At 32.8% G+C, this 57,671-nt stretch carries 48 protein-coding genes and 7 pseudogenes (1 of these 55 running past the window's edge); 23 read left to right on the top strand and 32 right to left on the bottom strand.

Annotation, left to right across the window (positions count from 1 at the left end; translation table 11 throughout):
• Positions 1-754, bottom strand: the 5' portion of a protein-coding gene (locus AC0L5U_RS17685; protein WP_473417761.1) for an ABC-F family ATP-binding cassette domain-containing protein. 1,157 nt of this gene lie to the left of the window's left edge; the window shows 754 of its 1,911 coding nt (coding positions 1-754); the start codon lies at positions 752-754; the stop codon falls past the left edge of the window.
• Positions 755-841: 87 nt separating this feature from the next.
• Between AC0L5U_RS17685 and AC0L5U_RS17680 the strand changes: the two genes are divergently transcribed.
• On the top strand, positions 842-1,225 hold the full coding sequence (locus tag AC0L5U_RS17680; RefSeq protein ID WP_473417760.1) for a DUF983 domain-containing protein: 384 nt from the start codon (positions 842-844) through the stop codon (positions 1,223-1,225).
• Here AC0L5U_RS17680 and AC0L5U_RS17675 read toward each other — a convergent pair.
• The 14 genes and pseudogenes from AC0L5U_RS17675 to AC0L5U_RS17610 form a co-directional block, all read right to left on the bottom strand.
• Positions 1,215-2,264: an NAD(P)/FAD-dependent oxidoreductase gene (locus AC0L5U_RS17675; protein WP_473417759.1), complete on the bottom strand. Its 1,050-nt coding sequence runs from the start codon at positions 2,262-2,264 to the stop codon at positions 1,215-1,217. The two genes, AC0L5U_RS17680 and AC0L5U_RS17675, sit on opposite strands and share 11 nt — an antisense overlap.
• Before the next feature lie 68 nt (positions 2,265-2,332).
• Positions 2,333-3,223 carry a type IX secretion system ring subunit PorN/GldN gene (gene porN / locus AC0L5U_RS17670; RefSeq protein ID WP_473417758.1) on the bottom strand — a complete coding sequence of 297 codons (891 nt, stop codon included), beginning with the start codon at positions 3,221-3,223 and terminating at the stop codon, positions 2,333-2,335.
• Positions 3,224-3,283: 60 nt separating this feature from the next.
• A complete protein-coding gene (porM, locus tag AC0L5U_RS17665) occupies positions 3,284-4,846 on the bottom strand; it encodes a type IX secretion system motor protein PorM/GldM (protein ID WP_473417757.1) in 1,563 nt (520 codons plus the stop codon).
• 43 nt (positions 4,847-4,889) lie between these two features.
• Positions 4,890-5,525: a type IX secretion system motor protein PorL/GldL gene (porL, locus tag AC0L5U_RS17660; RefSeq protein ID WP_473417756.1), complete on the bottom strand. Its 636-nt coding sequence runs from the start codon at positions 5,523-5,525 to the stop codon at positions 4,890-4,892.
• Between the two features lie 77 nt (positions 5,526-5,602).
• A complete protein-coding gene (porK, locus tag AC0L5U_RS17655; protein WP_473417755.1) occupies positions 5,603-6,934 on the bottom strand; it encodes a T9SS ring complex lipoprotein PorK/GldK in 1,332 nt (443 codons plus the stop codon).
• Positions 6,935-7,127: 193 nt separating this feature from the next.
• Entirely contained in the window at positions 7,128-8,294 is a 1,167-nt protein-coding gene (locus AC0L5U_RS17650) for a formimidoylglutamase (RefSeq protein WP_473417754.1), read from the bottom strand.
• A 15-nt stretch (positions 8,295-8,309) separates the two neighbouring features.
• A complete protein-coding gene (gene topA / locus AC0L5U_RS17645) occupies positions 8,310-10,811 on the bottom strand; it encodes a type I DNA topoisomerase (RefSeq protein WP_473417753.1) in 2,502 nt (833 codons plus the stop codon).
• A gap of 108 nt (positions 10,812-10,919) precedes the next feature.
• Positions 10,920-11,552, bottom strand: a pseudogene (locus AC0L5U_RS17640) (lipid A-modifier LpxR family protein); the annotation flags it as partial.
• Positions 11,553-11,667: 115 nt separating this feature from the next.
• Entirely contained in the window at positions 11,668-11,859 is a 192-nt protein-coding gene (locus AC0L5U_RS17635) for a lipid A-modifier LpxR family protein (RefSeq protein WP_473417752.1), read from the bottom strand.
• Between the two features lie 161 nt (positions 11,860-12,020).
• Entirely contained in the window at positions 12,021-12,782 is a 762-nt protein-coding gene (locus AC0L5U_RS17630) for a hypothetical protein (protein WP_473417751.1), read from the bottom strand.
• 76 nt (positions 12,783-12,858) lie between these two features.
• The gene (locus AC0L5U_RS17625; protein ID WP_473417750.1) at positions 12,859-13,668 is read right to left on the bottom strand and encodes a hypothetical protein; all 810 of its coding nucleotides are present in this window, start codon (positions 13,666-13,668) and stop codon (positions 12,859-12,861) included.
• Positions 13,669-13,893: 225 nt separating this feature from the next.
• Entirely contained in the window at positions 13,894-15,036 is a 1,143-nt protein-coding gene (locus tag AC0L5U_RS17620; RefSeq protein ID WP_473417749.1) for an LVIVD repeat-containing protein, read from the bottom strand.
• 28 nt (positions 15,037-15,064) lie between these two features.
• Positions 15,065-15,514, bottom strand: coding sequence for a hypothetical protein (locus tag AC0L5U_RS17615; RefSeq protein WP_473417748.1), 450 nt, complete (start codon positions 15,512-15,514; stop codon positions 15,065-15,067).
• A gap of 3 nt (positions 15,515-15,517) precedes the next feature.
• Positions 15,518-16,225, bottom strand: coding sequence for a hypothetical protein (locus AC0L5U_RS17610; protein WP_473417747.1), 708 nt, complete (start codon positions 16,223-16,225; stop codon positions 15,518-15,520).
• A 205-nt stretch (positions 16,226-16,430) separates the two neighbouring features.
• On the opposite strand from AC0L5U_RS17610, the gene miaB reads away from it, so the two are divergent.
• The 9 genes and pseudogenes from miaB to AC0L5U_RS17565 all read left to right on the top strand — a co-directional run bounded on the left by miaB (position 16,431) and on the right by AC0L5U_RS17565 (position 26,436).
• A complete protein-coding gene (gene miaB, locus AC0L5U_RS17605) occupies positions 16,431-17,879 on the top strand; it encodes a tRNA (N6-isopentenyl adenosine(37)-C2)-methylthiotransferase MiaB (RefSeq protein WP_473417746.1) in 1,449 nt (482 codons plus the stop codon).
• Between the two features lie 8 nt (positions 17,880-17,887).
• A complete protein-coding gene (locus AC0L5U_RS17600) occupies positions 17,888-18,229 on the top strand; it encodes an avidin-fold protein (protein ID WP_473417745.1) in 342 nt (113 codons plus the stop codon).
• Positions 18,230-19,499 (top strand): annotated as a pseudogene (locus AC0L5U_RS17595) (sigma 54-interacting transcriptional regulator). It begins immediately after the preceding gene.
• Between the two features lie 70 nt (positions 19,500-19,569).
• The gene (locus AC0L5U_RS17590) at positions 19,570-20,076 is read left to right on the top strand and encodes an LptE family protein (RefSeq protein ID WP_473417744.1); all 507 of its coding nucleotides are present in this window, start codon (positions 19,570-19,572) and stop codon (positions 20,074-20,076) included.
• A 14-nt stretch (positions 20,077-20,090) separates the two neighbouring features.
• Complete coding sequence (locus tag AC0L5U_RS17585) at positions 20,091-21,038, top strand: hypothetical protein (protein ID WP_473417743.1); 948 nt, start codon at positions 20,091-20,093, stop codon at positions 21,036-21,038.
• A 5-nt stretch (positions 21,039-21,043) separates the two neighbouring features.
• Positions 21,044-21,409 carry a preprotein translocase subunit SecG gene (gene secG / locus AC0L5U_RS17580; RefSeq protein ID WP_473417742.1) on the top strand — a complete coding sequence of 122 codons (366 nt, stop codon included), beginning with the start codon at positions 21,044-21,046 and terminating at the stop codon, positions 21,407-21,409.
• 157 nt (positions 21,410-21,566) lie between these two features.
• On the top strand, positions 21,567-21,842 hold the full coding sequence (locus AC0L5U_RS17575) for a co-chaperone GroES (RefSeq protein WP_473417741.1): 276 nt from the start codon (positions 21,567-21,569) through the stop codon (positions 21,840-21,842).
• Between the two features lie 98 nt (positions 21,843-21,940).
• Positions 21,941-23,572 carry a chaperonin GroEL gene (groL, locus tag AC0L5U_RS17570; RefSeq protein ID WP_473417740.1) on the top strand — a complete coding sequence of 544 codons (1,632 nt, stop codon included), beginning with the start codon at positions 21,941-21,943 and terminating at the stop codon, positions 23,570-23,572.
• A gap of 131 nt (positions 23,573-23,703) precedes the next feature.
• Positions 23,704-26,436 (top strand): outer membrane beta-barrel protein, encoded by a 2,733-nt coding sequence (locus AC0L5U_RS17565; RefSeq protein WP_473417739.1) that lies wholly within the window; start codon positions 23,704-23,706, stop codon positions 26,434-26,436.
• A 288-nt stretch (positions 26,437-26,724) separates the two neighbouring features.
• Here the strand turns inward: AC0L5U_RS17565 and AC0L5U_RS17560 are convergent, their stop codons facing one another.
• The 6 genes and pseudogenes from AC0L5U_RS17560 to xrtF all read right to left on the bottom strand — a co-directional run bounded on the left by AC0L5U_RS17560 (position 26,725) and on the right by xrtF (position 31,748).
• Positions 26,725-27,108: a heavy-metal-associated domain-containing protein gene (locus AC0L5U_RS17560; RefSeq protein ID WP_473417738.1), complete on the bottom strand. Its 384-nt coding sequence runs from the start codon at positions 27,106-27,108 to the stop codon at positions 26,725-26,727.
• A gap of 117 nt (positions 27,109-27,225) precedes the next feature.
• Positions 27,226-29,463: a TonB-dependent receptor gene (locus AC0L5U_RS17555; RefSeq protein WP_473417737.1), complete on the bottom strand. Its 2,238-nt coding sequence runs from the start codon at positions 29,461-29,463 to the stop codon at positions 27,226-27,228.
• Positions 29,464-30,186 carry a heavy-metal-associated domain-containing protein gene (locus tag AC0L5U_RS17550; protein ID WP_473417736.1) on the bottom strand — a complete coding sequence of 241 codons (723 nt, stop codon included), beginning with the start codon at positions 30,184-30,186 and terminating at the stop codon, positions 29,464-29,466.
• Between the two features lie 131 nt (positions 30,187-30,317).
• Positions 30,318-30,718: pseudogene (locus tag AC0L5U_RS17545) on the bottom strand (HYC_CC_PP family protein).
• 57 nt (positions 30,719-30,775) lie between these two features.
• Positions 30,776-31,204, bottom strand: a complete 429-nt coding sequence (locus AC0L5U_RS17540) for an exosortase F system-associated membrane protein (protein WP_473417735.1) — start codon at positions 31,202-31,204, stop codon at positions 30,776-30,778.
• A complete protein-coding gene (gene xrtF, locus AC0L5U_RS17535; RefSeq protein ID WP_473417734.1) occupies positions 31,197-31,748 on the bottom strand; it encodes an exosortase family protein XrtF in 552 nt (183 codons plus the stop codon). The genes AC0L5U_RS17540 and xrtF overlap by 8 nt, the downstream gene beginning before the upstream one ends.
• Before the next feature lie 67 nt (positions 31,749-31,815).
• Here xrtF and AC0L5U_RS17530 point away from each other — a divergent pair, with 67 nt between their 5' ends.
• Complete coding sequence (locus AC0L5U_RS17530; protein ID WP_473417733.1) at positions 31,816-32,274, top strand: GAF domain-containing protein; 459 nt, start codon at positions 31,816-31,818, stop codon at positions 32,272-32,274.
• Between the two features lie 186 nt (positions 32,275-32,460).
• On the top strand, positions 32,461-33,993 hold the full coding sequence (gene purH / locus AC0L5U_RS17525) for a bifunctional phosphoribosylaminoimidazolecarboxamide formyltransferase/IMP cyclohydrolase (protein WP_473417732.1): 1,533 nt from the start codon (positions 32,461-32,463) through the stop codon (positions 33,991-33,993).
• Positions 33,994-34,058: 65 nt separating this feature from the next.
• On the opposite strand, the gene AC0L5U_RS17520 is transcribed toward purH, so the two are convergent.
• Complete coding sequence (locus tag AC0L5U_RS17520) at positions 34,059-36,539, bottom strand: T9SS type A sorting domain-containing protein (protein WP_473417731.1); 2,481 nt, start codon at positions 36,537-36,539, stop codon at positions 34,059-34,061.
• A 259-nt stretch (positions 36,540-36,798) separates the two neighbouring features.
• On the opposite strand from AC0L5U_RS17520, the gene AC0L5U_RS17515 reads away from it, so the two are divergent.
• The 6 genes and pseudogenes from AC0L5U_RS17515 to def all read left to right on the top strand — a co-directional run bounded on the left by AC0L5U_RS17515 (position 36,799) and on the right by def (position 43,046).
• Complete coding sequence (locus tag AC0L5U_RS17515) at positions 36,799-37,833, top strand: rod shape-determining protein (RefSeq protein WP_473418328.1); 1,035 nt, start codon at positions 36,799-36,801, stop codon at positions 37,831-37,833.
• Between the two features lie 11 nt (positions 37,834-37,844).
• Positions 37,845-38,666, top strand: coding sequence for a rod shape-determining protein MreC (gene mreC / locus AC0L5U_RS17510; protein WP_473417730.1), 822 nt, complete (start codon positions 37,845-37,847; stop codon positions 38,664-38,666).
• A 145-nt stretch (positions 38,667-38,811) separates the two neighbouring features.
• Positions 38,812-39,165 (top strand): hypothetical protein, encoded by a 354-nt coding sequence (locus AC0L5U_RS17505; RefSeq protein ID WP_473417729.1) that lies wholly within the window; start codon positions 38,812-38,814, stop codon positions 39,163-39,165.
• Positions 39,162-41,102: a peptidoglycan D,D-transpeptidase FtsI family protein gene (locus AC0L5U_RS17500; protein ID WP_473417728.1), complete on the top strand. Its 1,941-nt coding sequence runs from the start codon at positions 39,162-39,164 to the stop codon at positions 41,100-41,102. The genes AC0L5U_RS17505 and AC0L5U_RS17500 overlap by 4 nt, the downstream gene beginning before the upstream one ends.
• A 2-nt stretch (positions 41,103-41,104) precedes the next feature.
• Positions 41,105-42,379, top strand: coding sequence for a rod shape-determining protein RodA (rodA, locus tag AC0L5U_RS17495; RefSeq protein WP_473417727.1), 1,275 nt, complete (start codon positions 41,105-41,107; stop codon positions 42,377-42,379).
• A gap of 32 nt (positions 42,380-42,411) precedes the next feature.
• Positions 42,412-43,046 (top strand): annotated as a pseudogene (gene def, locus AC0L5U_RS17490) (peptide deformylase).
• On the opposite strand, the gene gldC reads toward def, so the two are convergent.
• Positions 43,047-43,382 carry a gliding motility protein GldC gene (gldC, locus tag AC0L5U_RS17485; protein ID WP_473417726.1) on the bottom strand — a complete coding sequence of 112 codons (336 nt, stop codon included), beginning with the start codon at positions 43,380-43,382 and terminating at the stop codon, positions 43,047-43,049.
• Positions 43,382-44,341, bottom strand: a pseudogene (gldB, locus tag AC0L5U_RS17480) (gliding motility lipoprotein GldB). Before gldB ends, gldC begins: the two are co-directional and overlap by 1 nt.
• 92 nt (positions 44,342-44,433) lie before the next feature.
• Here gldB and nadE point away from each other — a divergent pair.
• The 3 genes from nadE to AC0L5U_RS17465 all read left to right on the top strand — a co-directional run bounded on the left by nadE (position 44,434) and on the right by AC0L5U_RS17465 (position 45,957).
• Positions 44,434-45,222, top strand: a complete 789-nt coding sequence (gene nadE, locus AC0L5U_RS17475; RefSeq protein WP_473417725.1) for an NAD(+) synthase — start codon at positions 44,434-44,436, stop codon at positions 45,220-45,222.
• A gap of 109 nt (positions 45,223-45,331) precedes the next feature.
• Entirely contained in the window at positions 45,332-45,511 is a 180-nt protein-coding gene (locus AC0L5U_RS17470) for a helix-turn-helix domain-containing protein (RefSeq protein WP_473417724.1), read from the top strand.
• Complete coding sequence (locus tag AC0L5U_RS17465) at positions 45,454-45,957, top strand: LuxR C-terminal-related transcriptional regulator (protein WP_473418327.1); 504 nt, start codon at positions 45,454-45,456, stop codon at positions 45,955-45,957. Before AC0L5U_RS17470 ends, AC0L5U_RS17465 begins: the two co-directional genes overlap by 58 nt.
• On the opposite strand, the gene dnaG is transcribed toward AC0L5U_RS17465, so the two are convergent.
• Both dnaG and AC0L5U_RS17455 read right to left on the bottom strand, forming a co-directional pair.
• A complete protein-coding gene (gene dnaG, locus AC0L5U_RS17460) occupies positions 45,952-47,910 on the bottom strand; it encodes a DNA primase (protein WP_473417723.1) in 1,959 nt (652 codons plus the stop codon). The genes AC0L5U_RS17465 and dnaG overlap by 6 nt on opposite strands.
• A gap of 398 nt (positions 47,911-48,308) precedes the next feature.
• A pseudogene (locus tag AC0L5U_RS17455) lies at positions 48,309-48,620 on the bottom strand (IS110 family transposase); the annotation flags it as partial.
• A gap of 750 nt (positions 48,621-49,370) precedes the next feature.
• On the opposite strand from AC0L5U_RS17455, the gene AC0L5U_RS17450 reads away from it, so the two are divergent.
• Positions 49,371-50,222 (top strand): adenylate/guanylate cyclase domain-containing protein, encoded by an 852-nt coding sequence (locus tag AC0L5U_RS17450; RefSeq protein ID WP_473417722.1) that lies wholly within the window; start codon positions 49,371-49,373, stop codon positions 50,220-50,222.
• Between the two features lie 244 nt (positions 50,223-50,466).
• Here the strand turns inward: AC0L5U_RS17450 and AC0L5U_RS17445 are convergent, their stop codons facing one another.
• The 4 genes and pseudogenes from AC0L5U_RS17445 to AC0L5U_RS17430 form a co-directional block, all read right to left on the bottom strand.
• Entirely contained in the window at positions 50,467-51,549 is a 1,083-nt protein-coding gene (locus tag AC0L5U_RS17445; RefSeq protein ID WP_473417721.1) for a hypothetical protein, read from the bottom strand.
• A 58-nt stretch (positions 51,550-51,607) separates the two neighbouring features.
• Positions 51,608-52,378: a hypothetical protein gene (locus tag AC0L5U_RS17440; protein WP_473417720.1), complete on the bottom strand. Its 771-nt coding sequence runs from the start codon at positions 52,376-52,378 to the stop codon at positions 51,608-51,610.
• Positions 52,365-52,925 (bottom strand): annotated as a pseudogene (locus AC0L5U_RS17435) (RNA polymerase sigma factor). The gene AC0L5U_RS17440 and the pseudogene AC0L5U_RS17435 overlap by 14 nt, the downstream one beginning before the upstream one ends.
• Positions 52,926-53,011: 86 nt before the next feature.
• Positions 53,012-53,989 carry a polyprenyl synthetase family protein gene (locus AC0L5U_RS17430; protein WP_473417719.1) on the bottom strand — a complete coding sequence of 326 codons (978 nt, stop codon included), beginning with the start codon at positions 53,987-53,989 and terminating at the stop codon, positions 53,012-53,014.
• 179 nt (positions 53,990-54,168) lie between these two features.
• Between AC0L5U_RS17430 and AC0L5U_RS17425 the strand changes: the two genes are divergently transcribed.
• Entirely contained in the window at positions 54,169-55,197 is a 1,029-nt protein-coding gene (locus tag AC0L5U_RS17425) for a T9SS type A sorting domain-containing protein (RefSeq protein ID WP_473417718.1), read from the top strand.
• A 60-nt stretch (positions 55,198-55,257) separates the two neighbouring features.
• Here the strand turns inward: AC0L5U_RS17425 and rlmN are convergent, their stop codons facing one another.
• On the bottom strand, positions 55,258-56,298 hold the full coding sequence (gene rlmN / locus AC0L5U_RS17420; protein WP_473417717.1) for a dual-specificity RNA methyltransferase RlmN: 1,041 nt from the start codon (positions 56,296-56,298) through the stop codon (positions 55,258-55,260).
• 276 nt (positions 56,299-56,574) lie between these two features.
• Entirely contained in the window at positions 56,575-57,624 is a 1,050-nt protein-coding gene (gene queA, locus AC0L5U_RS17415; protein ID WP_473417716.1) for a tRNA preQ1(34) S-adenosylmethionine ribosyltransferase-isomerase QueA, read from the bottom strand.
• Positions 57,625-57,671: the final 47 nt, after the last annotated feature.

Here is a 57,671-nt window from a genome sequence, read left to right as displayed (position 1 = left end):
GTAGCACCAAATATTTAGTATAGGGCTTTGGATAATCATAAATACGTCCTAAAGAGATTTCAATAGTTCTGTTGGTCACATTATCTAAAAACATTTTATCGTGAGATACAATAGCAACAGCTCCTGAGTAACTTTTTAGAAAATTTTCTAACCAAATGATAGATTCTATATCCAAGTGATTGGTAGGCTCATCTAAAAGTAAAATGTCGTTATCTTGAAGTAATAGTTTCGCCAATTCAATTCGCATACGCCAACCTCCAGAAAATGTATCGGTAAGATTATTAAAATCTTCACGTTTAAATCCTAGGCCTTGTAAAATCTTTTCGGTATTCCCTTGATAGTTATAGCCTCCAACAATTTCATATTGATGTTGTAAATCGTTGATATCAATCATTAATTGGTTGTAACCTTCACTTTCATAATCCGTACGTTCAGCTAATTGGGTGTTTATTTCCTCCATTTTAGCTTCTAGATCTTTTATTTCTGTAAAAGCTTCATAGGCTTCTTCTAAAACTGTTCTTCCTAAAACAAAATCTATGTCCTGTTTTAAAAATCCAATTTTCAATGCTTTATCTCCAGCAATTTGTCCAGAATCTGGCTCTAATTCTTTAGATAAAATTTTAAGCATGGTAGATTTACCTGCTCCGTTTTTCCCAATTAATCCAACACGGTCGCCATTTCCAAGCTTAAATGTAATGTCTTCAAAAAGGTATTCTCCTTGAAATGAAATTGATAAATTATGAATATTAAGCATAGAAATGTGACTTATGTTACAGGCGATTCAAATTAATACAGCTATTTTTGTATAGCTTTTTACGCGTGCAAAAATACATTAAAATATATGTTTAAAAAAGGAACAAAACTATATAGTATCATTACAGGAAGTTGCCCTAAATGCCATCAAGAATCAATGTACACCACAAAAAATTCTTATGTGCTACCAGATACTTTGAAAATAAATGAACATTGCTCGCATTGTGAAACTAAATATCGTATAGAACCTTCGTTTTTTTATGGTGCTATGTATGTAAGTTATGCTGTTGGTATCGCTTTTGCTGTTGCTGCTTATGTAATTAGTAATTTGATATTGGGTGCAAATTTAAAAATCACTTTTATTGCTATTGTTGGAACACTTGTGGCTTTTATGCCCATTATTATGCGACTTTCTAGAAATATCTGGATAAATATGTTTATGAGTTATGACGAAACGTTAACTAAGAAATAAAACGCTTTATACTTATTTCATTATCTAAAAGTTTTCCCTCTTCTATAAGTTCATAAAGTTGTTTTGCAACATAAGGTCCAATCATTACTCCTCTTGTCCCTAAACCATTTAATACATACATATTCTCATAATGCTCATGTTGGCCTACTAAAGGTCTTCTATCTTTTACTGTTGGCCTTATGCCTGCAACTTGTTTAATGACTTCGAAATCACAGGAAATTAGTGTTTCTAGCTTTTCTATAAGCCCTATTTTGGCTTTATCTGTGGTATTATGAGTTAAATCTTTCCATTCGTAAGTTGCACCTACTAAATATAAATTGTTTTCTATTGGGATTAAAAACACAGGGCCTTTTAGCACATAATCTATTTTTAAATCTGGTGCATAAATAGTTAAAAGCTCACCTTTTGTAGGCACTAAAGGCAAATTTTTGAAAAATGGATTTTTAGTAATACCAAATCCTTCGGAAAATACAATATGTTTTGCTTTAATGTTTTTATATTTAATACCGCTATATTCAGTATTTAAAACGTCGTAGTTAAACGATTCTTCAAAAAGAGAGTCATTATAGTCTAAATAAGTTTTATACGATTTAATAAGTTTATTTACATCAATTCTTCCCGTATGCAATACTTCTCCAAAGCCATAACTTGCTTTTACTGCAGCATTTTTATTCGAAACAATTTTATCTGAAAGGTATTTATTTAGTGATGGCTTATCTGAAGCTGTAAACCAATCGTTTTGTTCTTCAACAGAAGCAAATTTTCTATATACTGGAATTTTATAATCTAACGTTACTTTAAGAAGCTGCTCTAATTCGTGATACATTTTTAATGCTAAATTGAGTTGTTCTTCACTTTTCCAAACAGAAGTAAAACGTTTTAAAACTACAGGGTTGTATAAACCTCCAGCTACAGTAGATGATTTTTGAGAGCTATCGTCAAAAACTACAAAGGTTTTATTGTTTGCTCTTAACTGTTCGCAGAAACTTATTCCAGCTAAACCTAAACCTACAATAATATAATCGTATTCTAAATCCATATTTAGCGAATATAAAAAAACGCCCACTTTACAAGCGGGCGTTTTAATAATATTATTACAAGTTTAAATTAGTATGTCCACATATCTAATTCAAAATCTCTAATTTTTGTTTTAATACGTTCAGATTCTAAAAGTTGCATTAAAGAATTTTCAGAAATATATTCATTGATTTTACGATCACCTTGAACATTTTCTTCTTTATAAATATAACCTTGAAAACGCCTTGCGTTTAGAATATGATCAAAAGAATGTGGGATAGCACTATTAGCATTATTAAACGCTTTTGCTTCGTGCAATACCTCTCTTGCATCTGGGAAAAACACCCAGAACAATTCCACTAAATCAGGCTGATCATCATTTAAAAAGTTAACATCTGGAGCTACAGGAGCAATTCCTAGTAGTCTAAATTTCATTTCAGAATGACGTTTGTCAAAATACCATAATCCTTTGATATGATATTCTTCAATTTCAGCAGCAGTAATATCTCTTCTATCAATGAATTCATCCGATAGTTCTTCACCTGCATTTAATTGTTCGATACCATATTCTGTAGTATCAATTTTAGACAACGCTCCTTCTATATCTTTCAACGTACGCTTTGTTGTAAAGTAAGAATCATCATAAATGTTTTTAATTTTTCCATTTTTGATGTTTTTCATCAAAACATCATATAATGATCGTCTATTACTACCAATGTTATTTGTATCTATTGGGTAATATAATGGAAAATTAGCACGCTCATCAAGCACTACTTTTTCCCAAACCATTTTTGAAAACAAAATATCTCTATCATCAACATACCCATATTCTAGAGGCTTATCGTTGTCAATCTCCTTTTGTTCTGCTGTTCTCACTCCAATTTCATCAGGACTTTTAGCATTAAGAATATTTGCTTGAGCAAATGCACTCGATACTGCAACAACAGTTGTAATGGTTAATAAAACATTCTTTAAATTCATCTTTTTTACTTTTTTTGTAAATATTAAGTATTAGGCTAACGCTTAAATTAGCCTAATATTTTAATTTGTAAGCTCAATAAATACAGGTGATACTTTTTTAATGATCACACTAACACCACTAGCTTTTGCTTCTATATCAAATACTTGAACACCAGAACCACGTTTAGCTTTACGTAAAGCACTTTTCGCTCTACTATCTAATTTATTTCCTTTTACATTTATTGTAGGTTGTCCTGGTACTTTAAATTTAAATCCTGAAACTCTTAAAGGTAACTCAAAATCAAAATCATCAAACTTAGCTCCAATAGTAGATTTTTCTAAAGCTTGACGTTGCATTTTAATTGCACCATCTTCTTTTCTAACCGTTCCTGTTGGTTTTGGTAAATCTTTAATTCTAAATGTTGCTTTATCTCCTACAGGTTTGCCGTCAGGTAATTTTCCAGTAACATTAATGGTAACTTCTCTACCTTTAATTCTAGTAGCATCCATAATATATTTACTACCGCCAGCTCTAGTTAAACCTTGAGCACTAGCACTAACTTTATTATCCGGAATACCAGCAAATGAAATTGTCATTGGGTTTTTAACACCTCTATAAACTACATTCATTTTATCGGCAGAGATTGTTGCTGAGTTTGGTTTAGATACTGTAGCAAACGATGAATTTACAGGAACTTCAATTTCTTCTCCACCTTCACCAAAGATAAGTTTCCCTTCAATTTTGTGCTCACCAACTCCACCTGTTCCAATTTTCAACTTCACTTTACCGTCTTCAATTGAATATTGATTTTCAGAAAGTTTTCTACCATCTAAAGTTAATTCTACTCTTTTTGGTTTTGTAGAAGAATCTTTACGACCTAGAACAATTTGTCCATCAAACTGCTCACCATTAAAGTAAGCTGATTTTGATGTCTCCATCAAGGTTGTATAGTTTGTCATGGATACTTGACTAGATAACTCACCTTCTAACATCTTCGATAAAATCTCAGATTCTGTAGTTTTAATATCTGCCTGCATCTGAGTCATCTTTGTTAAAGAAGCCACTAAAGGAAATCCTTTGTAGTGGTAATCTAACCAATCTACTTTAATACCGTCTCTGTTAACTTCTTGCTCAGTATTAAATTTATCTTCAACTTCTTTTATTATAGATTTCATGCTATCATCTCCTGATAAAACTTGAATAACTCCATCTCTAAAACCATTTATTTGGTTTAAAAATTCTTGACCATCTTCTTTTAATTTGTCCCCCTTGAAGAAATTTTGGTCAAGGTAATCCCCTTTGTCCATAATTTCATAATCTGTAGGATCATCAAGTTTAGTTGTCATTTTACCTTTCAAATCAGCTAAATAAGCATCAAATTTGTGCGCTAAGGCATCTATTTGGTCTGCCTTAGCCTTTAAAGGCTTATACTTTTCTGGTTGATCTGAAGCTTTTTGTTCTAAACTTGCAACAAAACTTGCATTTCTAGCTTCTGTTGCTTCGTTAGATTCTGTAAGCTTCTCATTCATTAATCCGAATGCTGATAATACTTCTTTTGACATATTTAAAGCTAGCATTGCTATAAATATTAAATACATCAAGTTTATCATTTTCTGTCGTGGTGATAAATTTCCTCCTGCCATGTTTAATTAGGTTTTTGGTTATTAAAATTTGGGTAACCCCTAATTATTTATTCATTGCAGATAACATTCCACCATACACACCGTTAAGTGATGATAAGTTAGACGCTAAAGATTGCATTTGCTCTTTTAATTTAGCAGCATTTTCTACAGATTCTTCATTAATTGAAGTTTGTTTGTTTACACTTTCTAATTGTACTTTATATAAGCTATTTAATGATTCCATTTGTGCAGCTGCCAATGATAATTCTTCACCATATTTTTGAGTTGCTTGAATAGAATCTACAGTAGGTGAAATACCTTTTGCAGCGCCTTCAAAGTTCTTGATGCTTTCTCCTAAACTTGCCATTAATTCGCCATCAATTTTAGCTTCTTTTAATAGTTCGTCCAATTTTTGAGATAAAACACCTTTAGGATTTTGTTGTGCTTCTTTAGCAGCAGCTTGTCCACCAGCTAACTCAGGATATACTAAAGACCAATCTAAATCTTCATCTACTGGTTCAAATGCTGATAATGCGAAAATAATCGCTTCTGTTACTAGACCAATAGTTAACATTACATTACCTGTTAATGGTCCTATTTCAAAATGAATAATCTTAAATAGAGCTCCAACAATTACAATTGCTGCTCCTAACCCGTAGGCCATATTCATAAATTTTTTACTTGCTTTTGACTTTGCCATAATTTTTGGTTTTAATTCTAAGTATTCAATTACTTAGGTAGGTTAAATTAATAGTTATTAAAAATGATTTGAAATTATTATTTCTTAGTGTTCGTTACGTTTGTCCCCATGTAATCTTGAACTGTTCTAAAACCTATATAACTTCTTGCAGAATCTGCATATTCATAATCTCTTGAACTCACTTGTAAAAAGTAAGCTACATCTTTCCAAGAACCACCACGTAAAACTTTACGTTTGTTATCCGCATCGTTAACGCTTGGGTTAATGGTTGATGAATATTCGTATGATGCTGGATCATAGGATGCATTTACCCATTCTGAAACGTTACCAGCCATGTTATACAAATTATAATCGTTTGGCTCGTAAGACTTCGCTTCTACTGTGTAAAGCGCTTGATCTGCAGCGTAATCGCCACGAACTGGTTTAAAGTTTGCCATAAAGCAACCTCTATCACTTTTTGTGTAAGGTCCACCCCAAGGATACGTTGCTGCTTGCAAACCACCTCTTGCGGCATATTCCCACTCTGCTTCTGATGGTAATCTAAATGTGTTTACCATTGCAGCACCTTTTCTTGATTTTTGATACGAATTTTTATTAATCGTTCTCCATTCACAAAATGCCTTAGCTTGTTTCCAAGTAACACCTACAACTGGATAATCTCCATAAGCTTCATGCCAGAAATAATCGTTATGCATTGGTTCATTATAAGAATACTGGAAATCTCTAATCCAAACTGTGGTATCAGGATATATCTCTAATTCTTCTTTTTTAATTACTTTGCTGCGCTCTACTCCTCTATTACGTGCAGCTTCTTGAATATCCATGTAGCTATACTGGAATTTAAATTTCTTTACATCCCAAGTGCGTTGTCCATTGTAAGATGCTTCAAGAGGCAAATACATAGTATCCATAACCTCAGCGTAAAATTCATCAGGATACTCTGAAGTATCTAATACTAAATCTACATCTTTATTTATTTTTCGTCCTTCGTAACCTGTTGGTCCTAAACCTGTATAGTTTTCAAACATGTATTTCTCATAAACAGACATATTAGCTGTATCTGCATCTTTAAATGCAAATTCCCCAATACCTCCATCTTCAGGTGTTTTTCCAACTTCATCAGCAAGAACTGCTAATTTCATTCTTAATATAGAATCTCTAACCCAATGTACAAATTGGCGATATTCGCTATTTGTAATTTCGGTAGCATCCATGTAGAAAGCTCTTACTGTAACAGTTTTACCTGGAGCATCTTTTACACCAGCTAAATCATCATCTGCTTTACCCATTATAAATGCACCACCAGGAACTAGCTCCATACCATATGGTTTTTCAGGATGCCATTTTTTTCCTTGAACTCCTACTAGCTCTCCTCTATCTTTAGAGCCACAACTAGCTAGTAAAGTCAATACTGCGGTTAATAAAAAAACTTCTTCATATACATAGAAAACTCGAGGTTAATTATTTTAAGCTTCAATTTTGAGAGCGTAAACATATTTATATATTTTTTAATAAGCAACTATTTGTCTAAAAAAATAACATTTCATCGTAAAAAGAACGCATTTCAACGATGAAATTGACCTTTTGACCATACTTTGTCTATTACACGGAATTCTTTTGGAACGCCTTATACCAACGGTCTGGTATAATATCATTGCAAGCATCCAAGTAATCTTGGTGCGTGCAAGGTAATAACGTATGTCTTTTTAATTTATTATTCACTTCATCTAAAAAAGGAATCTCAACCCACCAACGTCCTGTTTTATTACTTTTATAGAACACTAGTTCGTGAGACTCTACTAAAGTAAAAAACTTTTGATAATTTTTTTCATCTGTAAAATCATCGTCCTTTACTCTACAATTTACACCTTCTATAAAATACCAGATAATTTGCGAAATTAACATTGAGGTTATTTCATCATCCTTTGAAGGTTTATATTCATAGATTCCAAATGAACTTACTTTATTACTGATACCTGCATATCTAGAAATGGCACAAATTTCTTTCCCATCTAACCCATTTGGCGAATATTTTTGCTTTAAACTTACCTCGGCACCTTTAAGCGCCCTTAAATCTAAACTTACAATATTTGCATCTCGTAATACAGGTTCTACAATAGTAATATCTTTATTTAACTGTCCTAATCTATAGGATTCAAAATATAAACGCTCCATTAAATCTATTTCTTCTTGCGAATTAAAATAGGTTTGATACCCAATATTTGAATAATTGAATAAATTATAAGGTTCGTCTAAAATAACTTTACCAACAAAACTATTATTTTTTATTGGTTTTGCAGAATCTCCTAAATCGAACTTACAATCTACATTTACCATATTAACCATAGGCATAATGGCATCGTAAGCGCGATAATTGGCATAGGTCAAATCTTGACTTCCTCCTAGGAGTACAGGAATAATACCTTTTTTAATAAGAATCTCAATGGTTTCTTTTAATGCGAAATAAGTGTCTTCAACACTTTCGCCAGCATTGATATCTCCTAAATCTGCAATTGTGGTATTCCAACTTCCAGGAAATAAAGCATAAAGCGATTTTCTGATATCATTTAATTGAAATGTTTCTCCAATATAATCTACATCATTTCTATTTTCGATAATTCCAAGAACTGCAATATTTACGCCTTCTAAATCTGGAATACCGTGTTGATTAGAATGTATACGCAGTCTTCTTCCCAGGGCTTGCATAGACAATAGTTCATTGTGAGCAAGAACTTTGTCTGATACAGGAGAAAGAAAATTAAAATTCATTTTAACTTGAGGGATTTATTTTTTTGTAGTTGCTTTCTTTTTTGTGGTACGCTTTTTTGTCGCTCTTTTCTTTGGTGCTTTAGTGGCGATGTGTTTTTTCGCTTCATCTAAAGTCATATCTGTAACATCAACGGTTTTAGGCAATTCTACTTTAATTTTACCTTTTATCACATTGTGTCTTCCCCAACGTGCTTTCTCTACACGAATGCCTTCATCTTCCCAATTATGGATAACTTTATCTATTTCCTTTTGAATTTTAACTTCAATCAATTCAACAATATCTTCATCAGACAAATTATCCCAATCGTACTTTTTATTCACGTTAATAAACATATTGTTCCATTTAATGAATGGTCCAAAACGTCCTTTACCTTTTTGTACAGGTAAATCTTTGTACATATATATTGGTGCATCTGCTTTTTGTTTTTCTTTAATTAAAACAATAGCATCATCCAATTCTACACTCAACGGATCTGTACCTCTTGGCAATGATACAAACGCATCGCCAAACTTAACATAGGGGCCAAAACGCCCATTATTTACTAAAATTTCTTCGCCTTCATAATTACCTAGATTTTTTGGAAGCTGAAATAAATCCATAGCTTCCTCATAAGTAATTGTATTTAATTGTTGGTCTGGACTTAAACTCGCAAATTGTGGTTTTTCTTCATCATCAACAGTACCTATTTGCACCATTGGCCCAAATTTACCCAAACGCACACTAACACGTCTTCCTGTTTTTGGATCTTCTCCTAAAATACGCTCTCCAGATTCTCTATCAGCATTTTCTTTGACATCTTCTACAACAGGGTGGAATTTTTTATAAAAGGACTGCATCATTTCTTTCCAATCCTCTTTTCCTTCTGCTATATCATCAAAATCTTCTTCAACTTTTGCTGTAAAATTATAATCTAAAATAGCTTCGAAGTGATTTACTAAAAAATCAGTAACTATCATCCCAATATCTGTTGGGACTAGTTTTCCTTTATCAGAACCTACTTTTTCAGACAATTTTACATCTGAAACTTTTCCGTTTTGTAATTTTAATTGCGTGTACTCACGTTCTACACCGTCAATAGCACCTTTTTCAACATAATTTCTATTTTGAATAGTTGATATGGTTGGTGCGTAAGTTGACGGACGGCCAATACCTAATTCTTCTAACTTCTTAACTAACGAAGCCTCTGTAAATCTTGCAGGTGGACGTGTATAACGCTCGGTAGCAGAAATAAAACTATTTAAAAGTGTTTCATTAACTTTCATTGCTGGCAACATACCATCTTGTTCTGCATCTTCATCATCTGTTCCTTCTAAATATACTTTTAGAAAACCATCAAACTTGATAACCTCTCCGTTTGCAGTAAAGGTTTCATTATGTGCAGACGCTTCAATTTTAACATTGGTACGCTCCAATTGAGCATCACTCATTTGAGATGCTATGGCACGTTTCCATATTAAATCATACAAACGCGCTTGATCTCTATCTATATTTACGGAATGTGTTGCAAAGTTTGTTGGACGAATAGCCTCATGCGCCTCTTGAGCACCTTTGGCTTTTCCCTTATAATTTCTTGGTTTGCTATATTTTGAACCATAAGCATCATTAATTTCAGCTTCAGCACCTTTTCGAGCTTCATCAGATAAGTTTACACTATCCGTTCTCATGTAAGTAATTAAACCAGCTTCATAAAGGCGTTGTGCCATGGTCATGGTTTTACTAACTGAGAAATATAATTTACGCGATGCTTCTTGTTGTAATGTTGATGTTGTAAATGGTGCTGCAGGCGATTTTTTAGCTGGTTTTTTTGTTAAATCTCCAACTTTAAAACTTGCCGTAGCATTTTGTTCTAAAAATTTTTGAGCTTCTGCTTTCGTTGAAAAGTTCTTTGGGAGTTTTGCTTTAAATGTTTGCCCATCTTCATTTGAAAATTCAGCATCAATCCTGTAAGATGCAACAGGTACAAAGCCTTGAATTTCTCTTTCTTTTTCAACAATTAATCGTACAGAAACCGATTGTACACGACCTGCTGAAAGTCCGCCCTTTACTTTTCTCCAAAGTACTGGCGATAATTCATAACCTACTATTCTATCTAAAACACGACGCGCTTGTTGCGCATCTACCAAATCGTAATCAATACCACGAGGATTTTCAATCGCTTTTTGAATAGCAGATTTTGTGATCTCATGAAAAACAATACGTTTTGTTTTCTCTTTATCTAATTTTAAAGTTTCAGCTAAATGCCAGGCAATAGCTTCTCCCTCTCGATCCTCATCACTTGCCAACCATACCATTTCGGCTTTGCTTGCAAGTGTTTTAAGTTTCTTTACTACATCTTTTTTATCTTTAGAAACCTCGTATTTTGGTTTAAAATCGCCATCAACATCTACCCCCAACTCTTTGGAGGGCAGGTCTGCAATGTGTCCAAAACTAGACTCTACTTTAAAATCTTTTCCTAGAAATTTTTCTATAGTTTTTGCCTTAGCAGGTGACTCAACTATTACTAAATTCTTCGCCATACTTCATTTTTTGTGGCTACAAATGTATATCAAAAAAAGTTTATCTGCCTAATTTGAATGCATTTTAGCAGATTTTATGCTTATTTTATCTGTAAATTTCATTTTAAATTAAAAACTAAAGCCGAAAGTCAAGGCACCATATGTATGTGAACTAGATAATGGAGTCTCCTTTGTATTATAATAAAAGCCTAACTTAATAATATTACGTTTTGTTTTTAAAACAGCCCCAGTACTTAATTTGAAAATATTATTTGTAGCTATTGCCGTAAACGGGTCTTCATCATTAAATGTACTCCCTTGAATTAAAGTATTTAATAACACATATTTATATCCTGCGGAAACAAAACCAAAAAACTCGTTATTTTGATGAGTATCTATAATATTTAACCGTGATGAGTTTTGAAGATTATTAAATTTTCCGAAGAAATAAGAAACATCATTAGATATAAAAGTATCTTTACTACCTATACTAGCATTGATTCTATTTTGGATGCTATTATTTTTATTAATTTGAAAATCATACACTTGAGATACTTTAAAATTAAATAACCATTTATAAGCAATCTCATCTACCCAAGTTGGCCGACTATCTATATTTAAAAACTCATGAATCCATATTTGTAATTTCCCTGCTAAAGATTCCTCTCCTGTAACACCAGATTCTACTGCAATATATAAAGCTGATTTCTCTTTTACTCTAACCAGTTCTAATTTTCCAAAAAGCCATCCAGCATAAGGGCGATCAAAATCTCTAGTGTCAAACGAAGTAAGGTTTTTGGAGTATAGGTCTCATTTGCTATTGTAGCATTTAACTGTAGTTTATTGTTTTCTTTTTTGAAAAACAATAAACTTCGTTTTAGATTTTTCTGTAAGAAAGGTGTAAACCACTAGTATAATAACGATCTTGAAATACAAATTTATCATTACTTATTGTTACATCTAATTGTTGATTTTGAGATATTACTGCATTAGCATACAATAGCAATACAAAGCATATAATACGTTTTACTAACAAATCACTATATAACTTATGTAAGGATATTTGCATAATAATGAAATCTGAATTAAAAAAATAAAATCAGATTGTTTATGTCGTATTAATTTAACACAACTATCTTGTTCATTAAAAAAACAATTAAATATGAAGCTAAAAAAGAAGAGCCACATCTTAATATTAAAATATGGCTCTTTTTTATTAAAAATTAAATCTTATTCTGAAATTGTTCCTATAGTATCTATTTCATTCTTTTCGCTGAAGCCAATAGTATGTTTATAAATAAAATAAACTGGAATATAAGCAAATGCTGAAGTAAACAGGACGCCTATAAAACACATCAACATCCCTACAATAGAAGCTAAAATACCAGCAACAAAGGTTAATCCAAATATAATTAACCACTTTTTGTTACCTAGTTTAAAACCAGCTTTTACAATTTCAGATGCAGATAAATCTGGATTAAATGCATAAATAACGTTAATAACTGTTACAGGCACCATCATATATATAATAGGTAAGAAACATAAAATATATGCTCCAATCATCAAGCCAAAAGAAATTGCGCCTAATTTTATGGTTTTACCTAAATATGGTTTTTTAAAGAAGTAAAAATAATCATCCTTACCAGCTTCGTTTAAATCTTTATACTTACAAATCCTAAAAAAAGCAGCTTTTAATCCAAAACCGACAATCATACCTGCAAAAACCGCAACTAACATTAATGCATAAAACGGCAATAACACCGCCATGTCTGGCTCTGCATTGTATGAGTTAGCATCTAGCATACCAGAGGCAATTAAAGGGGCATACATTAATATGTAAAACGGCAACATTAAAAGCATAGTTAATAACAAAATTATAAATCCTTGTAGCCATACTTTCTTAAACAACTCTATAGATTCGCTAAAAATGGTACCAAAGTCTAAATCTTTAGCGCGTTCTATTATATCTAAAATAGTTTCAATTGTATTCATTTTAATAAAGGTTAGTGTTAATTATTATGGTAAAAGTATTTGAATTTTAGCTGTATTACAAATATGACACATGAAATTACTCTATCCCTATCCTATCAATATCGCTTGTTGTATCAAATCCAAACACATCTTTATATACCAAATATATAGGTAAATAAACTATAGAAACAGTAAACAACACACCAATAAAACAAGCAACCACACCTAGCATTCCAATAATGCCAGTAACCAGCATGAGCCCAAAAATAAGAAACCATTTTTTTGAACCAAATTTGAAACTCAACACGAAGAAATCTGAACTTTCTAAATGTGGATTGAATGCAAAAAACAACACAAATAAAGTACTGTAGACACTAAAAATAATAGAAATACCTGCATTTAATAATGATGCCGATAATTCTGGCAAAAACTTCTCTATGGTGAAATTAACCAGAGCTAGTAGTAAAGCAAATGCAGCAATCGCAAATATTTTTCCTAAATATTTTTGTTTGAAGAAATAGAATAAATCTGAGATACTATGGGTTTCATCATGATCAATCCTCTTTACAATTCTGTAAAAACCAGCAACCAGCCCTGTGCTTAAAAAACTCATTACAAAAGTGAAACCTAATATCATATAGCGAAATGAATCTGTTTGAAATTGCATTAAACCGCTAGCATCATTTGGGTCATAATCTCCAGATTGTGCCTGCTCCATGATTGAATTGAACATTGGCACATATAATGCCACAAAAAAAGGAATGATGATTATCATCATTATAAGAAGTAAAATAAAACCTCTTAACCATGTTTTTTTAAAAAGCTCAATGGTTCTACTAATAATATCTCCAAAATCTAATTGCTTTGCAGTATCAATTTTTTCCAATAAAGTATCCAAGGTATTCATTCTAGTGATAGTTCAACAATTAGAGCAACATCTATAAACTCTCTAATTTTGTTTGTTTTGCTGCAATAATACATAAAAAAATCTGCCCAAAAGCAGATTTTTCCAACAACATTTAGTTTAGTCTAGTTGAGTGAATATGAGCTAATAAGCCCAACGTTGTTTGGTAAATATTTATATTGATACAGCGTATTCCCCCTATCATTATCAAACTATTTTGAAGAGGGATTACATCTGTAGCTTGCACATTTTTAGAGTTTTTAAGAGTGTTAAATCTTCTGAAGTTTTGCGTTCAAATAATTTTAACCCTGCTGTTCCATCACAAACATAAAGCATGTTGCCCTTAATTCCTAATCCATAAGGATTTTCTAAAGTGTAACGTTTTGCTAATGTTGGATTCGTTTTATCTTTGATATCAATAACTTCTAAAACACTTTCTAATTGTCCACAAGCATTACCACCTCGCAATGTTAAATAGGCATAATCACCATCAACAACTACAGGGTCGCAACCTTCCCAATGGGTAAACTCTGATACATATTCAGGAGACGAAGGTGTTTTTAAATTGTAAATATACATACCGTTTGTACTGCCTAAATACAAATAATCATCGGCAGCAAACATGGTTTCTATATTCCATCCTGCATTCATAGTATTAGATAACACAGGAGTTGCTAAATCTTGAATATTAAAAATAGACATACTATAATTACCTACCGTGTATAAAAAATTATTCACGATTTGAAAGCGAGCTAACGAACCTCCTACGCCAACGTTAGATTCTGCCGCTAGAGCAAAAACAGCATCATTTCTAACACCCCAATCTATCAAAATATTTTGGTCAACTTTTTCTCTACGTTCTTGTTTCAAATTCCAACCTACAACAATATCTGTTTCATAGTTATATGAACCCCAATCTGTAGCTTCTGCTTCAATAGGAGTTCTGAAATTATAAACTTCAAAAACATCTTTTAAACGTTCAACAAGGTTAATATTATTAATATCTGAAATATCAAACACCACTAAATCTGTTGCACTATCAGCATATAAAAAATTATTTTTGACTGAAATATCTTCATTACCAGGAATTGCAATATATTTTATAGCTTTTGGCGAATTAGGGTTAGAATTATCAATAACATGAACACCTTTATTGACATCATTTACAAAAATATAATTCCCATACGCATAAATTTTCCCAGCTTGTTTTATGGGTTCTGGCGCATTAATAGCAACTGCTTTTCTAAAATTAGATTTACTCATCAGTTCTGGTGTAGCTACAGTTACAAGGTCAAGGTTTTCATCATCGTTATCACAGGACAACACGACTAAAAACACACAAAGGCTTAAAATAATTGAAGTTGATTTCATGAATGGTAGTTAAAAGTTAATAGCTATTTTAATACGAATATGTTATACTTTGTTCATATCCTTCAATATTGAGAATTATTTTATTACTTCCTTCAATTTGAAGTGGTTTCAAATCAAAAGAAAAGATTCTCTGAAAAACTGCATCACACAACTCTTCATTAATTAATTCAAATTTTAGAAATCGTTGTTCTGGGGATGATTCTGCTACTGCACCAGAATCTACTAAATTAAAACCCCAACTGTTACCATCACATCCTGATGCACTAATTTTTATTGAGATGCAATCATCCACAACATCAATATTTACAAATTGAAAGTTATCAGAAACTAGATCATCGTAAACATTTTGATCTACTATAGTTATCGCATCACAAGTTGTATCAAAATCATCAATTACAACATCATCTTCACATTGTGTATTCATTAAGCAAAGCATTACCGTACTAAAGAATATTATATTTTTAAGTATTGACTTCATAATTTAAAATTTCAAAGTTGGGAATCCGTTTTGACATTCAATTGACTTAGGTGGATTTATAATATCACAAGTAGAAAACACACTCCATTTTACATTATAATCATGCTCTGCTTTGTTATAGGATTCAACTTTTTTCAAAAACGCTACTGTATCTATACTTTTTGGATAGGCTAAAAACCATTGCGGACCTCCACAGGCTTTAGAGCCATAAGGTGTAAATGCCCAATTTTCTGAGTTATCACAGGAAACGCCTGTTGTTAAATCATATATTTCATCAAATAAATCCATTAATTGTCTATGATCTATTTCTCGTTCTGTTAATTCTTTGGTTACCACCAACTCGTTTTTATTAAGCGATAGAATACGCCACGCGTAGTTATTTGGAAAATGATCTTGAGTTATAGAAATCACGGCATCATTATAATTCCATTTTCCATTATAATCAGAAAACACCAATGGTGGCGTTCCACACCAACCTGATGATCGTTCAACAAAATCTCCTTTTTTCAAAAATGAAATCCCGTAATCTTCTTTTGGGAGTTTAATTGCTCTTTTGAAAGTAATATTATTCTCGGTATATTCTGGAGAGACCCAACTCCCTATCAGCAAATTTTCATCATCAACAACTATCTCATCGCTTGGTTCACATTGCATATTTACCATTAATATTAATACCGAAACTGTGAAGAAAACTTTTTGGATTGATTTCATAAATTGAATTTATAATTTAGAACTCGTTTATTTTTAGATGTAATTATACTAAAATGGTTGCGTTAAACTAAATCATTTTTTTGAAAAATTAAATTACCATTGTAGTTTTAAAATTGCAATAAAATATAATCTGCCACTTTGTCATAAAAAACAATTTAATTGTATCTTTGCACACTTATTGACCGTTATTTGGTCTCAGTATACCATGGAAAAGATTATAGACGAAAATAAACAGGGAGAATCTTTAATTCTCGATAATAAAAAAGGTAATACACGCAAACTTTTTATTGAAAGTTATGGTTGCCAGATGAATTTTAGCGATAGCGAAATTGTTGCTTCTATTTTAACAGAGCAAGGTTATAATACCACGCAAAGTTTGGAAGAAGCCGATTTGGTTTTGGTAAACACCTGTTCTATTCGTGATAAAGCAGAACAAACCGTAAGAAAACGTTTAGAAAAGTACAATGCTGTAAAAAAAGAACTAAACCCTAATATGAAAGTTGGCGTTTTAGGCTGTATGGCAGAACGTTTAAAAAGCAAGTTTCTTGAAGAAGAAAAAATTGTAGATTTAGTTGTTGGTCCTGATGCTTATAAGGATTTACCTAACCTTTTAGCTGAAGTTGAAGATGGTAGAGATGCCATTAACGTGATACTTTCCAAAGAAGAAACCTATGGTGATATTTCTCCAGTTAGATTAAACACCAATGGCATTACGGCGTTTGTTTCCATAACCCGTGGTTGTGACAACATGTGTACCTTCTGTGTTGTACCTTTCACTCGCGGACGAGAACGCAGCAGGGATACCCAAAGCATTATTGAAGAAATCAGTGAACTTTGGAATAAAGGTTACAAGGAAGTCACTTTACTTGGTCAAAATGTTGACAGTTATCTTTGGTATGGTGGTGGATTGAAAAAAGACTTCGATAAAGCCAGCGATTTACAAAAAGCTACAGCTGTTAACTTTGCAAAACTTTTGGATTTATGTGCAAATGCACAACCTAAAATGCGTTTCCGTTTTTCAACTTCTAATCCTCAAGATTTAACGTTGGATGTGATAGAAACCATGGCAAAACACAGAAATATTTGTAATTATATTCATTTACCAGTACAAAGCGGCAGTAATCGTATTTTAAAGGCAATGAATCGTTTACATACGCGCGAAGAGTATTTTGAATTGATTGATAATATCAAACGCTTAATTCCATATTGCGCTATTAGTCAAGATATGATTACTGGTTTTCCAACAGAAACTGAAGAAGATCATCAAGATACTTTGAGTTTAATGGAATATGTGAAGTACGATTTTGGGTTTATGTTTGCTTACTCTGAACGTCCAGGCACATTAGCCGAACGTAAAATGGAAGATGATATTCCTGCTGATATTAAAAAACGTCGTCTTAACGAAATTATAGCATTGCAGCAAAAACATAGTTTGCTACGTACACAAGAACATGTTGGCAAAACAGAAGAGGTTTTAATCGAAAAAGCTTCAAAACGTTCTGATGCGCATTGGTCTGGAAGAAACACTCAAAATACAGTTGTTGTTTTTCCAAAAGAAAATTATAAAATTGGAGATTTCGTAAATGTGAATATTACAGATTGTACAAGTGCGACGTTGATTGGTAAAGCTGTTGGTTACTCAGAAAATATTTAAATATTGAAATGACTGTTTTCAACTTTAATAATAAAACATTTTCATTGATTGAAAACTCAGAAAATGGTAAAGTGAATTCTGAAACCTTATTTAAATACCAACAAGAAGACAATTTAATTACAGCTGATTATGAAGGAGGAAATATTAAATATGGTAAAATAATTGGTCAGTTAAAAGGTAACTACATAAACATGATTTACCAATGCCTAACAACTGATAATGAATTAAAAGCTGGTAAAGCTTTAGCAAAAATAAGTACAACAAAAAGCAATAAAATTAAACTGAATTTAGATTGGGAGTGGCTAGATAGCACTAATGAAAAAGGAACCTCAGAATATATAGAACTTTAAATGGAATCAGTACAAGCAATAAAACAACGTTTTGGCATTATTGGTAACACTTTATCACTAAACCGCGCCATAGAAAAAGCGATTCGTGTAGCACCTACCGATATTTCGGTGCTGGTTACTGGCGAAAGTGGTGTTGGTAAAGAGAGTATTCCAAAAATTATCCACCAATTATCTCACAGAAAACACAACAAATACATTGCTGTTAACTGTGGTGCTATTCCAGAAGGTACGATTGATAGTGAATTATTCGGACACGAAAAAGGGGCGTTTACAGGAGCAACTCAAACCCGAAGTGGTTATTTTGAAGTTGCAGATGGTGGTACTATTTTTTTAGATGAAGTTGGAGAATTACCCTTGACAACTCAAGTCCGTTTATTGCGTGTTTTAGAAAACGGAGAGTTTTTAAAAGTTGGCTCCAGTAAAGTTCAAAAAACCAATGTTCGTATTGTTGCTGCTACCAACGTAAATATGTTTGAAGCTATCGAAAAAGAGAAGTTTCGTGAAGATCTATATTATAGATTAAGTACTGTTGATATTAATTTACCGCCACTTCGTGAACGCCAAGAAGATGTTCATTTACTCTTCAGAAAGTTTGCTAGCGACTTTGCATTAAAGTATAAAATGCCAACAGTTAAGCTGACTGATAATGCCATTCAATTACTTATAAAACATAGATGGAGCGGAAATATTAGGCAATTAAGAAATGTTGCTGAACAAATATCTGTTTTGGAGCAAAACCGCACTATTTCAGCCGAAGCCTTAAGAGGTTATTTACCATCATCAGCCTCAACTAATTTACCTGCTGTAATCAAAACTTCTAAAAGCGAAAGTGATTTTAGTAGTGAACGTGAGATTCTTTACAAAGTCCTTTTCGATATGAAAGCAGATTTGAATGATTTAAAAGAAACTTACCATGGAGCTCATGAAGAATGGGAACACAAAAGATGTTGAAAAAAATAATGAGCATCTCATTCAAAAAATTTACGGAGAAAATGAAGATAAAGAGGACGACATTACTTTTGAAGATGAAATTATTGATACTCCCGAAGTACTATCAATTCCAGAACACATAAATGATACAAGTTCTGGAGACAAATATCATTTTGCTGAAGAAATTGAAGAAGAGGAAACACTTTCTCTTCATGATAAAGAATTAGAATTGATAAAAAAATCATTGGAACGCCACAGCGGAAAACGTAAATTAGCTGCCGCCGAATTAGGCATTAGTGAGCGTACGCTTTACAGAAAGATTAAGCAATACGATTTATAATTCAGCAAAAATAGTTCTCAGTTACAGTTTGCAGCTAGCAACATAATAAAAATAACGTCGTTACAATTAAATGAAATACATAAAACACATATCCCTGATAATAGTTGCCATTTCAGTTTTTGGATGTGGTGCTTACTCTTTTACTGGAGCATCCATTTCACCTGATACTAAAACATTTCAAGTAAATCGTTTTGAAAATAATTCGCTTTTAGTAGAACCTGGTTTAGAAGTAACTTTTAGAAATACAATGATTCAAATTTTAGAGAATCAAACTAATTTAAATAACGTAAACTCCAACGGAGACATTGTTTATGAAGGTGAAATTACTGAATATCGTATCTCTCCTACAACGGCTACATCACAAAATACAGCAGCTCAAAATAGATTAACAATTACAGTTAAAGTACACTTTTTTGATAAAAACGATCCAGAAGCAGAATTTGAAAGACCATTTACTTTCTTTTTTGATTATCCTGGTACAGCCCAATTAAGCGGCGGTCAAAAAGACACAGCAATTGAAGATATTTTTGAACGTATTACACAAGACATTTTTAACGCCTCTTTGGCAAAATGGTAATTAAATTATAAACCTTGAATAGTCACGATTTTACATCTTTATTACAAAATCCCAAAGAAATCAACCCTCTTAAAACCAAGGCGCTGGAATCTATTATTCAAGATTATCCTTATTTTCAATCTGCTAAGGCTTTACATTTAAAAGGTTTAAAAAGTGAAGGAAGCACAAATTATAATCAGGCTTTAAAAACTACAGCTGCTTACACAACTGATAGAAGTATTTTATTCGATTTTATTACATCGGATGTATTCATTCAAAATGAAATATCAAAGATTATCAAGAAAAACAGTATTTATGTTAATGATATCAACGTAAATGCAGATGATATTTCGGTCAATAAAAGTTTAACTATTGATGATACTTTAAAGCAACAGATTAGTGAGACTTCAGGAGTATTAGACCCAGAATTATTTCAGCCTAAAGATCCATCACAAAAAAAGACAGTTCTTTTTAAACTAGATGAATCTGAAACTATAGAAAACGCCATAGAAAGCACAAAAACACAAGAAGCCTCTGCCGAAGACATTTTGAGCCTAGGTAAACCGCTACAATTTGATAAAAGAGAAGCACATTCTTTTAACGAATGGTTGAAATTAACACGATTTAAACCTATTAAAAGAACAGAAACTCCTGTTGAAAAAGTGTCTGATACTATTAAACCCGAAAAGATTCAACAGCAAGAGAAAATTACTAAAAGTGAATTAATAGATCGTTTTATATCGCAAAACCCTAAAATTAATCCAACAAAATCAGCAGCAAACAAAGGCAATATCGCCAAAGCCCAAATGATTCAACCTGAAGCGTTGATGACCGAGACTTTAGCACGAATTTATTTAGAGCAAAAAAACTACAAAAAGGCCATTCAATCGTATAAAATTTTAAGTTTGAAATATCCAGAAAAAAGTAGTTTCTTTGCAAACCAAATTAAGGCAGTAGAACAATTACAAGAACAAAATAAATAAGAATAATGAGTACGTTTACAATATTTTTAGCACTTATAGTGGTTGTAGCATTTTTACTAATCGTAGTAATTATGGTGCAAAACCCTAAAGGCGGTGGATTATCTTCATCTTTTGGTGGCGGTGGCACACAACAATTAGGTGGTGTAAAAAAGACCACAGATTTTTTAGATAAAAGCACATGGACTTTAGCAACATTGCTTTTGGTACTAATTTTAGTATCTAATATTGCAATAAACAGAGGAGATACTTCGGTTGATTCTAAGGCCTTGGATACAGATGCGCAAACTACACAACCATTACCTGCGGTTCCAGAGGCACCAGCTGCACTTCCTGCAACTAATAATTCAGGAACAGAAGACACAAATCCATAAGAATATAATTTCTTTTGAAAACTATAAAAAAATGCCAACTTTACAAGTTGGCATTTTTTGTTACTGCAAGTTTGTCAGTTTACAAGCCATGGCACATTTTTAGCATAACGCTTAAGCGTTAATCAATAACTTAATTAATTAAAAATATAAAACAAAAATGGGAGTGAACATTAAACCATTAGCAGATAGAGTTCTTGTAGAACCTGCTGAAGCTGAAACTAAAACAGCATCAGGAATTATTATTCCTGACAACGCTAAAGAAAAACCACAAAAAGGTACTGTTGTAGCTGCTGGACCTGGCACAAAAGACGAGCCTATTACCGTTAAAGTTGGCGATACCGTTTTATATGGCAAATACGCCGGAACTGATTTAAAACTTGAGGGCAATGATTATTTGATCATGCGTGAGAGTGATATTTTGGCAATTATTTAAAAACAGCTCATAGCTATTAGCCTTTGGCTTTTAGCAAAAAACTAATAACAATAACGCCAACAGCCAACAGCTGAAGGCAAAAAGCTAAAACATAAAAAATGGCAAAAGACATAAAATTTGATATTGATGCACGCGACGGTTTAAAACGTGGTGTTGATGCATTAGCAAACGCAGTAAAAGTAACATTAGGTCCTAAAGGACGTAACGTAATTATTTCTAAAAGTTTTGGAGCACCTCAAGTTACAAAAGATGGTGTTTCTGTAGCTAAAGAAATAGAATTAGAAGATGCTCACGAAAATATGGGCGCACAAATGGTTAAGGAAGTAGCTTCTAAAACCAACGATTTAGCCGGTGATGGTACAACAACCGCTACCGTTTTAGCACAAGCTATCGTAAAAGAAGGCTTAAAAAACGTAGCTTCTGGTGCAAACCCAATGGATTTAAAACGTGGGATTGATAAAGCTGTAGAGGCTATTACAGTCGATTTAGAAAAGCAAGCCAAAAAAGTAGGTAACTCTTCTGAAAAAATAAAACAAGTTGCTGCTATTTCTGCAAATAACGATGATACAATTGGCGAATTAATTGCTCAAGCTTTCGGAAAAGTTGGAAAAGAAGGCGTAATTACTGTTGAAGAAGCAAAAGGTATGGAAACATACGTTGATGTTGTTGAAGGAATGCAGTTTGACAGAGGGTATTTATCACCTTACTTTGTAACTGATACTGATAAAATGATTGCAGATCTAGAAAATCCATACATTTTATTATTTGATAAAAAGATTTCTAATTTACAGGAAATCCTTCCAATATTAGAGCCAGTTGCTCAATCTGGTCGTCCGTTATTAATCATCGCCGAAGATGTTGACGGACAAGCATTAGCAACATTGGTAGTTAATAAATTACGTGGTGGACTTAAAATTGCTGCGGTTAAAGCACCAGGGTTTGGAGACAGACGTAAAGCAATGTTAGAGGATATAGCAATTTTAACTGGTGGTACTGTAATTTCTGAAGAAAGAGGTTTCACTTTAGAAAATGCTGATTTATCAATGTTAGGTTCTGCTGAAACTGTAACTGTAGATAAAGACAATACAACTATTGTAAACGGTTCTGGTGATGCTAAAACAATTAAAGCTCGTGTAAACCAAATTAAATCTCAAATTGAAACTACAACTTCAGATTACGATAAAGAAAAACTACAAGAGCGCTTAGCTAAGTTAGCTGGTGGTGTTGCTGTACTTTACGTAGGTGCTGCAAGTGAAGTTGAAATGAAAGAAAAGAAAGACCGTGTTGATGATGCTTTACATGCTACTAGAGCTGCTGTAGAAGAAGGTATTGTTGCTGGTGGTGGTGTTGCCTTAGTGAGAGCTAAAGCTGTTTTAACTAAAATCACTACTGACAATTTAGACGAAACTACAGGTGTTCAAATTGTAAATAAAGCCATTGAATCTCCATTGAGAACTATTGTAGAAAATGCAGGCGGAGAAGGTTCTGTAGTAATCAATAAAGTTCTAGAAGGTAAAAAAGACTTTGGTTATGATGCTAAATCTGAGGAATATGTTGACATGCTTAAAGCAGGAATTATAGATCCTAAAAAAGTAACACGTATTGCTTTAGAAAATGCTGCTTCTGTAGCTGGAATGATTCTAACTACTGAATGTGCTTTAATTGATATTAAAGAAGCTGAAGCTGGTGGACATCCTCCAATGGGTGGCGGTATGCCAGGAATGATGTAGGTCGAGAGCCTCGCCACACAAATTATAAAAAAACGCTTCAATTAATTTTGGAGCGTTTTTTTATTTTCTTTTAAACCTTTCTTTATCCGTTTGGTCTTATGTACTATTAACAAACCGCTACAAACCGTTTTATGATTAGAAAACTCGTTTTTTCTATACTATTTTTTTGTATTTCAAATTCAATTATCAGTCAAACAGAAGTTACAGGCATAATAGTCGACCCTCAAAATCAACCCATAGAATTAGCCTCTATAGTACTTTTAAACTCAAAAGACTCAACTGTAGCTAACTACTCAATCACTGATAGTAAAGGTTTTTTTAGAATTATAGAACATAAACAAGGTAATGTTTTGTTTCAGGCATCTTCTCTCGGTTTTCAACCTTATTATAAATCATTAAACTTGGAAGGCTTACCAATAGATTTAAAAACCATAAAGCTAGAAGAAGACATTAGTGCTTTAGATGCAGTTATGATTTCGGCAGTAGTTCCTGTTCAAATTAAAAAAGACACGGTAGCTTTTAATGCTAATTCGTTCAAAATAAACCATGATGATACGATTGAATCTCTATTGGGGAAATTACCTGGTGTTGAAGTAGATTCAGACGGAAAAGTTATCGCCCAAGGCAACGAAGTAGCACGAATATTTGTAGATGGTAAAGAGTTTTTTGGTGGTGATCCTGCTATTGTTTTAAAAAATCTTTCTGCTGATGCCATCTCTAAAGTAGAAGTTATTGACAAAAAAAGTGATGAGGCCGAACTATCAGGTGTTGATGATGGTAACAAGGAAGTGATTATTAATTTCACTTTAAAGAAAACTAAAAAAAATCAAGGCTTCGGAAAACTATCAGCTGGGATGGGATTAGATAGCCGCTATTTCAGTAACCTAAACTACAATCGTTTTAACTCCAAAACACAAATTTCAGTAGTGGGGAAATTCAATAACATCAACATTACTGGCTCCAATATTCGAGGGTTTTTACAAAATGCCAATGGCATTGCTGATGATTCCGAAGAAGAAGAAAACAGTAATTCGCGCCGTCAAAAAAGTTTAAGTGGCTTTTTAACAACTGGAGTAGCTGGTGTACATATTGGTCATGAGTTTAAAAAGAAAGAGTCCTTTAATGCTGATTATTTTTTCAACCATACAAACAACAACGGACTCTCCTTTGCCAATAGAATTACCTTTTCAGGCAATAATAATTTTGATTTTAATTCTGATAACGATTTCGATAATACCACCAACAACCACAACTTAAATTTCAACTACCAGAACAAGTCTCATAAAATGCATAGTTTAAGAATTAAAGGTGGGTTTACTTCCGATATGAGAACAAACGTGTTAGACAGAAAAGGCCGTTTTATAAATGATGCCGATGAATTGGTAACCACTAATAATTTTGATTTAAACACTAAAAACGACCGAGAAACAGCGAAAATTAATATCAATTACTACCAAAGGCTTCAAAAACATGGGCGAAATTTTAGTACGGGTATTAATACCACTATCTCAAACAGAGCTTATTTCAATACTCAAAGCACATTAATTACGCGCAATATTGGTAAGGCTAACGAATCTGAAAGAGAGCAGTTTACTTTGAGAGATGAATCGGTTAAAAACACAAGGCTCAGCATGTTTTTTAATTACACCGAACCACTTTGGGAACATCATTATTTAAAAGTACAAGGCTCTCTATTAAATGTTACAGATATTGAAGATGCATTACAATCCAGGATTACCATAAGTAACAATAACGAGGAAGAACGACTCGATTTTAAATTCGAAAATGCTGAACGCAGATACTCCACCAAGTTTTTACACAATTACAATCACGAAAAATGGTATGTGTCTTATGGTGCAGAATTACAAGACTTAAACAGAGCTTTTGGAGCAGATGGCGACATGCCTATTACTAGAAACCAATTTTATGTAAATCCATTGGCAACTTTACAATACAAACCCAAGCGCGGTTCTAAACATCGATTGAATTATAGAAGAGTCATTAGAAGTCCCAGAACACCACAAATCACTACAATTATAAACGATTTAAATCCCTTTTCCATAAGAACAGGAAACCCAAATTTAAAGACCGAAAAGATTGATATGATTACGTTGAACAACACCATTCATGATTTTAAATCGTCTTTAAGTTTTTATTCTAAAATTCAATTTCAATACATTGAAGATGCCATTAACTCGAATGTTTTGATAGATGATGATTTTATCAGAACACGAACTTATGAAAATACTGGCAATAACAAACGCTTAAACACTTTATTCAGTTTAAGTAAAAAGATGAAAAAGCTAGGCATAAGGTATACCTTAAAAAACAATAACCGATACCAAACTTCAAATGCTGTGGTGAATAATGAATTGAACGATGTCATTACTCAAGATTACTCGCTAAATGTATCTTTTGAAAATTCAAATAAAAGCAGATTTGATGTAAAAACTGGAGCTTCTTATAATATTAATAATACTAAATTTTCTTTGGTAGAAGATTTGGACAGAACGTTTACTGAGCAAAACTATTTCGCCTCATTTGATTTTGAAGCCTCCAAAGCATTAAACCTCAACACCCAACTAGATTATATTATTTTTTCGGATAATAAATTTACCAATAACCAAGAATTACCCATTTGGAATGCAGCCATTTCTTATGCCTTTTCTGGAAATAAAAAGAATATTTTAAAATTGGTACTGATTGATATTCTGGATAAAAACGTTGATATTTTTAGACGCAGTACCGTAAATTATTTTGAAGAAACCACTACTGCAAGTTTAGGGCGTTATGTGATTTTGAGCTATACTTATAAGTTGAATAGCGGCAAGCGCAGGAAACCTAAGAAGAGGAAGAATGAATAAATAAAAAACCAATCTGTTGGTTTTATTGTTACTGCGAAGTTACTAATTTTGCTGAGCGGGTATATAAAATTATATGTTTTTATAAGTTTTATAAGAATGAATTTTGTGAAATAATAATCACGAATGTAAATAGTAATTTTTTAATCATAACATTTTGTTTAAATTCCTTCCTTAAGGATATAAAGTCATTTATAACCGCAGACAATAAATCTAAAGAAATTTTCTACAAAATCAAATACAAACACAAAAAAACCGAAGCTTTATAACTTCGGTTATTTTAATTTATTTTTAATGCTGATGTTCTTCTCCCTCTTTATTTTCATGCTCATGCTCTTCCTTAACTCCCTCATCACGGTATTTACAACACGCATGTACAGTTGCATAAGCCTCATCTGTAGCCTTCTGTTCTTTAACATCATGCCCTGCAGCTAAAACTTGTTTTTCTATGGTTTTTACATCTGTTTTGCGTTCGTCGTAAATCAATTTTAATTCGTGGGTGTCTATATTCCATGTGGCAAATTTTACGCCTTTGGTGTTTAAACATGCTTTTTCTATCCGTGCTTTACACATGCCGCAAATACCATCTACTTCCATAGTGGCTTTGGCGTTTTTGTTTTGGGCGAAGGTTATTGTTCCTATGAGTAATAGTGTTAGGATTATTAATTTTTTCATGGTTTTATTGTTTTTATTTTTTTGTTATGCGAGGAGATACGATGTGCCAATCTAGGATTTGGCTTTTTGTTGTTTAAGATTACTTCGTCCTACGTCCTCGTAATGACGCTTTATTATTTATTTTATTCTATAACGCAATCCTGCGTAATACATACTTCCAAAAATTGGACCATATACAAAGGTAGTATCAAAATTCGCTCCAAATGGGTCGTCTGCTCCTAAAATTGGGTTGGGCTGTCTCACATTTGTGATGTTTTCGCCTCCTAAATATACTTCAAATTTTGGAGAAAATACTTTAGTGATTTGAGCGTTAAGTGTTGCAATAGTTGGTGTTCTATCTGGCAATTGGTATTGTGCAGGATTAGCAACTGTAGACGCATAACGTTGATCGCTTAGCCAATTGAACGTAGTATCAAACTTCCAATGTGCCCCATGCGCTTTAACTTGAGTTTCATAGGCAAGATTGGCGAACAATCGGTGCTTTGGTGTTAAAGGTCTTTCTAATCGTTCAGAATTATAATCGGTTTTTACATCATAAAATTTATAGGCTGTTCTTAAATCAAAACCTTTAAAAGCATTATAATTTAATTCAACTTGAAAGCTGTGAGCAAAACTTTTTCCATCAAGGTTATAAAAATTAATTGCCATCGGGTTTTCCCAATCTACCACCACTTGGTTTTTAAAATCGGTTTTATAATAATCTAAAGTAACATCGGCCTTTCGTCCAAAGAGGTTAAATCCTTGCAGGTATGAAACCCCATAATTCCATGCAATTTCTGGATCTAAACCATAAATTGCGCCACCTGAATTGAGGATATTAATTGCTCTTGATGTTGCGAATAACTGCTGATTTTCAGTAAAAATATTAGCACTTCGTTTTCCTCTTCCGAAAGACGCTCTAAATGCCGATTTACTCCAAGGCGAATATCTTGCATGTACTCTTGGAGTAATAAACGTGCCTAATAAATTATGACGATCTATACGTACTCCAGCCGTAACATTCAACAATTCCAAATTATCAAAACTATACTCAAAAAATCCGCCTACTGAGTTTTCGGTGCGTTCGTAATCTGTGGTGTTTACAAATTCGTCATAATGGTCGTATGTATAACTTATTCCTGTTTTAATTTTATGTCTGGAATCGCTTATAATGGAGTTATAAATAGCATTCGCATACAAGCTATTGTGTTTGATATCATAGGTATTCAAACCAAAATACGATTCTTGCTTATGACTACTGTAAGCCGTTTGCACACCCAAACTTTGCCATGGTACTTCAGGATTTACATACCCAAATTTTGCTGAAACCTCATAACGTTTGGTATCAATTTCGCTGCCCCAATTATTGGTAGTTAACTTATCAGTATCTGGATTAAAATCCAGTTCGCCAGTTTGCTTTTCATCATTTAAAAACTTCAAATTAATAAAGCTTACAAATCCTTTTTGGGTGTCGGTATATTGCCAACGATTCATTACATTAACTTGATTGAATTTTGGCATATCCAAGAAACCGTCATTATTTACATCGTGCTTTTTTTGATGCGTGTTCCCATGAATGTATAAACCCGTATGCCATCTATCACTTAATTTTGTGTTTATATGCGTGTTGAGTTCTAAACGTTCGCTTGTTGCACCATATAAATTTACAAACAACTTATCATCGGTTGATGGTTTTACCAATTCGGTATTTATCTGTCCCGCAATACTTTCAAAACCATTTACCACACTTCCTGCACCTTTAGTAATTTGAATACTTTCGACCCAAGTCCCTGGAATAAAACTTAAACCATACGCTTGTGATGCTCCTCGAATGGATGGTATGTTTTCAGTAGCAATTAAAATATACGGACTTGTGAGTCCCAACATTTTTATTTGACGTGTTCCTGAAATTGCATCGGCGAAATTCACATCTATTGACGGATTGGTTTCAAAACTTTCGGAGAGATTACAACACGCCGCCTTCAATAATTCGTCGCTACTCACGGTAATAACATTTTGTGATTTCAAGAACGATTTAGACGTAGTTTGCTTTCTGGATGTTACTGTTACCGAATCTAAATTGTCCGTTGGCTGTAACCAATGATAAATCATTTTTGGTTGTAATACCGTAATCGTATCTGTTTTAAAACCAACATAACTAATCACAAGTTTTTTATACTCGGTTTTATATGGAATTGTAAATTTTCCATCAATATCGGTAACTGTTCCTACTTGGGTATCTAACCAATACACATTTGCACCCGCTAACCCTATACGTTTGTTTTCGCTATTTGCCTCCATTACCATACCTCTAATTTTATCTTGAGACATAGCAAAAACAGGCAGTAGTAATAGTATATAAAATAATATTTTCATTTAACTAAAGTTTTTTACAAGCATGATAATTGCCATTACAATCATAATGCTGTTCTCAATAAACGTAGCTTTGGTCATTGGGAGCTTTAACGCTGTTCCCAAACATGCACATTGAATTGATTTCTTATCCAATAATGTTTTTGTGACGCCAACTGTAGTTATTCCTAAAACAATTAAAGTGATTATTAAAGCCATCGGAATTTCAAAACGCATTAAGAACATCAGTCCAAGTGCCACTTCAATAAACGGGTAAATCCATCCATAAATGGGAACCACTTTCGCTATTGGATCATACATTTTGAATGATCCTGGAAAACCTTTTAAGTCCAACAATTTGAAAAAACTGAATACGATGTAAAACAGCCCCATAAAATCGAGCATAAATCCATTGGCATCCCAAGGATTATTATTGAGTAAAACTGAAGCTGTGATGATATAACCAAATATTAAAAACAATGGAAATAGCTGTTTTAATTCTGATGTTTCTTCAGATTTAATTTCTGAAGAAGCATTAAAACTATGTTTTTCTGAAATAGCATATTTATCAGAAAGTGCGCTTTGTAATTTTTCTATTGAAATATGACTTGACATTTCAATAATCGCTTCAGAAGTTTCTAAATTAACTGATGCATTTATTATTTCTGGAATCGAATTTAGCTTGTCTTCTACTGAAGTTCGGCAGCCGTTACAGGTCATACCTGTAACTGTATATGTATGTTTCATTTTGATTTAATATTTGAAATAATAGATTTTTCATAGTTCCGCGAAAGCGAAAAAATAATAAGATTCCCTTCTAACTGAAACTCCCGAAACTTCGTAACAGTAATGATAACGGGAATGAAAAAACCTATTTATCAAATGATAAAAACCTGGTCTAAGGCCTGAATATCGGCGACCAAATTTGGAGGAGAATAATCTTTATGAGGAATGGTTTCTTTTGGTAAACTTTCAAAACCATTAAAATATGAATACGTAAATGCTGTTAAAAATTGCTGCTGTTCAAAATCTAAATCCTCAAAAGAGGATACTTTTAATTCATCTTGACCTTTAACCACGTCAATTTCATCTTTACAACAAGATTTTTTTGTGCTATTTCCAAGCTTTCCATGGCACATTTCTCAGCTTCAACAAACATTGAAACATCAACCAAAGTATCGCCACAATAATGTTTTTCAATAGTAAATGATACCGTTGAAAACAATACAATTAGCGCGAGGCTAACAGAAAACGCTTTATGTAACATGATTTTTAACACAATACAAAATTACAAAAAATGAAGTTATGCTTTTCAGTTTTTATTAAATGATTAACACTATTGTTTTAGCTTATGATAATAAAAAGCTGGTAAAAGGAGTATCAAAATTAAAGGTTGAATTAAGAATCGACGTATATTAAAAAACAAATAATAGTCTTCTTGTTTTGGATTTACCACAAAATAGAGATATAAAATCATAAAACCTACAAACGCTATCATATAAATTAATCCAGAGAATTTAAGGATACTTTTATCTTTAAAAACCACAAATAAAATAGCCAAGGAAATCAACGTATTCAAAACATAACGCAAGGTTGTAAAACCAACTAATTTTGCGACTTCTCGTCTGGGACTATCAACATATAAATAATCGTTCTCAAAAAATGTTAAGTACGGATCATAAAACAAACTGTCTTCGAAAAACCGAATTAGAATCAGTAATCCTACTAGTATAAAAACCATTATATATTTAATTAGTTTAGACATCCTTTCTGTTCAGTTTAGAAAATCTATTTACCCAAAAAACCCATAATAAAAATACCATTCCGTAAATAATTGCTGGAAAAACAACAGAATGTAGCACTTCTCCATATTCAGGGTAATAATACAACCCTATAGTTAAAAGTACAATGCGCAGTAAATTAACTGTGTAAATAAGTACACTCCCAGAAAGTATATAAACAAATGTTGTTTTTAGTTTTCCAGAAAAAGCAATAATAAATGACAAAAATAAAATAATAACACTAATAGAATTGCAGCCTTCAATAACACGCCCCAAATACTTTCCATTTAACAATAACTTTATGGATGCTTCATTTGGGTGAGGTAAAATCTCTGTTTGATACCCAAAGGAATTTAAAAGTAATTCACTTTGTTTAGCAACAATATGCGTAAAATAATCTGGATAAAATTTAGAGCCGTCTGAAAATTGTAAGTAAAATTTATAAGCAACAGACAGCACTATATAAACCAACAAAAATGTAAGTATAAATTTTATAACCGACTTGTATTTTATAAAAAGTGCTTTCAAGTATTTTTATAGAATTGAATATCGAAATTAAGCCTTTTTAAATACTTTTGCGAAAACTTTTTTAGTTATGATTTTTGAACAGCTAAAACCTCAAGTAGTTTCTATTATTTCAAACACAGAACATACTGTGGATGAATGTCTTTTAAAAGTTTGTGAATTACTCGAAAAACATATCGACTATTACAACTGGGTAGGCTTTTATTTTAGAAATGGAAATAAGGAAGAATTACTTTTAGGCCCTTATGTTGGCGAGCCAACCAACCATACTGTGATTCCGTTCGGGAAAGGTATTTGCGGCCAAGTTGCTTTAAGCAATGAAAACTTTGTGGTACCAGATGTATCTGCTCAAGATAATTATATTGCTTGCAGTATTACTGTAAAAGCTGAAATTGTTGTTCCTATTTTTGTAAATGGCGAAAATATTGGACAGATAGATATTGATTCTAATACACCTAACCCTTTTACTGAAGCTGATGAACAGTTTTTGGAGTTTGTTTGTAAAAAAATATCAGAAAAACTTTCTTAATACTACTAACTATTGAGATTTATTTATTTGGAATTTAAAACTCTGTTAACAACTTCACGTTTTAGTTAAAAAAACACGTTGCTTTTTCATGTTCTAAGGGTGATATTTTGCTTTTAATAACTATTTTTGCAATTATTTAAAAACCTAAGCAAGACACACTTAAATTTCTTTAAAGCACACAACAAAATGAGCAACGAAAAAACTATTAAATCGGCGTTAATATCTGTATTTAGTAAAGACGGTTTAGAACCTATTGTAAAAGAACTTGATAAACAAGGTGTAACCATTTACTCTACTGGTGGCACCGAGAAATTCATTAACGATTTAGGCGTTAACGTTGTTCCTGTTGAGGATGTTACTTCTTACCCATCTATTCTTGGTGGCCGAGTAAAAACATTACACCCAAAAGTATTTGGTGGGATTTTAAACAGACAAAACCATGATGGTGATGTTGCTGAATTATCTAAATATGAGATACCACAAATTGATGTGGTAATTGTTGATTTATATCCTTTTGAAAAAACCGTTGCTTCTGGAGCGAGCAATCAAGATATTATCGAAAAAATTGATATAGGTGGTATTTCTTTAATTAGAGCTGCTGCTAAAAACTATGCGGATGTAATTTGCGTATCTTCTGTTAATGATTATGCTGAGTTTTTAGAGTTGATATCTGAAAACAATGGCGTTATTTCTGAGGAAAACAGAAGACGTTTTGCGGGTAAAGCTTTTAATGTTTCTTCACATTATGATACTGCTATTTTCAACTACTTCAATCAGAATAATGATGAAACGGTTTTAAAATTAAGCGAAACTAACGGAAAGACTTTGCGTTATGGTGAAAACCCACACCAAAAAGGATTTTTCTTTGGAGATTTTGATGAGTTGTTCACCAAACTTCATGGAAAGGAATTGAGTTACAACAACCTTTTAGATGTTGATGCTGCAGTTAATTTAATGTTAGAATTTAAAAATGATGCGCCAACGTTTGCTGTTTTAAAACACAACAACGCTTGTGGTTTAGCACAGCGTGACACATTACACCAAGCTTATGTAGATGCTTTAGCTGGAGACCCAATTTCGGCTTTTGGAGGTGTTTTAATTAGTAACAAAGAAATAGATTTAGTTACTGCTGAAGAGATTCATAAATTATTCTGTGAGGTGGTAATTGCACCTTCTTTTTCTGCTGAAGCTTTAGAGGTCTTAAAAGGAAAGAAAAACAGAATTTTATTAGTAATTCATGATATTGAGATGCCAAAAACAAATGTAAGAAGTTGTTTGAATGGTGTTTTAGTACAAGATAGAAATAACATTACTGATAAAGCTGAAGACTTAAAGAATGTAACGAATACTGCTCCTACTCAAGCACAAATTGATGATTTAATTTTTGCTTCTAAGATTTGTAAGCATACAAAATCAAACACGATTGTTTTGGCTAAAAACAAGCAATTATGCGCTAGTGGAACAGGACAAACAAGTCGTGTGGATGCCTTAGAGCAAGCGATACATAAAGCTACGAACTTTAAGTTTGATTTAAATGGTGCCGTTATGGCAAGTGATGCCTTTTTTCCATTTCCTGATTGTGTTGAAATTGCAAATAATGCTGGTATTACTGCTGTCATTCAACCAGGTGGCTCTATAAAAGATCAGTTAAGTATTGATTATTGCAACGATAATGATGTTGCGATGGTGATGACTGGTACACGTCATTTTAAACACTAAGCTTTAAAAAAAAGAAAAAGAGCACTTTTAGAATGCTCTTTTTCTTTGGCTAATTAATTTATCAATTAATTCTTAATTACTCTCTTTGTGATTGAACTTCCTGAATTTTTATCTCTAATATTTAAGAAGTAAGTCCCTGAGGTAAGTCTTCCTAAATCTAAAGTGGTATTTCTGTTATTTGAAAAGTCAACATTTATAATTTGTTTTCCTAACATATCAATAATCTGAACATCTAAATCTAAGTTTTGAAAACCTTCATATTTAATAGATAGTTCATTTTCAACTGGGTTTGGATATACTGTAAACTTAAAGTTAGCTTCAAATTCATCAACACCTAAAGCATCACAATCCATACCTGTAAATCGTGTTATAGAAATTGCATTTGATAAATCAAAACATCCTGATAAACCTGATACATCCTGTCCTACTGTAAGACCTGTTAGTCCATCTTCATATCTTAAATACCAAATATCGCAAACACCTGCTGGCGCACCTTCTAAATTAAATGGTCCTGCTGCTGGTGTTCCAAGAATTTCTCCTGTGGCTTGATCTGTAATAACATAAGTACCATTTGTACCACTTGTTACTGAACTTGCTGTAAACTCTACTGAAATTAAATCGTCTGTGCCTTCACCTACACAAATACTAGCTGTAGTATCGGTAGTCCCTGCTATTTGTATTGCTCCGCCATTTACTGCATTTCGTGTTACAGAAATTGCATTTGATAAATCAAAACATCCTGATAAATCTGATACATTTGTAGCCGATCCTAGTCCTATATCGCCTGTATATCTTAAATACCAAATATCACAAACACCCGTTGGTGCGCCTTCCAAATTAAATGGCCCCGCTGCTGGTGTTCCTAAAATATTACCTGTGGCTTGATCGGTAATTACCCAAGTAGAACTGTCGCCTGATAATACGTTCATATCCACGAACTCTACATCTATTAAATCATTTGTGCCTTCGCCTACGCAAATCTCTGCCGTGGTATCTGTTGTTCCTGCTATTTGAATTGCTCCGCCATTTACTGCATTTCGTGTTACAGAAATTGCATTTGACAAATCAAAGCATCCTGATAAATCTGATACATTTGTAGCCGATCCTAGTCCTATATCGCCTGTATATCTTAAATACCAAATATCACAAATACCCGTTGGTGCACCTTCCAAATTAAATGGCCCTGCTGCTGGTGTTCCTAAAATATTACCTGTGGCTTGATCGGTAATTACCCAAGTAGAACTGTCGCCTGATAATACGTTCATATCCACGAACTCTACATCTATTAAATCATTTGTGCCTTCACCTACACAAATACTAGCTGTAGTATCGGTAGTCCCTGCTATTTGTATTGCTCCGCCATTTACTGCATTTCGTGTTACAGAAATTGCATTTGACAAATCAAAGCATCCTGATAAATCTGATACATTTGTAGCCGATCCTAGTCCTATATCACCTGTGTATCTTAAATACCAAATATCACAAATACCCGTTGGTGCGCCTTCCAAATTAAATGGTCCCGCTGCTGGTGTTCCTAATATGTTACCTGTAGCTTGATCGGTAATTACCCAAGTAGAACTGTCACCTGACAATACATTCATATTTACAAACTCTACATCTATTAAATCGTCTGTACCTTCGCCTACACAAATCTCTGCTGTGGTATCTGTTGTTCCTGCTATTTGAATTGCTCCGCCATTTACTGCATTTCGTGTTACAGAAATTGCATTTGACAAATCAAAGCATCCTGATAAATCTGATACATTTGTAGCCGATCCTAGTCCTATATCGCCTGTATATCTTAAATACCAAATATCACAAATACCCGTTGGTGCGCCTTCCAAATTAAATGGCCCCGCTGCTGGTGTTCCTAAAATATTACCTGTGGCTTGATCGGTAATTACCCAAGTAGAACTGTCGCCTGATAATACGTTCATATCCACGAACTCTACATCTATTAAATCATTTGTGCCTTCGCCTACACAAATCTCTGTCGTGGTATCTGTGGTGCCTGCTATTTGAATTGCACCTCCTTCAGCGTCACAAGCGCTCCATGCTGCTGCTGACCCTCCTGAAGAAGTTGTGTAAGGTGCTGCTCCCGAAACAAAATTATTTATATTATCCCAACGTCCAGCAGTTACAGCTTGACCAACTCGTGGCTGGTTGCCAGCTCCCCATTGCACATAATCAATCAAATCTGCAGAATTAGAGGATGTAAAATTATTATTACTAAATAAACTTAATCCATCCATAGCATCATCCATATTGTAGCTCAATACAACATTCTCGCCAGCACCCAACATAATAGTTCCACTTACTGGTGTAAGTGATCCTACTTGTACATAAGTTCCTGGGCCTAAACATAACTGGTAGTTGGTTAAATTTACCAATGTCGCTCCCGGATTAGAGATCGTTAAAACATCCAATGTAGGATCAACACTTGTTAACCTTACATCTTGTGCATTTACATGAAGCGTTACTCCTAAAAAGCAAAGCATCAAAAAGCACGATTGCATAAATTTCTTTAATGGTAATTTTCTTTTCATCTTGATTCTTAATTTAATTAATATTCATTGTGTTAAAATTAATAACTATCATTTATTCAAAATGTTAGCTATCTAACATTTGAAAAAATAAATATTAAAATCAGTAATATTCTTAAGTTTTTAAAGTAGATATCCTCATAAAAAGCTCTTATTAGATGGATATTTCAAATTTTAAAGATTTTGAATACCATATAACTCAAATATTTATTAACTTTTATTACTTTTACGGGATTCGTTTTTAAACCACTTTAAACTACTTATAGCAGATGGGATTTTTGACTTCCTAACAGAAGATATTGCAATAGATTTAGGAACCGCAAATACACTAATCATTCATAATGATAAGGTTGTTGTAGATGCACCCTCAATTGTAGCTCGAGATAGAGTTTCTGGTAAAATTATTGCCGTTGGACAAGAGGCTAGTCTAATGCAAGGAAAAACCCATGAAAATATCAAAACCATTCGACCTCTCAAGGATGGTGTAATTGCAGATTTTGATGCTTCTGAGCAAATGATAAGTATGTTTATTAAAAACATACCAGCTTTAAAAAAGAAGTTTTTCACACCTGCATTGCGTATGGTAATTTGTATTCCTTCTGGGATTACAGAAGTGGAAATGCGTGCGGTAAAAGAAAGTGCTGAACGAGTAAATGGGAAAGAAGTCTATTTAATACATGAACCAATGGCTGCGGCAATTGGTATTGGTGTGGACATTATGCAACCTAAAGGAAACATGGTGGTGGATATAGGTGGTGGTACTACCGAAATTGCTGTGATTGCGCTTGGTGGTATTGTTTGCGATAAATCTGTAAAGATTGCAGGTGATGTATTTACAAATGATATAGTGTATTATATGCGAACGCAACATAACCTGTATGTTGGTGAGCGTACTGCTGAAAAAATAAAAATACAAATTGGTGCTGCTACTGAAGATTTGGAATTACCACCAGAAGACATGAGCGTTCAAGGACGTGATTTATTAACTGGAAAACCTAAACAGGTGTCTATTTCTTATCGTGAAATTGCTAAAGCACTTGATAAATCTATTTTACGTATTGAGGATGCGGTTATGGAAACTTTATCTCAAACACCTCCAGAATTAGCTGCCGATATTTACAATACTGGTATTTATTTAGCTGGTGGTGGATCTATGCTACGTGGTTTAGATAAACGTTTGTCCCAGAAAACAGATTTACCTGTTTATATTGCTGAAGACCCTTTACGTGCTGTAGTTAGAGGTACTGGAATTACGCTTAAAAATTTACCTAAATACAAAAGTGTATTGATAAAATAGGCAAATAACCCATGCAACAGATTATTAATTTTATAATAAGAAACAAAAACTTTTTGTTGTTCTTGTTGCTCTTTGGTGTTTCCATTTTATTTACAATTCAGTCACATTCTTACCATAAAAGTAAATTTGTAAACTCTGCTAATTTTTTAACTGGTGGTGTTTATAATTCTGTAAATAATATTGGTGTTTATTTCAATTTAAAATCTCAAAATCAATTATTGGCTAAAGAAAACAATCGCTTAAACCAATTATTACTCAATAACGACATACAATCAGATTCTGCATTTATTGACAGTCTAAATTTTAAACAGCACTATAAATTTACCTCAGCAAACGTTATCAGAAATAGTTATGCGGCTACTAATAATTACTTATTGGTAAACAAAGGCAAAAATGATAGCATAAAAGAAGATTTTGGTGTTAAATCCCAATTAGGCTTAGTTGGTATAGTTGATAAAACTTCAAGTAATTACGCTACCGTTATTTCAATTTTAAATACTAGCAGCCAAATTAGTGCGCAGTTGAAAAAATCCAATCACTTTGGTACGTTAACTTGGGATGGAAATTCTCCTCAAATTGTGCAGCTGACGGATGTTGAAAAAATAGCCCCTGTTCAACAAGGCGATACGATTATTACATCTGGACGTTCATCTATCTTCCCTAAAGGTATTGATATTGGTATTGTTGAAAATTTTAAATTGGATGCTGCTGAAAATTTTTATGAAATAAATGTGCGATTGTTTAATGATATGACGAATCTTGAACACGTCTACATCATCGAAAACACCGATAAAAACGAAATTGATTCATTATTAGAAGACACCGATGAATAGTTCAATAACACAACATATTATTCGGTTTATTATACTTGTATTTTTTCAAGTAGTCCTCTTTAATCACATCAATTTTTTGGGATATATAAATCCTTATGTTTATATTTTATTCATCTTATTTTTTCCTGTAAAAAATGACCGTTTATTGTTCATTTTCCTAAGTTTTGTTTTAGGGTTATCTGTAGATATGTTTTCAGATTCAGGAGGTATACACGCAGCTGCTTCAGTATTTATAGCCTATGCGAGACCCGTGTTTTTAAAGTTTGCTTTTGGCACCATGTACGAGCACAATCATGTGAAATTTGATAATACTGATTTTGGCGCAAAATTAGTATACATCACATTATTAACATTCATACATCACATCATTTTGTTTTCTTTAGAAATTTTTAATATTTCTGAAATACTATCCATACTTCAAAAAACGTTATTTTCAGGTATATTTACTATTTTGATGGTAACGTTACTATCAATTATTTTTAGTCGGAAAACTAAATGAGACAATTTCTACTTTTCTTTTTAGTTATTTTATGTGGATTTACGTTTATAGGAAGACTCTTTTACCTTCAAATCTATAAAGGGAGTTCAGATAATTTATATGAAGACAATGCACTTCGTAAGGTCTTTGATATGCCTAAGAGAGGTTTTATTTATGACAGAAATGGTAAGCTTTTAGTATCCAATCAACCCTCTTATGATGTGATGGTAATTCCTCGAGAAGTAGAACCTTTAGACACTTTAGAATTTTGTAAGCTTCTTAAAATTGATAAAGAAGATTTTACTAAGAAGTATGAAAAGGCAAGACGTTACTCCCCACGTTTAGAGTCGGTTTTCGTATCACATTTGTCCAAAGAAGATTATGCCGTATTGCAAGAAAAAATGCGAAAATACAAAGGCTTTTATATTCAAAAACGCTCATTACGAAATTACAATACAACTATAGGCGCTAATGTTTTAGGAGATATTGGAGAAGTAAACAACAGAATTATAAATAAAGACCCATCCTACAGAATGGGAGATTTAATTGGTAATCAAGGTGTTGAAGCATCCTACGAAAAAACACTTCGAGGTAAAAAAGGGATAAAATTCATTCAAAAGGACAGGTTTAATCGAGATATTGGCCCATACAAGAATGGAAAGTTTGATACAATTCCTGAACAAGGAAAAGATATAACCATAACCATAGATGCCCAACTTCAGGCTTATGGCGAATTATTAATGCGAAATAAACGAGGAGGTATTATTGCCATTGAACCTAGTTCTGGAGAAATATTAACTATGGTTTCTGCGCCTTCATACAATCCAAATATTCTAGTTGGTAGAGCGCGCTCTAAAAACTTTACTAAATTGTATTATGATACTATTGCAAAACCACTTTTTGACCGTGGTTTAAAAGCGCAATATCCTCCAGGATCTCCTTTTAAAGTATTGAATGCTTTAATTGGCCTACAAGAAAATGTAGTATCTCCAGAAGAAAAATTTGGCTGTAGAATGGGTTATTATTTAGGCAGAAGAAAGTTAACTGGTTGTCATCATCATAAAATACCTTTGAGTATGAATGGTGGTATTGCCCAGTCCTGCAATGCCTATTTTGCAAATGTTTATAGGCGTATTATTGAAAAATACGACACCGCTCATGAAGGTATGAACGTTTGGAGCGACCACGTAAAAAGTTTTGGTTTAGGTAATTATCTAGGCTACGACTTAAAAATTGGTAACAAAGGACGTGTTCCTGATGGTGATTTTTACGATAAATGGTACGGTAAAAATAGATGGGCAGCAACTTACAATATCTCAAACGCTATTGGCCAAGGCGAAGTAGAAGCAACTCCTATTCAATTAGCAAATATGGTAGCTGCTATTGGAAACCGTGGTTATTATTATACACCTCATATTATTAAAGCTATTAAAGACGATACTATAGATTCAAAATATACTACACGCAAGTATACTACTATTGATAAAGCACATTTTGAACCTGCTGTTCAAGGTATGTTTGATGTTTTTAATAAAGGTACTGCTGCATCACTTAGAGTGAAAGGTATTGATATTTGTGGTAAAACTGGAACTGCCGAAAACTTCATGAAAATTGATAGTACAAAAACACAATTAACAGACCATTCTATATTTGTGGCATTTGCACCAAAAGATAACCCGAAAATTGCATTAGCTATATTTGTTGAAAACGGGTATTGGGGAAGTAGGTTTGCTGGTAAAATGGCAAGTTTATTAATTGAAAAATACATAAACGGCACTATTACCAGAACAGATTTAGAAGATTGGATTTTAAGGCACAGTTTAGAAAACGAATATGCAAAGCCCTATTCTGGCGAACCGTTTAGAATTAATGGCGAAACTCAATTACAGGTTATTGAAGAACAGGAATATTACCGTCTTAAAAAGCGATTAAAACAAATTAACGCGTCAACAAATTAAGAGTGAGAGAAACAAACAGATATTTTAAATTTGATTGGGTAACCATTATCCTGTTTTTATTATTGACTGGTTTTGGATGGCTCAATATTTTATCTGCATCTCATACAGGCACCACAATTGATTATTTTGATTTCTCACAACCTTTTGGAAAACAGCTAGCTTTTATTTTCTTAACCTTTATTTTAATTGTGTTGCTTTTAGCGATAGATACTAAGTTTTACGAACGGTTCTCTAGTGTTATTTATATAGTTTCCATGTTGTCATTGGTGGGTTTATTTCTCTTTGGAAAAAATGTGAATGGTGCTACATCTTGGTATGCCATAGGTAGTTTTACCATTCAACCTAGTGAGTTTACCAAAACTGCGACCGCACTAGCCGTAGCAAAATATGTTAGTGACCTAAATACCGATATTAATAACCTAGGAGATCAACTACGCACTTTTGCTATAATATCTATTCCAGCGATACTTGTAATACTCCAAAATGATACTGGAAGCACTTTAGTTTATGGAGGTTTCTTTTTTGTTTTATATAGAGAAGGACTACCTAAAATCTACCTTTACATTGGACTCTCACTAATCATTATTGCAATTTTAGCATTGAAATTTGGAGCACTTTTAATTGCTTCCATTGTTGCCATTATTTGCTTTATAATATATTTCTTTAATAAAAAGAAATTGCCATTGCTTCAAACTATTTTTATAGTTGGTATAACTACGGCTCTATCTTTTGGAGTTAAATATTTTTATAGCAACATCTTACCTGAACATCAAAAAAACAGGATTACTATTTGGCTAAGTTTAGAAAAAGACCCTGTTAAACTTAAAAGAATGAAACAAACTATTGCCTATAATCTCAACGAATCTGAAAAAGCCATAAGCTCAGGAGGATTTACAGGAAAAGGGTTTTTAGAAGGCACAAGAACTACAGGTAAATTTGTACCAGAACAACATACTGATTATATTTTTAGTACCGTTGGTGAAGAATGGGGCTTCTTAGGCAGTACATTTGTTGTTATTTTATTTGTTCTGCTTATTATTCGAGTACTCCATTTAGCTGAATTACAAAAATCACAATTTAGCCGGGTGTATGGTTATGGTGTTGCATCAATTATATTTATACATTTTTTAATTAATATAGGTATGGTTATGGGGCTAATTCCAACCATTGGTATTCCTTTGCCCATGTTTAGTTATGGTGGCTCAGGACTTTGGGCGTTTACCATTTTACTATTTATTTTTATTAAATTAGATTCTAATAGAATCAACGAATGGTAGGTTGATAATCGACATTTTTTTATCTCACTCTTATGAAGAAAACAATACTCTTTATAGTAACAGTTTCACTCTTAATCTTAGGTTGTTCGAGTTCAAAAAATTCAAATAACACTTCTTTTTCTTCGAAAGAACAACAGTTAATTATGAATGCTGATAATATCACGCCTATGCGCGTTTATAAAATTACAGATACAAAAGATTCGCTTTTACTAAGAATGAAAAGCGCATATGTAAAACCTAATCCTGATGATGTTGTATTGCAAAATTTTGTGAAACGATTATATGCAACCGTTAGAGACAGCATGTCTTTAGGTATTGGTATTGCTGCCCCACAAGTAGGTGTTTTAAAAAAATCATTTGGGTACAACGTTTTGATAAAGAAAACTTTCCGTTTGAAGTGTATTTAAACCCTGAGATTACTAACTATTCTGAAAAAAAGCAAACTGTAAAAGAAGGCTGTTTGTCTATCCCTGATAGAAGCGACACGTTGAATAGTCGTTCGTATACCATCGCAATTGAATATGACACTTTGGAAGGCGTGCACAAATCAGAAGCTGTAGACGGTTTTACTTCGGTTGTTTTTCAACATGAAATAGACCATTTAAATGGTATTTTGTATTTGGATCATTTGAAAAAGGAAATCCGAGATTCTAAAACACAAAACTAACTACTTCTTCAACTCCAATTTTTCAGCAAAATAATCACAAAAATCTTTCATGGTAGCAGTCATTTTTTCATCTTGGGTAGCGCGATTAAACGTATTCGCCATAGCCACTAAGGTTTGATGAAAAAATATTTTCATATCATCAACAGGCATATCTTTGGTCCATAAATCTATGCGTAACATTTCCTTAGCTTTATCATCCCAGACAGATAACATCATCGCTTTAGCCTCAGCATTTGAGATACCTCCATCTTCGGCTGTCCAATGTAACTTTTCAGGAACTCTGTTTTCATCCAATTCAACATTCAACTCAATTTTAGATATTATTTTATTTGCCATTATTTTCGTGGTTTAAACTTAGAATTATTAAAAATCTCCTGAGGTTTTATTCGCAACATATCTTTGAAAGACACTTCATTATTTTTCATATATGCTTTTACAATTTGCCAACCTATATATTGCCCAATTCTTCCTGGAGAATCAGTATCAATTTCTTCTAAATAAAATTTACTAAATGGTGCAGGATTTACAAATCTTGCTGGTAATTTAGCATCTTTATTATACAGTAATTCACGCTCAACAAAATACCGCCAAATGTAATTTTCATTGGCGAGCACCCACTCAATCTCTTTATCAGTATACCCTATACGTTCTGCATCAGTTTTATGCGGCAACATCACATCTTTAAAATACAATGCTTTACCATAAAATATCATTTCATCTAACAAGGTTTTTCGTTGTGGTTGATATATGTAACGTTCAGCATATTTAGTAGCCATATCCACTACAATGTGCTCCTTTTTAAAGTTTCTTCTAATAAATTTTTGAATTCCTTGGTAAAAAAAATGCCCCTCTCCTAAATAATTATCAAGAGCTAAAAGCGCAATTGTATCGGTTATTATAACATTATTTCTATAATCTACCATCGAGGTTGTAGTGATCACTCTTGGGATATTAAATTCAGGATAATAATACTTTAAATGATTGAAAAGTGATTCAATTTCAGTTTCTATATCATTTGTATTAGGAAAACTTTTTCAACTTCTCTAACCAATTCTTGATGTATAGTGTCCTGTATTTTTTCAATCCAAAATGAATCTTGATATTTCTTGTGAAACATAAACGGGTAAGCTTGCTTCATTTTTGGCAAATCGTTTACAGTAGCCTTACCAAAAAACAAATCAAACCGTTCTATTGATACATCACTATTAATGGCATCAATAGTTTTCTCTAGTTCACTTTCATTTTTACAAGAAATAGCGAAAACAATAAGAAAAAAACAACAACAAATTTTTCATAGAAAACTTAAACGTCATAAATTTTTATAAATTGAGTGTATGGTTTATTTTTGTTTGCAAAGGTACTATTCTAAGATTAAAATTCGCTTTATATGAAAACAGAAAAAGTTGTAGATTATATTGTAAACTGGTTAAAAGATTATGCCACAAATGCAGGTGTAAATGGTTTTGTTGTTGGGGTTTCTGGTGGTATAGATTCTGCTGTTACTTCAACATTATGTGCTAAAACGGGTTTAAATGTATTATGTGTTGAAATGCCAATACACCAAGCTGAAAGCCATGTATCTCGTGCACACGAACACATTGCACAACTAAAACAACGTTTTGACAATGTAGATGAAACTCGTGCAGATTTAACACCTGTTTTTGAAGAATTTAAGACTGAAATTTTTATGGATGGTGAACAAGCTGTTATTGACATGGCTTTGGCAAATACTAGAGCGCGCCTTAGAATGACAACACTTTATTACTATGCCGGACTGTACGGCCTTTTAGTTGCAGGAACAGGTAACAAAGTGGAAGATTTTGGTGTAGGCTTCTACACAAAATATGGAGATGGTGGTGTAGATTTAAGCCCTATTGCAGATTTAATGAAGTCTGAAGTTTACGCCATAGGCGAATATTTACAAGTTCCTGATTCTATTATGAAAGCAGCACCAAGTGATGGCTTATTTGGAGATGCAAGAAGTGATGAAGACCAAATTGGAGCTACTTACCCAGAACTAGAATGGGCCATGAAAATGGCAGATGAAGGTAAAACTGTTGATGATTTTTTGGGACGTAAAAAAGAAGTATTTAAAATTTACAAACGTTACAATAACAACAATAAACATAAGATGATACCCATACCTATTTGCGAGATTCCTAACAATTTGTTGTAAGTATTGCGTTATCAATAAAATTTTAGTATTTTTACCAATTAGAGTATTCTATTAAAACTATGGCTCTCTCAAAAATTAACAACACCATAGATATTAAAACCCTAAGAATATGATTAAATTATTAATAGCAGACCCTCACCCCATTATTAGAAAAGGATTAGAACACTTATTTTCTGCATCCTCAGATGTAAAAATTGTTGGAAGTGTTGACAATGGCGAAGCCATTCTAGAATTCCTAAAAAAGAAAAAGTTGATGTACTTCTTTCTGAAATTGATTTACCTAAACTGAATGGGCTTACCGTTTTAAGACATTTAAAATCAGACTATCCTGATGTAAAAGCACTAATGTTTAGTGCTCAACCAGAAAATGTTTATGGTTTTAATTCTATAAAAGCTGGTGCAGCTGGTTACATTTCTAAACTTGAAAATGTAATTACAGTAAACGAAGCAGTAAATAAAGTACATGACGGTGGTATCCATTTAAGTAATGCGTTAACTCAAGAATTAGCTTTTGGCAATAGAGTTAACAAAAATGGTACATTCTTTAAAAAGCTTTCTACTAGAGAAACTGAAGTTTTAAAACTTTTGGCTATCGGAAAGAAAAATAAAGAAGTTTCTAAGGAATTAGATATCAACGAAAAAACTGTGAGTACTTACAAAGCACGTTTGATGAAAAAACTTAAAGTTGACAATATGGTTGACTTGGTAAATCAAGCTAAGTTTTTAGACCTATAGTACTCGATTGAGTTTTCTAGACAGTAGCATTTTTAAGCTAGAATAATCTTTAACTTCTTCTAATACAGATTTGTTAATTTCAGATTTGTGTTCTAACGTTTTTTGTTTGAACTCTATCACTTTTTGTTCAATTAAAAAACATCGAAGACTTAAAATAGTTTCGCTTACTAATTGTGCTATACTTTGAGTTTTCTCTTTCGGAAAAATATTCATTCGATGCCAATCATCTAATACATAGCGCTCATCTTCCATTAAGATGGTAGTTATTTCATTAGCTGTATTGGCTTCGACTGTATTTATAAAATTTTTCAACTCAAACTCAGGAGTTTGGTTTAACTTATCTATAATTGTATAATACAAGTCTTTAAATTGCGAATTAGAAAATTCCATTTCATCATCTTGTAAATCCAAATATATTTTCTCAAACACTTTGGCTTGATGTATCACGGGTTCTAATAGTAACTCTCCACTATCACTTTCTTTCAAAACAAGGTCTTCAAAATCTTCTACTTTATTGCCATAGAGTAATAAAATCTCAATTATTTTGCGTTCCAAAACATATTGAACATCTACCTTTTTAACAGGTTGCTCATGCTTTATAATCTCAAAGGTTTTTTGTTGGTTTTTAGACTTTTTTTGTTCTTCTTGAGTTTCTTTTTTATTGATTTGTGCTAAAGTGCTAAACAATACTTGCTCGCTAATATCCATGATTCGCGCACATTCTTGAATATAGATTTCCTTTTTTATAGTATCAGGAATTTTAGAAATGCTATTTACAATATCTCTAATGGTCTCCGCTTTTTTTATAGGATCGTTTTTAGAATCTTCATATAAAACAGATGCTTTAAATTGAATAAAATCTTTTGAGTTTTCTTCAAGATAATGTATTAACTCTTCAAGAGTATTTTGTTTTGCAAAACTATCAGGATCTTCGCCTTCAGGAAACGTACAAATTTTCACGTTCATCCCCTGTTCTAAAATTAAATCTATACCGCGTAAAGAAGCTCTCATTCCTGCTGCATCACCATCAAACAATACAGTTAAGTTTTTTGTAAGCCTATTTACCAAACGTATTTGCTCTGAGGTTAATGCAGTACCTGAAGAAGATACCACATTTTTAATTCCCGTTTGATGAAACTGAATAACATCAGTATACCCTTCAACTAAAAAACAATTATCCTCTTTTGCAATACTCTGTTTTGCGTTATAGATACCGTAAAGTACTTTACTTTTATGGTAAATATCACTCTCTGGAGAATTTAAATATTTTGCTGCTTTCTTATCGGTGATTAAAATACGTCCGCCAAAACCTAATACGCGACCACTCATGCTTTTTATTGGAAACATGACGCGCCCCTTAAAACGATCAAAACGTTTATCTTCTTTAACAATGGTAAGTCCGGTTTTACTTAAAAAATCTAATTGATAGCCTTGTTTTAAAGCTTCATCTGTAAAGGCTTGCCATTCGTTTAAGGAATAACCTAAGTCGAACTTCTTAATAGTTTCATCAGTAAAACCACGTTCCTTGAAATAACTTAACCCAATGGATTTTCCTTGATCGGTTTTGTGTAATATTTTCTGAAAATAAGTATTTGCAAATTCGCTTACCAAATACAAGCTTTCGCGTTCGTTGGCAGCTTCTTTTTGCTCGTTACTCTGTTCTGTTTCTTCTAACTCAATATTGTATTTTTTTGCTAAATATCGAATTGCCTCTGGATAGGTAAAATGCTCATGTTCCATCAAAAAAGATACAGCTGTCCCTCCTTTTCCTGTGGAGAAATCTTTCCAGATTCGCTTTACTGGCGATACCATAAAACTTGGAGAACGCTCATCACTAAAAGGGCTTAAACCTTTAAAGTTACTTCCTGCTTTTTTAAGTTGTACAAAATCACCAATAACCTCCTCAACTCGGGCGGTATCAAATACTTGATCTATGGATGATTGCGATATCAAAACAGTTTATTTTTGCGGAATGTAAAAGTAAGACAAAATAATGCATTTCTCAATATTTAAAATGCATGTAGTTTATAAAAAGGATAAACGATGATTGTTATAAATTTATCTAAAATGTATATTTTTAAGAAAACTACTAATTAAATAAACAACTTACCTTTAATTACTTTAGAACGCAAATATCACAGAGAAGAGCATCAAATCACTATTAATTTTAAATATAACACGCAATTAATAACCCTTTTAAGGAATATCCCAAAAGCTACTTGGAGCAAACAATTAAAAACGTGGTATATCAAAAATACACCTGAAAATTTAAAATTAATTTTTAAGGTATTTAAAAATGAAGAAATTATAAATGCAGAAGCAATTTTTTACACAGGTTTGCCTATGACACAATACTCACAAATGGATTTGGCATCACTTTTATCCGTCTTTACTTTTGCCAATTTCATCTGGATAAAACGTTTAACTGATAAAGGATTAACTACCGATACTAAAACACCTTTTTTGTGTAGAAACTGAGCCAACCTATAATGATAACAGCCCGTAGCTTCCATAACCACTAATGAGGATTTAGGTAAGCTTTTTAACAACTGTTTAAACCCTGATTCACCATTTTTTAATTGATAATAACCGCACTCGTTGTTGTAGATATCGAACACATTTTTACTAATGTCAATACCATAAATTTTTCTATCTTTAGTCATAAGAACTGAATTTTGGAAAGAACAACGCTACTCACATACTGGCTACTTAAAATCGAGATCTTGGTCTCACAGAACTGAACGAAGTTTAAGTAGTAAAAGGAGAGGGTTATCAATGTTGTCGAAGTCAAAGCTTCACCCTGTATACTAACCTTATTTCTCTCTTTTGTTCTTCCTGATTATTGCTTAAATTTAATAAATGACAAACTTAAGACGTATATAATTTTTTGCTGGTTCTAGCCTACTTACTAAAAACCTAGCGGATTTTCTGTTCGGTTTTTATTTGTTAAATTATATACTTAGCCACGCAACAAACCTTATACGAACACGTAGCTACAATAGAAAAGAAGTTATTAATACATAGAAATTGAGAGGAGCTTATGTCAACTTATGATAAAAACAGGTTTAGATTTATTCAAAGAATGGTTGATGTAGGAATTAATTATGACTCTTCCATTACTGAAATCAGATATTTGCGTGTAACGAATATTGCATCCGTTTTAGGAGCAATTTATAATGCAATTTGGATGCTAATTGCATTTTTTTACAGACTCACTAGTGATTTACGGGAGCAATGCTTTGTTGGGATTGATGTTTCTAATTGTGATAATATACAACAGGAAAGGGTGGCGAATCCTTGCTTCCACATGGCTTATTCTGGCATCTTATATGTCCGTTCTCTTGTTTCTTTATTTGTTGGGATATTCCTCAGGCGTTGCAGTAGTTTGTTTCCTAATTATTATCCTGCCATACATGACTTTTCCCAAAAAGGCAAGGAATATCGCCCATGGTTTTAGTATTCTGGCTTGCCTGACTCTGATTATTACTGTAATGTTTCAATCAAACATAACTGCTCATTTTGACGGATTAGACCCCTACATATCACAAATAGTTAATATCAGTATTACTGGATTCATTTGCCTCATACTCATATCGAGTTTATCTGTTCTAATTGATAAATCAGAGGAATCTTTAATGGCTGAACGAAAAAAATCAGATGATCTTCTGCATAATATTCTACCAGCAAACATAATAAGAGACTTAAAAGAAAGCGGTAAGACAATTCCTAAAAGACATAAGAATGTTACTGTCCTATTTACAGACTTTGAAGGCTTTACAGAACTTGTATCATCCATATCAGCAATCACTTTGGTCAATGAACTCAATGATATTTTTGGACGATTCGATGAAATCATGGAAGAAACGGAAGTTGAAAAGATTGAAACAATTGGTGATGCATATATGGCCGCATGTGGTCTTGAAGATGAAATTATAAATAATGCTGCTAATTGTATCACAGCCGCAAAAAAGATGCTATCCTACCTTGAGGAAAGGAATAAGAACCACGAATTAAAATGGAGAATGAGGGTTGGCATACATTCAGGAACTGTAGTTGCTGGTGTGGTAGGCAAAAAGAAATTTGCTTATGACCTTTTTGGAGATACAATAAATACGGCTAGCAGGATAGAGTCCTCTGGTGAGGCTGGTAAAATCAATATTTCTTCACCGACCTATGAGCTCATTAAAAATGACTTTACTTGTCTTTCTCGTGGAAAGATTTTTGTAAAAGGAAAAGGGGAATTGGAAATGTATTTTGTAAAATAAATAGTAGCTAACAAGTGTATAATGCATACCCTTCGGGATAAACACCATACACATAACGTTAGCATTGAATCGCAAATGAAGAAAAAAACATCTTCTGATTTAACAAAAGTCTTTCAGATTGCTCGATTTATTAAGTTAATTACCATATCGATAATTTTCTTACTTGCTCTACTGCTACCCGACTTTAAAACCAAAGTGATATTTACAGGTTGTTGGGTTCTTATTTTATTAGTTAAAATTCAGACTAATCCATATCGAACCGTACACCAATGGAAATATTGTTTTGGTCTACTAGTTGATCTTTAAAAATAGGTGATAAATCATATTTAACATACAAAGCGGTATCTCCAAATGCTAAATAAGTACTTAAACCGTATACTAAACTACTGGTATTGAAACCACGTTTTTGCTTGTCTTTTGTGCGTTCTCCATCTAAATCGTACTTTAATTTTTGACGTGTACCAATATTAAAACCAGCATAACCTCCTACTCCTATTTTAAAATGTTTTTTAGTGGAATATCTAAAATACGTATCCTTTTCTATTTTCTTTGATGGTCCGAATTCTAAATGCATAGGGAATACTAAATTGGTAATAGATAGCTTGGACTTTCTTAAGTTTTCTGGGAACTCTTCTAGCATGGTTTGATTGCCATTTTTTACAAAATACTGATTATCGTCTGGTTTTAAGCCATTGATGTGAAGTGAAACTCCATGTTTAAATCGAACGAAATTTGAGTTTTTAAATACACGTGTTTTCCAAGCCCAACCCATTTCAAAAAAGCGAGAACCACCAATTTTATATGGAGAATCGTCTAAACTTTTCCCATCTATAATTGCATTATTGAAACCAAATGCCAGAACAAAGTCACTTGTGGTACGCCTGTCGTATTTTCTGTTTTTAGGCTTATCATCTTCTTGTTTTCCAAAATAAATAAAACTTGAATCGCCTCCTTCACTTCCTCCTATTCTAAATACCATTTCATTTTCTTCAGAATTGTAATCTCCATCATTTCGCTCAAATAGGGCTATCTTATTATTTATTATTGCTGTGCGGTTTTCAATATTTAAAGCCCGTTTTTTAGCCATATCCATTTTAAGTGCTTTGGCTTCTTCTTCAGAGATTTCTCCATTGTTTAGCTTTAAATCTATAGCTTCTACCTCAGCTTTTAGCTTCGTTTTTTCTTCCTGTTCAATTTTAGAAATTTTGGCCTTTAATGTTTCAATTTTAATTTGATTTGCTTGTTCTGGAGTGCTATCCTGCGCATTGATGAAGTACGCATTTAAGCTTAAAACTAATAGCACTAAGTACTTTGTAATTGTTTGCATAATTGTTCGTTTTTTGTTTGATGATTTGATTGAAAATATGATTATAATTGATTGATTTTTAATCATTACGTTGCGCAATTGCTGTTTTAACTGTGCCATAACTATCTTTTAAGGCCTTAAACACTTTGTCTCTGAAAGATGCATCTAACTCAAATTCTACTTCTTGTAATAAGAGCGCTGCATCTACTAAAACTTTGTCCTCGCCTTTCATTCTATGTAATAAAATATCTCTTTGTGCTTGTTTTAAAAGGGAATCTATAGTGGCATCTGACACTCCTGATTGCTCATTATCCATAGTATTAATGATGCTTGCAACCTCATGAACTTTTTCTGTTTCAAATATTAATTCGTCTCCCTTTTTATCATTTAAAATAGCAACGTCACTTTTTAATTTTGGAAGTGTTTGTTCTTTTGCTATTTGAATTTGTATTTCTTTAGAAAGGGTTTTGGAATTATTGCTATTTGAAGCCGTATTCTTTTCTTCTATATTTTTAATAGATTTCACATCTTCTAAAGCAATTGTTGCTTCGTTTTTTTGAACTCCTTTCTCATTGAGAATTAATTTTTCTTCAGGGGTTTTAACTGTTTCAGGCGCATCTACAATAACTGGTGTATCAATATTATCTTTATTATTTATAAATTGAGATACTATAAATAAAGCTCCAATAACACTTGCGGCAATACCTAACCACCATGCTCTTTTATTACTTTTAGTATCATCTACGCTATCTAAACGTTCTGATAATTTATCCCAAGCGTCATTTGATGGTGCTATGATCCGCTTATCTAGCTTTTCTTTAAAATTGTCTTCAAATTTAATTGGTGCCATAGCTTGTTTTGTTTATTTTTTTATTTCTTCTTGAAGCATTTTTCGTGCTTTAAATAGTTGCGACTTTGATGTGCCTTCACTAATTTTTAAAAGTTCTGCAATTTCATTGTGTTTATAACCTTCAATAGCATACATAATAAAAACCATTTTGTAGCCTTCTGGTAAATTGTCTATGAGTTTCTGAATATCATTAACCTCTAAATCTGTTTGAATGTTATTTGCATAATCATTCGGAATAACACCATCTTCAGAAAGAAATTCAATACTTTTTTTGTCTTAAATATGAAATTGATTCTCGAATCATAATACGTCTTATCCACCCTTCAAAACTACCTTCGTTTTTATAAGTTTTTAAATTTTGAAATACTTTAAAAAATCCATTTAACATAGCTTCTTCAGCTTGCTGAACGTCTTTTATATAATATCGGCAAACACTTAACATTTTAGGCGCGTGGATTTCAAACAATACATGTTGTGATTCACGATTATTTTTAATCGCCTTTTTTATCAATGTACTTTCGTTTTTATGAAGTTGTATAACTTTCAAAAGTTGTTTCATTTAGCCTTCTATTTATAAAGACGCAATTATTGTGCAAATGGTTGCCTGAGAATTTTATTTTATTGGAAAGTATTTTACTTTTTCCTATCAATCACATAATTCACCATAAGTTCAAGTGAATTTTTGTACTCTGAATTTGGATACGTTTGAAGTAATTGAAGTGCTTCTTCTTGGAAAGACTTCATTTTAGATATGGCATAATCTAAACCGCCATTATCTTTTACAAAAGCAATTACTTGTTTAACGCGTTTAGCATTTTTGTTATGATTTTTGATAGAGTTGATAAGCCATTTTCTATCTTTTTTAGTAGCGTTATTCAACACGTAAATTAAAGGTAACGTCATCTTTTGCTCTTTAATGTCGATACCTGTAGGCTTGCCTATTTTTGTTTCACCATAATCGAACAAATCATCTTTTATTTGAAATGCCATCCCTATGAGTTCACCAAACTTTCGCATGGTATCCACATGCTGAGATTCTGGCTTTACAGATGCAGCTCCCAAACTGCAACAAGCTGCTATTAGAGTTGCTGTTTTTTGACGGATAATTTCATAGTAAATCTCTTCTGTAATATCAAGTTTTCTTGCTTTTTCAATTTGAAGTAATTCACCTTCGCTCATTTCGCGAACTGCTATTGAAATGATTTTTAATAAGTCGAAATCGTTATTATCTATAGACAACAATAAGCCTTTGGACAATAAGTAGTCGCCAATTAAAACGGCAATTTTATTTTTCCAAAGGGCGTTTACTGAAAAGAAACCTCTTCTTCTGTTACTATCATCCACCACATCATCATGCACAAGAGTTGCTGTATGAATCAATTCTATAACAGATGCACCTCGATAGGTACGCTCGCTAACTTCGCCTTCCGATACCATTTTTGCAACCAAAAACACGAACATTGGTCGCATTTGTTTACCCTTTCTGTTTACAATGTAATGGGTAATTCTATTCAATAAAGCTACTTTGCTAGACATTGAAAGCTGAAACTTTTGCTCAAAAAGTTCCATTTCATAAGCTATTGGATGCTTTATTTGTTCTACTATTTTCAATTATTGCTATAGAGTTTTCGCAAATCTACTAATAAAGTTATATCTATACTATAATCTTGAAATAAAACAAGGATTGAATCTTTAAACATTATAACAGAAAAAAATGTTATTAATCGATGAACTAACTTTTAATCATCATTAAATTACTATTTTAAACTACTAATTTTAATTCTTTTACTATGAAAAAAATTACTTTATTATTATTTTCCCTAACTTTCCTTAGTATTTTTATTGATGCTAATGCCCAACTATTGCAAGCTGAAAATTTTGACGGTTTAACCGTTGGAGACGTTGGAACTGATATTGGTGGAGCAACACCAGGACAAGGAGGATTATTAACGTTTACTGATGCTGGAGCAAATACTGATTTTCAAATTGTAGATTCTACTATATCTTTGGCAAATGTACTAGTTATAACTGGTCCAAGTGCTGCTACAGGCAATAAATTTGTCTGGTTAAATGGGCTTGCCGGAAGTTGGGGTACAAGAACATCAGGTAATGACATTATTGAAATTGAATATAATTTTTTTACCGGTCCAGCTACAACAAGCGAAGTGACAACTGGAATACGATTATATGATGCTTCATTTAACACCATAGCCGGATTTAGATTTGTCCCATCTACTAAAGCAATTACTGGTCTTGCTTATTTTGACCCAGGTGGAGGCGGTGCTGTTGGAACTTATTTTTTTAACCTTGGTGATGCCGTAACTCCTGAAATTATTTTAACAGAAAACACATGGTACAGAGTAGGGTTTGCTTTTAATAAAACTACAGGACAGGTAATTTGGAGAGGCCCTGGTTTTTATGTAGGTGTTTCAGGCGCGTTAGCAGGAACAGATCCTGCTGAAGTTGATTTTACTGTACTAACAAGTGCAACAAATGCTGCATCAACTATTGCTGCATTTGACGATTTTACTGTTAGAGCAGTTGCTGTAGAAGCTTTATCGACTGAAAGCAATGAAGAACTTTCAAAATCTATATCTGTATATCCTAATCCCGTTGCAAATATTCTTAACTTATCAATTCCTAGTAATATTGAACCAACCAAGATTGAAGTTACGGACATGAATGGGAGAGTGGTAAAAGCTATTTCAGGTAAAAATTTCAATAAAAAAATAGATGTTTCAGAATTAAGTGCTGGCTTGTATATTCTAAATATTCATTCTATTGAAGGAAAAGCATCTAAAAGATTTGTAAAAAATTAAGCTATTTTAAATTAGATATATAGTAAACAAAAAGCTGCAATCTGCAGCTTTTTTTAGTTATTAACTTTTATTTGCCAATTGTCCACAAGCTGCATCAATATCTTTACCTCTACTTCGACGAATAGTTACAGTTATATTATTGTCTTCTAGAACTTTTTGATACATATTTATAGCTTCAGATTTTGCTTGCTGAAACTCTCCATCATCAATAGGATTGTATTCTATTAAATTGACTTTACTTGGTGCAAATTTGCAAAATTGTACTAAGGCATCTACATCTTTTCTTTTATCGTTTATACCACTCCAAACTACATACTCGTAAGTAATTGTATTTTTGGTTTTAGCGTACCAATGCTGTAAGGCTTCCCTTAAATCTGCTAATGGAAACGTTTCGTTAAAAGGCATTATGGAAGTCCGCACTTCATCAATTGCTGAGTGTAATGAAACGGCTAGCTTAAATTTAACAGCATCATCTGCCATTTTTTTAATCATTTTTGGCACTCCAGATGTGGAGACTACAATCCGTTTTGGAGACATGCCTAAACCTTCGGGCGAAGTTATTTTTTCAATGGCTTTTAATACGTTATTGTAGTTCATTAATGGCTCTCCCATACCCATGAATACAATATTACTTAAGGGACGATTATGATACAATTTACTTTCGTTATCTATGGCAACTACTTGATCGTAAATTTCGTCTGGGTTAAGGTTTCGCATACGTTTTAAACGCGCTGTTGCACAAAAGCGACAATCTAAACTACATCCTACTTGACTAGAAACACATGCTGTGGTTCGGGTTGCAGTTGGTATTAAAACAGATTCTACTATTAGCCCATCATGTAATCGTACTGCATTTTTTATAGTACCATCGTTACTGCGTTGCATAGTATCTACATGAATGTGGTTGATCACAAAATTATCTTCGAGCATTTGTCGGGTTTGCTTTGAGATGTTTGTCATTGCCTCAAAAGTATGTGCTCCTTTTTGCCAAAGCCACTCGTAAACTTGATTGCCACGAAAAGCTTTATCGCCTTCGCTTTCAAAGAAATCTCTTAATTGTTCTTTTGTTAATGCTCGTATGTCTTTTTTTGAAGTATTCATTTGCGATTGCAAAAATAGTGAATCGATTTACGAATTAGGCTTTTTGAAATACGAATTATGAATAAATGGACGCAACTCGCATTAGGGATTGCAGCGGTATCCTTTTTGCGAAGCTTTAATATGTTAATATTATTGCTAGAAGCGAAGTGTTAGTTAATGAACGAGACCCTGAAACAAGTTCGGGACTGCTTTGCAGAAAGATATAGCGAAAAGCCCGACCCCTTGTGGGTAATGCCCAAAAAATAAAAAAGCCCCGTAAAAACGAGGCTTGAATTTTTATATAATTAACATGGCGTCGCCATAGCTATAGAACTTGTATTTTTCTTTTATAGCTTCTTGATAGGCTTCCATTATAAAATCGTGACCTGCAAAGGCCGAGGCCATCATAAGCAACGTTGATTTTGGTGTATGAAAATTGGTAATCATGCAATTAGCGATACTAAAATCGTAGGGAGGGAATATAAATTTGTTGGTCCAACCATCTCTTTCGTTAAGTAAACCGCTAGAAGATACAGCACTTTCAATGGTACGCATAGCAGTTGTACCTACTGCACAAACGCGCTTTTTTCTTTTAATACCTTCGTTGATTATTTTAACAGCTTCTGCCTCGATGACTACTTCTTCGCTATCCATTTTGTGCTTAGATAAATCTTCTACCTCTACCGGATTGAATGTCCCTAAACCAACATGTAATGTAACCTCAGCGAAGTTTATGCCTTTGATTTCTAAACGTTTTAATAAATGTTTGGAAAAATGCAAACCTGCTGTTGGTGCTGCTACTGCGCCTTCATTTTTAGCGAAAATAGTTTGGTATCTTTCTTCATCTGAGGCCTCTACTTCTCTTTTAATGTATTTTGGAAGTGGAGTTTCTCCTAATTCATTCAATTTTATTCTGAATTCTTGGTAAGAACCATCGTATAAAAAACGTAATGTACGCCCTCTTGATGTTGTGTTATCTATAACCTCTGCAACTAAAGTTTCATCTTCGCCAAAATAAAGTTTATTGCCTATTCTGATTTTTCTTGCTGGGTCTACCAACACATCCCATAGGCGTTGTTCTTCATTTAATTCTCTTAATAAAAACACCTCTATTCTTGCACCTGTTTTTTCTTTATTACCGTACAATCTTGCAGGAAATACTTTGGTGTTATTAAGTATCATAACATCATCTTCCTCAAAATAATTGATAAGATCTTTGAACTGCTTATGTTCTATGGTTTTTTCTTTTCTGTTTAAAACCATTAAGCGAGATTCATCTCTATTTTCTGAAGGGTATTCTGCTAATAATTCTTCTGGTAACTCAAAACCAAAGTGCGATAATTTCATAGATTAATATATTTAATTAAGCGTTGTTATTTTTTACAAGGTTGCAA

The organism is Jejuia sp. G7-7, from assembly GCF_055808955.1.
Note: the sequence above shows the minus strand (reverse complement) of the source record. Positions and strands in the feature narration are given on the sequence as shown.

Excerpts from the sequence above, each read along its gene's own strand:
- AC0L5U_RS17680 (WP_473417760.1), top strand. The coding sequence starts at position 842 with ATGTTTAAAAAAGGAACAAAACTATATAGTATCATTACAGGAAGTTGC.
- AC0L5U_RS17675 (WP_473417759.1), bottom strand. The coding sequence starts at position 2,264 with ATGGATTTAGAATACGATTATATTATTGTAGGTTTAGGTTTAGCTGGA.
- porN (WP_473417758.1), bottom strand. The coding sequence starts at position 3,223 with ATGAATTTAAAGAATGTTTTATTAACCATTACAACTGTTGTTGCAGTA.
- porM (WP_473417757.1), bottom strand. The coding sequence starts at position 4,846 with ATGGCAGGAGGAAATTTATCACCACGACAGAAAATGATAAACTTGATG.
- porL (WP_473417756.1), bottom strand. The coding sequence starts at position 5,525 with ATGGCAAAGTCAAAAGCAAGTAAAAAATTTATGAATATGGCCTACGGG.
- AC0L5U_RS17650 (WP_473417754.1), bottom strand. The coding sequence starts at position 8,294 with ATGAATTTTAATTTTCTTTCTCCTGTATCAGACAAAGTTCTTGCTCAC.
- topA (WP_473417753.1), bottom strand. The coding sequence starts at position 10,811 with ATGGCGAAGAATTTAGTAATAGTTGAGTCACCTGCTAAGGCAAAAACT.
- AC0L5U_RS17635 (WP_473417752.1), bottom strand. The coding sequence starts at position 11,859 with ATGCAAATATCCTTACATAAGTTATATAGTGATTTGTTAGTAAAACGT.
- AC0L5U_RS17630 (WP_473417751.1), bottom strand. The coding sequence starts at position 12,782 with ATGAATACAATTGAAACTATTTTAGATATAATAGAACGCGCTAAAGAT.
- AC0L5U_RS17625 (WP_473417750.1), bottom strand. The coding sequence starts at position 13,668 with ATGAATACCTTGGATACTTTATTGGAAAAAATTGATACTGCAAAGCAA.
- AC0L5U_RS17620 (WP_473417749.1), bottom strand. The coding sequence starts at position 15,036 with ATGAAATCAACTTCAATTATTTTAAGCCTTTGTGTGTTTTTAGTCGTG.
- AC0L5U_RS17615 (WP_473417748.1), bottom strand. The coding sequence starts at position 15,514 with ATGAAGTCAATACTTAAAAATATAATATTCTTTAGTACGGTAATGCTT.
- AC0L5U_RS17610 (WP_473417747.1), bottom strand. The coding sequence starts at position 16,225 with ATGAAATCAATCCAAAAAGTTTTCTTCACAGTTTCGGTATTAATATTA.
- miaB (WP_473417746.1), top strand. The coding sequence starts at position 16,431 with ATGGAAAAGATTATAGACGAAAATAAACAGGGAGAATCTTTAATTCTC.
- AC0L5U_RS17600 (WP_473417745.1), top strand. The coding sequence starts at position 17,888 with ATGACTGTTTTCAACTTTAATAATAAAACATTTTCATTGATTGAAAAC.
- AC0L5U_RS17590 (WP_473417744.1), top strand. The coding sequence starts at position 19,570 with ATGAAATACATAAAACACATATCCCTGATAATAGTTGCCATTTCAGTT.
- secG (WP_473417742.1), top strand. The coding sequence starts at position 21,044 with ATGAGTACGTTTACAATATTTTTAGCACTTATAGTGGTTGTAGCATTT.
- AC0L5U_RS17575 (WP_473417741.1), top strand. The coding sequence starts at position 21,567 with ATGGGAGTGAACATTAAACCATTAGCAGATAGAGTTCTTGTAGAACCT.
- groL (WP_473417740.1), top strand. The coding sequence starts at position 21,941 with ATGGCAAAAGACATAAAATTTGATATTGATGCACGCGACGGTTTAAAA.
- AC0L5U_RS17565 (WP_473417739.1), top strand. The coding sequence starts at position 23,704 with ATGATTAGAAAACTCGTTTTTTCTATACTATTTTTTTGTATTTCAAAT.
- AC0L5U_RS17560 (WP_473417738.1), bottom strand. The coding sequence starts at position 27,108 with ATGAAAAAATTAATAATCCTAACACTATTACTCATAGGAACAATAACC.
- AC0L5U_RS17555 (WP_473417737.1), bottom strand. The coding sequence starts at position 29,463 with ATGAAAATATTATTTTATATACTATTACTACTGCCTGTTTTTGCTATG.
- AC0L5U_RS17550 (WP_473417736.1), bottom strand. The coding sequence starts at position 30,186 with ATGAAACATACATATACAGTTACAGGTATGACCTGTAACGGCTGCCGA.
- AC0L5U_RS17540 (WP_473417735.1), bottom strand. The coding sequence starts at position 31,204 with ATGTCTAAACTAATTAAATATATAATGGTTTTTATACTAGTAGGATTA.
- AC0L5U_RS17530 (WP_473417733.1), top strand. The coding sequence starts at position 31,816 with ATGATTTTTGAACAGCTAAAACCTCAAGTAGTTTCTATTATTTCAAAC.
- purH (WP_473417732.1), top strand. The coding sequence starts at position 32,461 with ATGAGCAACGAAAAAACTATTAAATCGGCGTTAATATCTGTATTTAGT.
- AC0L5U_RS17520 (WP_473417731.1), bottom strand. The coding sequence starts at position 36,539 with ATGAAAAGAAAATTACCATTAAAGAAATTTATGCAATCGTGCTTTTTG.
- mreC (WP_473417730.1), top strand. The coding sequence starts at position 37,845 with ATGCAACAGATTATTAATTTTATAATAAGAAACAAAAACTTTTTGTTG.
- AC0L5U_RS17500 (WP_473417728.1), top strand. The coding sequence starts at position 39,162 with ATGAGACAATTTCTACTTTTCTTTTTAGTTATTTTATGTGGATTTACG.
- gldC (WP_473417726.1), bottom strand. The coding sequence starts at position 43,382 with ATGGCAAATAAAATAATATCTAAAATTGAGTTGAATGTTGAATTGGAT.
- nadE (WP_473417725.1), top strand. The coding sequence starts at position 44,434 with ATGAAAACAGAAAAAGTTGTAGATTATATTGTAAACTGGTTAAAAGAT.
- AC0L5U_RS17470 (WP_473417724.1), top strand. The coding sequence starts at position 45,332 with ATGATTAAATTATTAATAGCAGACCCTCACCCCATTATTAGAAAAGGA.
- AC0L5U_RS17450 (WP_473417722.1), top strand. The coding sequence starts at position 49,371 with ATGACTTTTCCCAAAAAGGCAAGGAATATCGCCCATGGTTTTAGTATT.
- AC0L5U_RS17445 (WP_473417721.1), bottom strand. The coding sequence starts at position 51,549 with ATGCAAACAATTACAAAGTACTTAGTGCTATTAGTTTTAAGCTTAAAT.
- AC0L5U_RS17440 (WP_473417720.1), bottom strand. The coding sequence starts at position 52,378 with ATGGCACCAATTAAATTTGAAGACAATTTTAAAGAAAAGCTAGATAAG.
- AC0L5U_RS17425 (WP_473417718.1), top strand. The coding sequence starts at position 54,169 with ATGAAAAAAATTACTTTATTATTATTTTCCCTAACTTTCCTTAGTATT.
- rlmN (WP_473417717.1), bottom strand. The coding sequence starts at position 56,298 with ATGAATACTTCAAAAAAAGACATACGAGCATTAACAAAAGAACAATTA.
- queA (WP_473417716.1), bottom strand. The coding sequence starts at position 57,624 with ATGAAATTATCGCACTTTGGTTTTGAGTTACCAGAAGAATTATTAGCA.